General features: G+C 50.2%; 36 protein-coding genes (1 of these 36 running past the window's edge). 32 read left to right on the top strand and 4 right to left on the bottom strand.

The genetic code is table 11. The features are described from left to right. From ACIFO6_RS06285 to ACIFO6_RS06230, 12 genes are all read left to right on the top strand, one after another. A protein-coding gene (locus tag ACIFO6_RS06285; RefSeq protein ID WP_430039132.1) for an IucA/IucC family protein crosses the window boundary here: on the top strand, positions 1-1,486 show its 3' portion. 476 nt of this gene lie to the left of the window's left edge; only the last 1,486 of its 1,962 coding nucleotides appear in the window; its start codon lies beyond the left edge, outside the window; the stop codon is at positions 1,484-1,486. Next, complete coding sequence (locus ACIFO6_RS06280; protein ID WP_430039130.1) at positions 1,477-3,366, top strand: IucA/IucC family protein; 1,890 nt, start codon at positions 1,477-1,479, stop codon at positions 3,364-3,366. The genes ACIFO6_RS06285 and ACIFO6_RS06280 overlap by 10 nt, the downstream gene beginning before the upstream one ends. Next, complete coding sequence (locus ACIFO6_RS06275; RefSeq protein WP_430039128.1) at positions 3,360-4,121, top strand: HpcH/HpaI aldolase family protein; 762 nt, start codon at positions 3,360-3,362, stop codon at positions 4,119-4,121. Before ACIFO6_RS06280 ends, ACIFO6_RS06275 begins: the two co-directional genes overlap by 7 nt. A gap of 24 nt (positions 4,122-4,145) precedes the next feature. Next, positions 4,146-5,378 carry a type III PLP-dependent enzyme gene (locus ACIFO6_RS06270; RefSeq protein ID WP_430039126.1) on the top strand — a complete coding sequence of 411 codons (1,233 nt, stop codon included), beginning with the start codon at positions 4,146-4,148 and terminating at the stop codon, positions 5,376-5,378. Between the two features lie 134 nt (positions 5,379-5,512). Further along, entirely contained in the window at positions 5,513-7,558 is a 2,046-nt protein-coding gene (locus ACIFO6_RS06265; RefSeq protein WP_430039124.1) for an IucA/IucC family protein, read from the top strand. Positions 7,559-7,664: 106 nt separating this feature from the next. Further along, a complete protein-coding gene (locus ACIFO6_RS06260) occupies positions 7,665-9,281 on the top strand; it encodes a helix-turn-helix domain-containing protein (RefSeq protein ID WP_430039122.1) in 1,617 nt (538 codons plus the stop codon). A 97-nt stretch (positions 9,282-9,378) separates the two neighbouring features. Next, a complete protein-coding gene (locus ACIFO6_RS06255) occupies positions 9,379-10,383 on the top strand; it encodes an ABC transporter substrate-binding protein (protein WP_430039120.1) in 1,005 nt (334 codons plus the stop codon). A gap of 110 nt (positions 10,384-10,493) precedes the next feature. Continuing rightward, positions 10,494-11,498: a FecCD family ABC transporter permease gene (locus ACIFO6_RS06250; RefSeq protein WP_430039118.1), complete on the top strand. Its 1,005-nt coding sequence runs from the start codon at positions 10,494-10,496 to the stop codon at positions 11,496-11,498. Beyond that, positions 11,495-12,586 carry a FecCD family ABC transporter permease gene (locus ACIFO6_RS06245; protein WP_430039116.1) on the top strand — a complete coding sequence of 364 codons (1,092 nt, stop codon included), beginning with the start codon at positions 11,495-11,497 and terminating at the stop codon, positions 12,584-12,586. The genes ACIFO6_RS06250 and ACIFO6_RS06245 overlap by 4 nt, the downstream gene beginning before the upstream one ends. Before the next feature lie 113 nt (positions 12,587-12,699). After that, positions 12,700-13,515 carry an ABC transporter ATP-binding protein gene (locus tag ACIFO6_RS06240; protein ID WP_430039114.1) on the top strand — a complete coding sequence of 272 codons (816 nt, stop codon included), beginning with the start codon at positions 12,700-12,702 and terminating at the stop codon, positions 13,513-13,515. Then, on the top strand, positions 13,487-14,353 hold the full coding sequence (locus tag ACIFO6_RS06235; RefSeq protein ID WP_430039112.1) for an IucA/IucC family C-terminal-domain containing protein: 867 nt from the start codon (positions 13,487-13,489) through the stop codon (positions 14,351-14,353). The genes ACIFO6_RS06240 and ACIFO6_RS06235 overlap by 29 nt, the downstream gene beginning before the upstream one ends. A gap of 121 nt (positions 14,354-14,474) precedes the next feature. Next, positions 14,475-15,107 carry an RraA family protein gene (locus ACIFO6_RS06230; RefSeq protein WP_430039110.1) on the top strand — a complete coding sequence of 211 codons (633 nt, stop codon included), beginning with the start codon at positions 14,475-14,477 and terminating at the stop codon, positions 15,105-15,107. A 158-nt stretch (positions 15,108-15,265) separates the two neighbouring features. Here ACIFO6_RS06230 and ACIFO6_RS06225 read toward each other — a convergent pair whose 3' ends face one another. Continuing rightward, positions 15,266-15,673 (bottom strand): hypothetical protein, encoded by a 408-nt coding sequence (locus tag ACIFO6_RS06225; RefSeq protein WP_430039108.1) that lies wholly within the window; start codon positions 15,671-15,673, stop codon positions 15,266-15,268. A gap of 369 nt (positions 15,674-16,042) precedes the next feature. Between ACIFO6_RS06225 and ACIFO6_RS06220 the strand changes: the two genes are divergently transcribed. The 7 genes from ACIFO6_RS06220 to ACIFO6_RS06190 all read left to right on the top strand — a co-directional run bounded on the left by ACIFO6_RS06220 (position 16,043) and on the right by ACIFO6_RS06190 (position 25,122). Beyond that, entirely contained in the window at positions 16,043-18,112 is a 2,070-nt protein-coding gene (locus tag ACIFO6_RS06220; protein ID WP_430039106.1) for a bifunctional aldolase/short-chain dehydrogenase, read from the top strand. Between the two features lie 307 nt (positions 18,113-18,419). After that, entirely contained in the window at positions 18,420-19,640 is a 1,221-nt protein-coding gene (gene rhaI, locus ACIFO6_RS06215) for an L-rhamnose isomerase (protein ID WP_430039104.1), read from the top strand. Then, positions 19,637-21,112, top strand: coding sequence for a rhamnulokinase (gene rhaB, locus ACIFO6_RS06210; protein ID WP_430039102.1), 1,476 nt, complete (start codon positions 19,637-19,639; stop codon positions 21,110-21,112). The genes rhaI and rhaB overlap by 4 nt, the downstream gene beginning before the upstream one ends. A 20-nt stretch (positions 21,113-21,132) precedes the next feature. Next, the gene (locus ACIFO6_RS06205) at positions 21,133-21,891 is read left to right on the top strand and encodes a DeoR/GlpR family DNA-binding transcription regulator (RefSeq protein ID WP_430039335.1); all 759 of its coding nucleotides are present in this window, start codon (positions 21,133-21,135) and stop codon (positions 21,889-21,891) included. Between the two features lie 237 nt (positions 21,892-22,128). Continuing rightward, the gene (locus ACIFO6_RS06200; RefSeq protein WP_430039100.1) at positions 22,129-22,857 is read left to right on the top strand and encodes a (Fe-S)-binding protein; all 729 of its coding nucleotides are present in this window, start codon (positions 22,129-22,131) and stop codon (positions 22,855-22,857) included. Beyond that, positions 22,854-24,374: a LutB/LldF family L-lactate oxidation iron-sulfur protein gene (locus ACIFO6_RS06195; RefSeq protein WP_430039098.1), complete on the top strand. Its 1,521-nt coding sequence runs from the start codon at positions 22,854-22,856 to the stop codon at positions 24,372-24,374. Before ACIFO6_RS06200 ends, ACIFO6_RS06195 begins: the two co-directional genes overlap by 4 nt. After that, positions 24,367-25,122 carry a LutC/YkgG family protein gene (locus ACIFO6_RS06190; protein WP_430039096.1) on the top strand — a complete coding sequence of 252 codons (756 nt, stop codon included), beginning with the start codon at positions 24,367-24,369 and terminating at the stop codon, positions 25,120-25,122. Before ACIFO6_RS06195 ends, ACIFO6_RS06190 begins: the two co-directional genes overlap by 8 nt. Here the strand turns inward: ACIFO6_RS06190 and ACIFO6_RS06185 are convergent. Then, on the bottom strand, positions 25,101-25,355 hold the full coding sequence (locus ACIFO6_RS06185; RefSeq protein ID WP_430039094.1) for a hypothetical protein: 255 nt from the start codon (positions 25,353-25,355) through the stop codon (positions 25,101-25,103). The two genes, ACIFO6_RS06190 and ACIFO6_RS06185, sit on opposite strands and share 22 nt — an antisense overlap. 23 nt (positions 25,356-25,378) lie before the next feature. Then, positions 25,379-25,786 (bottom strand): CHRD domain-containing protein, encoded by a 408-nt coding sequence (locus ACIFO6_RS06180; RefSeq protein WP_430039092.1) that lies wholly within the window; start codon positions 25,784-25,786, stop codon positions 25,379-25,381. A 443-nt stretch (positions 25,787-26,229) separates the two neighbouring features. Between ACIFO6_RS06180 and ACIFO6_RS06175 the strand changes: the two genes are divergently transcribed. Beyond that, entirely contained in the window at positions 26,230-27,336 is a 1,107-nt protein-coding gene (locus tag ACIFO6_RS06175) for a rhamnogalacturonan acetylesterase (protein WP_430039333.1), read from the top strand. A 143-nt stretch (positions 27,337-27,479) separates the two neighbouring features. Then, the gene (locus ACIFO6_RS06170; protein WP_430039090.1) at positions 27,480-27,806 is read left to right on the top strand and encodes an MGMT family protein; all 327 of its coding nucleotides are present in this window, start codon (positions 27,480-27,482) and stop codon (positions 27,804-27,806) included. A gap of 94 nt (positions 27,807-27,900) precedes the next feature. Here ACIFO6_RS06170 and ACIFO6_RS06165 read toward each other — a convergent pair whose 3' ends face one another. Continuing rightward, a complete protein-coding gene (locus ACIFO6_RS06165) occupies positions 27,901-28,089 on the bottom strand; it encodes a hypothetical protein (protein WP_430039088.1) in 189 nt (62 codons plus the stop codon). A 320-nt stretch (positions 28,090-28,409) separates the two neighbouring features. Here ACIFO6_RS06165 and ACIFO6_RS06160 point away from each other — a divergent pair, with 320 nt between their 5' ends. The 11 genes from ACIFO6_RS06160 to ACIFO6_RS06110 form a co-directional block, all read left to right on the top strand. Then, a complete protein-coding gene (locus tag ACIFO6_RS06160; protein ID WP_430039086.1) occupies positions 28,410-29,585 on the top strand; it encodes a TolC family protein in 1,176 nt (391 codons plus the stop codon). A 13-nt stretch (positions 29,586-29,598) separates the two neighbouring features. Then, positions 29,599-31,056 (top strand): efflux RND transporter periplasmic adaptor subunit, encoded by a 1,458-nt coding sequence (locus ACIFO6_RS06155; RefSeq protein ID WP_430039084.1) that lies wholly within the window; start codon positions 29,599-29,601, stop codon positions 31,054-31,056. A 6-nt stretch (positions 31,057-31,062) separates the two neighbouring features. After that, positions 31,063-31,782, top strand: coding sequence for an ABC transporter ATP-binding protein (locus ACIFO6_RS06150; RefSeq protein WP_430039082.1), 720 nt, complete (start codon positions 31,063-31,065; stop codon positions 31,780-31,782). Beyond that, the gene (locus ACIFO6_RS06145; protein WP_430039080.1) at positions 31,779-32,990 is read left to right on the top strand and encodes an ABC transporter permease; all 1,212 of its coding nucleotides are present in this window, start codon (positions 31,779-31,781) and stop codon (positions 32,988-32,990) included. Before ACIFO6_RS06150 ends, ACIFO6_RS06145 begins: the two co-directional genes overlap by 4 nt. Positions 32,991-33,229: 239 nt before the next feature. After that, positions 33,230-33,850: a helix-turn-helix transcriptional regulator gene (locus tag ACIFO6_RS06140; protein ID WP_430039078.1), complete on the top strand. Its 621-nt coding sequence runs from the start codon at positions 33,230-33,232 to the stop codon at positions 33,848-33,850. Positions 33,851-33,863: 13 nt separating this feature from the next. Further along, positions 33,864-34,667, top strand: a complete 804-nt coding sequence (locus tag ACIFO6_RS06135) for a pyruvate, water dikinase regulatory protein (RefSeq protein ID WP_430039076.1) — start codon at positions 33,864-33,866, stop codon at positions 34,665-34,667. Positions 34,668-34,750: 83 nt separating this feature from the next. Next, positions 34,751-35,728, top strand: a complete 978-nt coding sequence (gene glpX, locus ACIFO6_RS06130; RefSeq protein ID WP_430039075.1) for a class II fructose-bisphosphatase — start codon at positions 34,751-34,753, stop codon at positions 35,726-35,728. An 809-nt stretch (positions 35,729-36,537) separates the two neighbouring features. Beyond that, a complete protein-coding gene (locus ACIFO6_RS06125) occupies positions 36,538-37,320 on the top strand; it encodes a thioesterase II family protein (protein WP_430039073.1) in 783 nt (260 codons plus the stop codon). 251 nt (positions 37,321-37,571) lie between these two features. Next, positions 37,572-39,476, top strand: coding sequence for an ABC transporter ATP-binding protein (locus tag ACIFO6_RS06120; protein ID WP_430039071.1), 1,905 nt, complete (start codon positions 37,572-37,574; stop codon positions 39,474-39,476). Continuing rightward, entirely contained in the window at positions 39,451-41,316 is a 1,866-nt protein-coding gene (locus ACIFO6_RS06115; RefSeq protein ID WP_430039069.1) for an ABC transporter ATP-binding protein, read from the top strand. Before ACIFO6_RS06120 ends, ACIFO6_RS06115 begins: the two co-directional genes overlap by 26 nt. Before the next feature lie 50 nt (positions 41,317-41,366). Beyond that, positions 41,367-57,671 (top strand): non-ribosomal peptide synthase/polyketide synthase (locus ACIFO6_RS06110; RefSeq protein WP_430039067.1); only part of this gene is annotated, 16,305 nt, incomplete at its 3' end.

Below are 57,671 nucleotides of genomic sequence, written 5' to 3'. Positions count from 1 at the left end.
CCTGACGTATGTACGTTCGGAGCAGTCTTTGCTGATCGGACACCCTTTTCATCCTTTTCCGAAAAGCACGGAGGGTTTTGCCGATGATGAGCTTCCGTTATACAGTCCCGAGATGGGTGCGGCGTTTCCGCTGTATTATTTCGCGGTTCATGAGGATAACGTGCAGGAGGAATGGATTGGTGAAGAGCATCGCAGGGATGCCATTGACCCGTCTGTGCGGCTCCATACTCGGCGTCAATGGGGAGAGGAGTTGGCGCGATATCGCATTTTGCCTATGCATCCATGGCAGGCCGAGCAGGTGTTGCGTCAATCCTGCATTCAAAGTTTGATGCGTCAGCGGGTTTTGATTCCATTGGGCGCGCTAGGTCCTGTCGTTTATCCAACTTCTTCGATACGAACAGTATGGGATTTGAAAACCGGAAACGGCTATAAGCTGCCGCTGCATGTGCGGATTACCAATCTGGTGCGTGACAATACACAGGAGCAGGCTCGGCGTACATTGGATGCTGCGAAGGTCATTCACGAGCTTTCAGCCGACTGGTCGTCCCATATCCAATCCGAGTCCTTCAAGGTTCTGACAGAAACGGGATACAGCCGCGTATACTTCCAGCCGAATGAGGAAGCGAAACGCACGGAGAGTCCTGAGTTTACTAAGGATGCAGGGCTTTCACAGGTCACCACCAGTGATGCAAAGTATGACGCAGGACATGAGTATAGCCCGGCGGCAACAGAACGAGGAACAGCGACGGCTCAAGAGCTGGAGCAGCTGTCTGACCAGTTTACGGTTCTTTATCGTCCGATGGATTTGAACCCTGAATCCACCTATGTACTGGCTTCCTTGCTGGAGCCGTTGCCGGGTGAACAGGAGCCGCGGCTTATTGGAGTGATTCGGGACAATGACCCGGGAAAAAACGGAAAACGGCCTGACCTGTTAGCTTGGCTGGAACGGTATCTGCACGTATCCATGGTGCCCATGCTGCGTTTGCTTGCGGTGAAGGGTATCGCCTTCGAGGCCCATGTACAAAATTCACTTCTGTCCCTACAGGACGGATGGCCGGAATGCTACTATGTACGGGATTTGGAGGGCGTAAGTATTGTGCGTGAACAGGCCGAGGCAGCCGGGTGGGTCGGTTCACTGATTGCTGAGGATAGTCCTGTATTGTACGGTGCAGAAGAGCCGTGGATGCGTACCCGTTATTATTTCTTTGTTAACCATTTGGGGGCATTGATTCATGCCCTTGCAGTTCATGAGCAACACAGTGAGCAGGAGTACTGGAGGGTGGTAAGCAAGGTACTGGAGCGATTACAGGAACAAGATGCAGGCTCTTGCCCCCGTCTAGCCGCCTATATCCAAGATTTATTGACCGCACCTACGCTGCCTGCCAAAGCCAATTTTACAAGCTGTTTTCAGTCCAGAGGGGATACGCCTTCGTTTATCCCGATCCCTAATCCAATTCATTTTCGTGAGGTGGCTTCATGTCTGTAACCAACATTTCGGATCATAATTTCTCCACAAGCAATCTTTCTACAGCTCCCGCCAGCAACGCTTCGACCACTCAGCGCTTTATTCAGGCGCTCCGCTCGGATACCTTTACGCAGGTGGAGCAGCGTATCATCCGGCAACTGATTCAGGCATTGCTATATGAAGAAATTTTGCCCTATGACATGCATAGCGATTCCGTGGATAACGGCGATCCACATTTTATACTGTCCGGCAAGGACATTACAGGTCGCCCCGTCCAATACCGTTCTGTCGGAAAACGGATGCACAGCTTTGGGCGCATTCGGCTCGTTCCTGTTCCCGTCATTCGAGTTGGGACAGACGGAAGCGAAACGACAGCCATGCTCGCGGATTTTGCAAATGAGGTCCTCAGTGCCGCACAGCAGGGTGAACGGCTTCAGCGCTTTATCGAGGAATTGGAGCAGACCTTGCTAAAGGATGTACAGGCGCAAAGCTCCTTCACCGCGCCATTTCTGGCGGATGACCAGCGTCGATATGATGAGCTGGAAGGCAATTTGGGGGATGGGCATCCCTACCATCCATGCTACAAATCCAGGATCGGCTTTACGCTGGCAGATAATGAACTGTATGGTCCCGAGTTCAAGCAGACGCTCCGTCCTGTTTGGCTGGCTATCGCCAAGAGCCATAGCCGGGCAGGACAGTCGCAGGCGATTGAGTATGAAGCATTTATTTTCCAGGAACTGGGGGAAAGTGAAGTTGCGCGCTTCCAAGCCTTGTTAACCAGCTACGATCAGCAGCCGGAGGCCTATCGCTTCATGCCTGTTCACCCGTGGCAATGGCAGCAGATCATTTTACCCCGTTTTCATCAAGAGCTGGCAAATCAGCGGATCGTGTGGCTCGGTGAAGCGAGCGATGTGTACCAGGCGCAGCAGTCGATCCGCACATGGTCCAACCGGACGACACCGGAGCGCGCATATGTGAAGCTTTCGCTCAGCATTACGAATACCTCGACCAGCCGGATCATGGCTGGACATACGGTGCTGAACGGAGCGCTGATCACGGACTGGCTGCATGGTTTACTGGAACACGATGAATATGCCGCACAGCAGGGATTCTTTGTTTTGCGTGAGGTTTTGGGTATCACGTATGACTATGAGCAGCTTCCCGAATACCGTCAGGCGAAAACCTACGGTTCATTAGGGACGGTCTGGCGGGAAAGCATCCATGGCTATTTGCAGCCGGATGAGGATGCGATTCCTTTTAACGGACTATGTTATGTGCAAAAAAATGGAGTGCCCTTCATTGATCCGTGGATACAGCAATTCGGCGTAGAGGAATGGACCCGGCGTGTGCTGGAGGCCACAATATCGCCGATTATTCATATGCTGTATGCGCATGGGATTGGTATGGAATCCCACGGCCAGAATATCATTTTGATCCACCGGAACGGGCAACCGACACGGGTGGCGCTTAAAGATTTTCATGATGGTGTCCGGTTTTCTATGAACCATCTGACAGAGCCGGAGAAATGCCCCGATCTTCATCCTGAGCCGCCAAGTCATGCCCGGATTAACCGCAACTCGTTTATTAAAACGAGTAACCCGGACGATGTACGCGACTTTTCCTACGATGCTTTTTTCTTTATTGCAGCCGCCGAGCTGGCGATGTTCCTGGCGGAACATTATCAACTGGCCGAGCAGCGTTTTTGGGAGATGTCTGCACAGGTCATTCATGATTATCAGCGCCAGCATCCTCAGCATAAGAAGCGATTCCGTCTATTTGATTTGTTTGCCCCGACTGTACAGATTGAAGAATTGATGAAAAGACGTCTGCTTGGGGATGAGGACCTTCATTTCAAGCCGGGAATGAACCCGCTGTATGTGCACCGGGAGCCGACATGTTGACTGTAAATCGGCTTCAGGAGAAGCTGCGGACAGGACAGGAGGTCGTTGGCCTCATCGCTTCCATTCCGGCGGCGCTTACGGTCGAAATGATCGGACATGCCGGATATGATTTTGTGATCATTGATATGGAGCATGTCATGGTCAATCCCGAGACGGTGGAGCATATGATCCGTGCTGCGGAAACCGCACACATCACGTCTTTGGTGCGTGTGCCCAAGGTCGATGCCAAGGAAATACTGCGCGTGCTGGATAGCGGAGCGCAGGGGATTGTCGTTCCGCATGTGGAAAGCAGGGAGCAGATGGAGATGCTGGTTCAGGCTGCAAAATACAGCCCGGAGGGCAAGCGAAGCCTGAACAGCGGCAGACCTGCCGCATTTGGCAAAGGAAATCTGGTGGACTACATGAAGCAGGCCAATGAACAAATTATGCTGGTGCCGATGATTGAGAGCGGATTGGGTGTCGAGCGAGTTGCGGATATTTTGTCTGTACCGGGTATGGGCATGGTGCTGGAGGGAGCAGCGGATTTGTCCCAATCGTACGGGGTGCCGTGGCAGACCGATGCAACGATTGTCCAGGAGGGGCTACAGCGCGTCTTTGAAGCTTCACGGCAAGCAGGTATTCCGTACTGTGCCATTCCGCGTAGGGACGGGGAATACGGCGCATGGGTGGAACAAGGGGTTCATGCCTTCGTGCTGGGTGATGAGCGGGGAATTGCTTTTCGCGCCTTGCAAAAAAGAAGGTCTGACCTACAGTAGCTCTCAACATAAAGGAGGAAGAACATGAGTCAGCTTGTTACAGCATTATCCAGAGGGCAGATCGTTCCGTATGTGAAAAAGCTTATCCAGCAAACACGGGAGCGAGAGCAGCAGCCGGTATGCGCATATATATATGACCTAGGCGCACTGAGAGAACGGGCACAACGTTGTGTGAGCAGCTTGCCCGACGATTGCAGTTTGTTTTACGCGGTCAAAGCTAATCCCGATCCTCATTTGATCGCCAGCCTGCTTCCCATCGTACAGGGCTTTGAAGCTGCATCTATTGGAGAGATTCGGACCATTCGCGAAGTGTCCGCCGACGTGCCGATTATTTTTGGAGGTCCGGGGAAAAAGGACGCTGAAATTGAGGAAGCGTTGGAGCGGAAGGTGATGCTGATTCATGCTGAAAGTCTGCATGAGTTGCAGCGTATCGGCTGGATCGCGGAACGCAGACAGCAGCGTGTATCTATTTTGCTGCGTATTAATTTGCGGCGTACCTTGCCGGAGGCGAGCATCACGATGTCTGGTCGTCCCACTCAGTTTGGTATCGACGAAATTCAGGTGCCGGAAGCGATTGGACTCCTCCAAAGCCTTCCGTATGTGCATTTGGAGGGCTTCCATATGCACTCTCTGTCCAATAATCTGGATGCCCGCCTGCATGCCCGCATGGTCGCTACGTATTTGCAGTGTGTGCAGGGCTGGATTCAGGAGCATGATCTATCCATCCGCTATCTGAACGCGGGCGGCGGCTTCGGCATTTCGTATACCGATCTGGAGCGCAGGTTCGAATGGGATGATTTCATGGAGGAATTGCATCAAGTGTGGGAGGAGTACCGCATTCCCGACATCCAGCTCATTTTTGAGTCCGGGCGCTATATGGTGGCGCACTGCGGGTATTATGCGGCAGAAGTGATCGACCTCAAAACGAATCATGACCAGCACTACGCCATTATTCGTGGGGGAACCCATCACTTTCGATTGCCAGTGTCATGGCAGCATAATCAGCCGTTTGAGGTGGTTGCTGTTGACGATTGGCGCTATCCTTTTCCGCGCACAGAGCGGCGACTAACAGCGGTGACCATCGCGGGTGAGCTTTGTACCCCCAAGGATGTGCTGGCCCATGAAGTGTATGTGGAGCATTTGCGGATTGGCGATGTTCTGCTGTTCCATATTGCGGGAGCCTATGGCTGGACGATTTCCCATCATGATTTTCTCAGCCATCCACATCCACATTTTTACTATATAAACCAAAATTGAGAGTTACCTATAGCGCCACTACGCAGACGGATGGTGCTTCCCATCGCCCCAGCCCCCGGATTTCTAAAATAAAGCCTATGATCAGGGTCGAAATCCGTAAAAGCAACACTAACATGAAGGAGGAATGGATCCATATGAAGTACACAACAAGCACGACCCCGGTGCTTTCATCCGAAGAAACAACGCTTTTGCAGAAGAAAAAGCAGGCTGAAAACCATGTCATGCAGGAACTCATCAATACATTGCTGGCGGAAGGATTTTGGGAGAATGCCGATATTGAACTGTTGTCTATTTCGCAATGGCAAAGCTACTATACTACCGTCCATCCTGAATTAGGCGAGCTATTTTCTTTTGCCGATCCTGAAGCTATTGCGGCTCCAAAAGAGGAAACCTCTCCAAACGGTCGTTCTATAAGCCTTTACCGCTGGTGGGTGGATCGGGAACAGCAGCACAGTCTCATTTTTCCTGTACAAGCTGCGGTGGTTCAACCCTATCGCTATCTACAGTCGAGTGGTGTGTATGAAATTCGGCGGTGGTCAGAGGGTGGCGGGTTTGGTGCAGAATTGCTTCACCCCGTATCGCTGATGCAGCGTGTGATTGAGGGATGCCTGGATGAAGAATACCGTCAACAGGAGGGAGTGGGACGGTTTGTCCAGCTACTGGAGCAATCCATTGAACAGACTACATGGTCGCTTGATAGCGGACTGACGGATGAAAATATACTGGAGAAATCGCTCTCGGAGGCTTTTCTTCAACTGGAACGATATTCTTCGCTGCGTGATCGTCCGTTTCACCCCGCATCCAAGGCCAAAACGGGCTTGAACGAGGAGGACTATCGCAAATATATCGCTGAATTTGGGCAAGACATCACGCTGAGCTGGGTGGCGCTCCGAAAGGATGCGGTGATGACCGGAGTGGGAATCGCACAAGGACCTCATTTTACGGACATAGAAACAGAAGCAGTAGCAGCGACAGTCGAATCGGATACACAGCGTCCATACGATGGGCAGCAGCCAGAAGACCTTCTTCTGTCCAGCTCCGAGCGTCAGCTAGTAGAGCAGGAGATGCAGGAACGCGGATTAGCAGCGGATTATATTGCAATCCCCGTTCACCCGTGGCAGCTCACGTATATGCTACCCCGGCATTTACATACCGAGCAGGTGGACAAAGTATGGATTCCACTGGAAGTGAAGGTCGGAGCTTTTCAGGCAACCTCGTCTGTGCGCTCCCTGTCACCCAAGGATGGCGGGCCCAATTATGTCAAGCTGCCGCTGGGCGTGTTTTCGCTGGGCGCATCCCGCTATCTCCCTGCGGTGAAGCTGATTAACGGAGATCGCGGACAAGCCATGTTGCAGCAAGCCAAGACGCGTGACCCGCAGCTTCAGGAGCGCTTATTTTTATGCGATGAAGGCTCCTGGTGGGCCTATATGCCGGAAAATGGCAGCCTGTATGATGATCCACCCCGGCACCTGGCAGCGATGACGCGGATTTATCCGCACGAATTGATCCATGCTCCTGCTGTTCGCCTGATTCCCATGTCTGCGTTGGCCGCAGGCCAGCATCATTTTTTCTTGGAATGGGCCACTGAGCGCGGACTTCCAGACACGGCAGAATCGGTAAAACAACTGTTCGGTGAAGTATGCTCGACATTTTTTGAAATCATGCTGCGCTTGTATCGGATCGGGCTTATGCCTGAAATCCATGGACAAAACTGTGTGCTGGTCTGGAAAAATGGCAGGATCGAGCATATTTTGCTGCGTGACCATGACTCGGTACGTCTGCATCTGCCCTGGCTGACAGAGCAGGGAATAGCCGATCCTGAATACCAAATCCGGCCCGGCTATTCCAACAGCCTATATAATGAAACACCGAGGAAACTGCTGTTCTACCTGCAAACCCTTGGCATTCAAGTCAATCTGTACGCCATTATAGATACTCTTAGCAATGTTTATGGAATAGATGAGTTCACTTTGTGGTCTGTACTAAAGCATCAATTGGAAGAAGCGATCCAACGTGTGCCCTTCAAGGCTGCCGTTCGTCAGGAAATCGAGCATATTTTATTTGAAAAGCCGGACTGGCCGCTGAAGCTGCTGGTTAAACCCTTGCTGGAGCAGTCCGGCGTACCCGGCAGCATGCCATCTGGTCAAAGCCGCATACAGAATCCGTTTCATCATTTATAAGCTTGAGTGCAATTCCATTTTGCAAAATCCGACCCAGTCTATATATAATGAAAAGAGTTCTCATAGAATCGAGAATAATTATCGATATATAGAAAGGCTGGGAGCCATGAATACGCAGGATCAATCCTTTATTTCATTTCTTTATAAACTGCAAGATATTCAGCATGTGTGCTCTGGTCGCTCTTCCTCCCGGCAAGAAACGTCTTTTCATACCTTGTTATTATTCAATGAAGGCGAAGGGGATATAGTCATTGATGGAATGACGTATCCTCTTTACCGTCAAAAGGGCTTTATGCTCGCTCCCGGCGCAGCCATGAAGCTCCATATGTTGTCCGGCGCTCCAGCGGATTATTACATCATCCGTTTTCTTGCATTACAACCGTCCGGGGAGCCGGATCGTTACATACCCGCACCAGCGCTTGGACCGCATGAATGGATCATTTCCCACTTTCGTTTTGTGATGGATATGGTCGAAGAGATCAAGAGGAAGCATCATTGTAACAGTGTGTGGGACCAAATGAAGGCCAACATTGTATTTCAGGAAATGCTGATGTCCTTGTTTCAGCATACGAGCCGTGATCAGAAGCCTGATGTGCAGCAGGCGGTGACGCTGACCCTTCATTATATGGAGCAGCACTATGCTTCCGATATTACGCGGGACAAGCTGGCGGAGCTGGCAGGGATGAGCGCTGATTATTATTCGCGTATGTTCAAAAAATTGATCGGCAAAAGCCCGACGGAATATTTGACGGACATTCGTATCAATCATGCGAAGCAGGCGCTGGTGCTTACCCGTGATTCCTTCCGATCTATTGCTCACGGTGCCGGTTTTAGCGATGAGTTCTATTTTAGCCGCAAATTTAAAGCCGCGACAGGACGCTCCCCCTCAGCCTACGTGAATACAATCCGTTATTCGGATAAAATTGCTTCGCTCAAGCATCTGTTAACTGGACATTTGATTGCGCTGGGCATTGAGCCGTATGCGGCGGTCATCAACAAGGCTTATCCTGTCACCGAAGGCTTCCGCAATACCATTTCGGTGGGTGAGGTTCAGCCCGACCTGGAGAAGCTGATGTCAGCCCGGCCTGATCTGATTTTAACCTGTGAGTTTAGGGATTTTGAGAAGTCGAAAAAGGAAAAAATGTACGAGCAGATTGCGCCCACCGTCACCGTGCCCTTTTTTCAAAACTGGCGCACTCATTTTCAGTCGATTGCCCGTATTGTCGGCAAGGATGCGGAAGCGGTGGAATGGCTGGAACGGTATGAAACGAAGGCTGCGACCATTTCTCGAAAACTCAGGCAAAAGATCGGCGGGGAGACGGTGCTAATCGTCGGAGTGGGGAACCAGAAAATGTGTGTGTATGGACAGCGGAATGTGGGAACGGTGTTATACGGGGATTTAAAGCTGGCTATGCCTGCGGGAGTGGAGGATATTGTCCATTACCTTGAGGTGACGGTGGACGATCTGGCTGAATATGATGCGGATCGCATCATACTGACGTGTTTCCGCCATTATGGAAATGCCTGTGAAGAACAAACGATTCAGCAGGAATGTCTGGCACTGTGGCGCTCTCCTGCATGGCAGAAGCTAAAGGCGGTGCAAAGCGGAGCAGTACACCATATGTGTGATAGCCGACACCTGTATACATGCTATACTTCGTTGTCCCACGACCTGTTATTGGACAAAACGGTCACGTTGTTATTGTCTGATTCGTCCAAATAAAGGACGCTAACGTCCATGTTCATCATGGTCCCCCTCCCTATAATTAATAATGAGAATCAATATCATTATTGGCGATCTAAATAGGGGGAATAGAGAAATGCAAGCATCAGGCAAGGGGAGTATATGGATTGCGCTCATCGTTGTATTGCTGCTTTTATCAGGCTGTGGCACTGGAGGCGCGGGTAAGAGTGCGGATTCCGGTGGAGCGACTGGAACGGATAAAGGAACGACGGATACACAGGGAGCGGCTTCAACCGATTCGGTGCGTACCATTGAGCATGTGTTGGGTAAAACCGAGATTAAGGGGACACCCAAGCGGGTCGTAACGCTGTATAACGGAGCCAACGATGTTATGATCGCCTATGGTATAAAGCCTGTGGGGATTGTGGAGTCCCATGGAACGGAGCCTGTGTATGACTATTTAAAAAAGGATCTCGCAGGGATTCCCACGGTCGGGTTGGAAACACAGCCGAGCCTGGAGGAGATTTATAACCTGAAACCGGATGTCATCATTGCAACCCGATTCCGTAACGAGGCGACGTACCAGCAATTATCGGAAATTGCCCCTACCGTGGCCGTCAATGAAGTATATGAGTGGAAGGAAACCGTAAAACTGATCGGACAAGTGTTGAATCAGGAGGACAAAGGAACACAATTGCTGGCGGATTGGGATCGGCGTGTAGCGGATTTCAGGACGAAAATGGGTGACCGTCTGCCGATCAAGGCCTCCATTGTCAATTTCCGCGCGGACCATGCACGTATTTATTATATGGGCTATGCCGGGAAAATTCTGAAGGAGTTAGGCTTTACCCGCCCTCCTGCACAAGAAGGGGATCAGTGGGGAGTTAAAGTCAACAGCAAGGAAAGCATACCCGATATGAATGCAGAGACATTGTTCGTATTTAACTCCGGTAAGGATCCGGCTGCGATTGAAAGAAATGTTGAAGCCTGGACCCGTCATCCTCTATGGAAAAACCTTGATGCATACAAGAAAAATAGCATTTTTAAGGTCGACGAGGTGAACTGGAATTTGGCTGGAGGTTATCTGAGCGCGAATCGGATGCTGGATGATCTTTATAAAATGTATGATCTGAAATCATAAACCTACATGACAATAAGAACGACGGAAATACAGCAGAGGGGTGAGGGGGGATATCTCTCATCCTTCTTTTATGTTGTACCAGGCTGTTGGAAGAGTGAGGCTATGCAACGATGCTAACGACAAATGTAAGAAAATGGACTGGACTTGGTGTATGCCTGATTTTGTTGACAGGAGCTTTATCTCTTGGCCTACTGATGGGTAGAACGCTAATTAATTCAAATTTTATAATTTCTTCCTTATTTCATTATGATGCTCAAAATGTAGAGCATGTGCTGATACATACCGAACGCTTGCCGCGTACGGTCATTGCTGCTGTTGTAGGCGCGAGCTTGGCGATGGCAGGAGCCTTCATGCAGGCACTTACCCGCAACCCGTTGGCTTCGCCCAGTACGTTCGGTATCAATGCGGGTGCTTTGTTCTTCGTCTCTATCGCAGCGGTCGCGTTTTTGGTCGAGTCCATGATGTCTCTGATGGGCTTTGCCTTGATCGGCGCAGGACTGGCGGCTGTTCTGGTGTACGTCATCGGATCATTAGGCAGGGATGGGTTGACGCCAGTCAAGATTGTATTGTCCGGCTCTGCCATTCACGCTTTGTTTATGTCGATGATCCAAATTATTTTGGTGATGAATGAAACGGGGATGCAAAATGTGCTGTTCTGGATGGCAGGCTCTGTCAGCGGACGTTCACTGGAGATGCTACAGCCTTTATTTCCTTTTATGCTAGTGGCTGGGATCTCGGCAATGTTTATGGGGAGAGCGGTGAATCTGCTCGTGACTGGGGAAGATGTGGCGAAGGGCTTGGGGCAAAATATATTATGGGTAAAATGCGCGATGGGCCTGATTATTGTGGTGCTGGCTGGATGCTCTGTTGCTATTGCGGGGGCGATTGGATTTGTCGGTCTGATCATTCCGCATGTGGCGCGTGCTTTGGTTGGTGCGGATTACCGCTGGATTATCCCTTTTTCGGCGGTACTGGGTGCTTTGCTATTGGTGTCGGCGGATACCGCAGCCAGAGTGCTGATTTCGCCGCAGGAAATTCCGATTGGCGTCATTACAGCTTTGATCGGGGTTCCCTTTTTCGTCTACATTGCCCGTAAAGGGGTGGCGTGGAAATGAAGCGCGTGAATTTGAAGCATGGGACTGGCAGAGGCGGCATGAATGCGAAGCATTATGTGACGCTGCGCAGCAGAAATGGCAGGTTTCATATCCAACTGGAAAAGAAAGCACTATGGATGATGTGTGGACTGGCCTTGGCGCTACTGATCATGGGCGTGATGAGTGTAGGCTGGGGAGATACGTATGTGCACCCTTGGGAAGTGCTTCGAGCGATATGGGGGCGTGGCTCAGGCGATTATGATTTTATTCTGTACAGGCTGCGGTTTCCACGGGCGCTTACGGGGGTGCTGGTTGGTGCGGCTCTGGGCATCGCGGGAGCGGTGCTTCAGGGCATTATCCGCAATCCGTTGGCATCCCCGGATATCCTCGGGATTACAGGCGGAGCATCCGTAGCGGCAGTTACGTTCATTGCTTACGGGGGAGCTGTTATGAGCATTCAATGGCTACCTGTGGCGGCTGTTGCTGGAGCGCTGGTCGTATCGCTACTTGTGTATATATTGGCCTGGAAGGATGGTGTGACACCCATCCGACTGGTGCTGGTGGGAATTGGTTTGGCTTCTGCTATGAGCTCGATTACGACGCTGATGCTGGTCATGAGCTCGTCCTTTACAGCCGGCAAGGCTTATATTTGGCTGACGGGCAGCGTGTATGGAGCATCGTGGAATAACGTATATACGATGCTGATCGCTGTTGTGATCTGCACACCTCTGGTTCTCTATTTTTCACGCAGCCTCAACACACAGGAGCTGGGGGATGATGTGGCTACCGGCTTGGGAGTGGAGGTGCAGCGGCATCGTGTGATGTTGCTGCTGCTCAGTGTGATTCTTGCTGGAACTGCCGTAGCAGTTGCGGGAGCGATTGGTTTTGTGGGTTTAATCGCGCCGCATATTGCGCGCAGATGGGTAGGTCGCTCTATGGGTAGCCTGACGCTGGTGTCAGCACTGGTAGGGGGATTGCTGGTGTATCTCGCCGACTTGCTGGCCCGTACGGCTTTTTATCCGATTGATATTCCCGCAGGCATTTTTACAGCAGGGGTGGGCGCACCGTTTTTCCTGTATTTGCTGCTCCAGCGCCGAAATCGGCATTAAAGCCGAGCTGGAATTTTTTTGAACACTTATTTGAACATTTATGGGTGGTATATCTTTTTAATGGAATATACAACATCTTAAGTTCACAGTTTATAAAAGGGGAGGGAAGCTGCATGGGTTTAGAGGTGAAGGACCTGATGATTAACTACGGGTCAGACCCGGTCATTCAAGAGCTGGACCTGCAAATTCCGGAGGGAAAGATAACGGTACTAGTAGGCAGCAATGGGTGTGGCAAATCGACGATTTTGCGTGCCATGGCGCGGCTATTGAAGCCTGCGGCGGGAGCGGTGCTGCTGGATGGACAGGCTATTGCCCAGTTACCCTCCAAGCAGATTGCCAAAAGGCTATCCATTTTGCCGCAGGGACCTTCAGCGCCGGAAGGACTGACCGTGTATCAGTTGGTCAAGCAGGGCAGATATCCACATCAGAGCTGGCTGAAGCAGTGGTCGGCAGAGGATGAAGCACAGGTACAAAACGCGCTGCAAGCGACGCAATTGGAGGCTTTTGCGGATCGTCCAGTAGATTCCTTATCCGGCGGGCAGCGCCAGCGTGCGTGGATTTCCATGACTTTGGCGCAGGGGACGGATATGATCCTGCTGGATGAGCCGACGACCTATTTGGACATGACGCATCAAATTGAGATTTTGGACCTGCTGTTTGATTTGAATGAACGAGAAGGGCGGACCATTGTCATGGTGCTGCATGATCTGAATCTGGCTTGTCGCTATGCGCACCACATGGTTGCGGTATACGATAAGCGCATTTACGCGCAGGGAAAGCCGGAAGAAATCATGACCGCAGAGACGGTGGAAAAGGTATTCCAACTGCGCTGCCAAGTCATTCCTGATCCCTTGTACGGAACACCGATGTTTATTCCTCATGGAAAGGGGAGGAAAATGGGTGCTGTACGCCAAAGGGTCTTCGTTTGAGCCTGCCGAATGGTCGTATCTGACGGAAAAATTGCGAATAAGCAGCCGTGGTGAACAAGCTCCAATCGGACGGTATGATCTACCTGCGGCTGATTTGCTGGATGCAACTCAATGTGCTATGTATCTGGATCGGCTGGCAGGGCTGCATGATTTTTCTGCACGCAAGGTGACGGCCTCTGTTTTGGCGAAGCGGTACGGTTTTTTGATCGTGTCCCCGGCTCTGTATGCCATGTCGGTATATAACAAGATGCTGGAAGTCAAGATTGCTGATTGTGCAATCCAATCTGCTTTTGTCAAGGATACCTGGCTTCCAAGGTTGCATTTGAACAGATTGCTGGTTACGGAATGTGACAGCGGAAAGAAGGGTGAGGATGGGGAAGACATCGGTCTGGAGCAGCGTCATGCTTGGCGTGATCACGTCATTCAGCATGTATTTGCAGAGCATTTGGCCCTGATGTGGCGATCTGTGTCTGCTGTTGCTTCCATTCCGAGGACGGTATTATGGGAAAACACCGCTATCTATGTCTATGCGCTATATGAAAACCGCATCCGGCAGGAGCTAAAAAGCGAGGATCGGCTACGAATGGAGGAGGATTTTAAATATTTGACCTGTGAAGCTCCGGCTCACTTGTTTGGTGAACGGCAAAATCCACTGGCTCGGTATTTTGGTACTCCCCGTTCAGAGAGAGCGGTGGTACCTGTAACGGCATCGGTATCCGCCACGCCCACTGCGGCCGTGAAAGCTGTACGTGTTCGCAAAACCTGCTGCTATTTTTATCAGCTGAAGGAAAAGGGCAGCTATTGCCCTACCTGTCCGAAGATACATTGTACGAGCTAAGTATAAGCTACGAAGTTTGAGCTGTAGTGAGCTGGAATTTTGCCTAAGCGCCATTCCGCCTGCTTTGATTTCTATATGCATAATGTGAGTTTTGGTTATATCACGAAAGGAGATGGTTTGTATGTTTCGCATTCAATCTCGGGTTCAGGGGGTAACGACGGACCTGCTGGAGCTTTATCAGCATGTTAGTGCTTCTACCCTTGGGCATTTCACGGATTTTGGATGTATGCAGGGAGCACAGCCGTTGTTCCGTCCCATTCGTTTGCTGGGGAATGCAGTTACGGTCAGGCTTCCCCATCTGGACTCCACTGCTGTGCGTCATGCACTGGAATTGGCACAAGCGGGTGATGTGCTGGTTGTCGATATGTCCGGTGACGATGCCAGAGCCTGTTGGGGAGAATTCAGAGCCTATGTAGCGATGAAAAAACAACTGGCTGGTGTGATTGTTTCCGGTTGTGTCACAGATGTCGGTATCTTGAACCAGCTGCAATTTCCCGTCTTTTCCAAAGGGGTTAGTGCCTTAACTACACGTACACTGGAACTGGAGGGAGAGGTGAATACGCCGATTAGCCTGTTTGGGGTCAGCGTACATCCGGGTGATCTCATTTTGGGTGATGACGATGGTGTATTTGTAGTGAGGCCGGAGGAAGCGTGGGAATTGGGGAAAAAAGCTTTGGAAAAACAGCGCAAGGAGGAGCTTACGCGCCAGCAATTCGGATACGATCAGCTTTTGAATGCCCGGCTGGAAAGGTAAGTCTACTACTGGCATCTCACTACATATTGAAGTCAATTTGATTATGGAAATAGAAACGTTCTCAATCACCTTTTTTGATGGTTTCCGTTTGTGAATGGACGCTATGTTGTATTCATTCGTGAGTGCATAGGAAGCATATCTTTTACAAACTTGTCTATCTAGTCTGGTGCTTTGGTACCTACTGCCAGCATATGCGGACTCATACCTATGATGGATTCCTGCTCCTCCGTTTGTCGTGCTATTGCTAACAAACGGCTGCGATGGTCCGGGACGGTCCACTTCTCTTTAAATCCGGGAGCCATCCAGCCGGGTCCTTCCACTCCGAAAATACGAGGCTCCTGCAATCCAGCCGCTTGCCAGTCTGCAAGTAGGGCATCTGGTGTATGAAAGTAGGAGCGAGCGATAAAAGAGGGATAATCGGCAGGGCGCACATGCTGACCATCGGCTAGCTCCCGTCTAACCATTTCCATGAACGCATCTTCCTCCACAATGGTGTTGTGGTCGCCATATACAGATAATCCCCAAAGTAACGAACCAAACCTCGATATAGCTGAAGTGATCAGCATCCCGCCTTTCTTTAAGACAAGTGCTGCTTCTTGTAGAGCTTTTTCTCGTTCCAGCTCCTATTTTTCAAAAAAATAGTACACCAATGAGTAAGGCCGTGCTGGAAAAGGTTTTTATAACCTGATCCCGGCACGGCCTCATTGTATTTTTAAAGTGTATACCCTCCTGTGACGCCAGATTTATTAAAGCGCTTTCTCTCCAGCATGGCAATTACCGTTTTACAGGTTATTAAAAATTAATATTTATTTTTGATTATTTTTGTATTATATATTTTCAAATCAAAACAAAAGTGTTATAGTCTCCTTAAACCAAAAATACACACTGTAATAAAGCTATTCAAAACTAAAAATGAACTTGGAGGTCTTTTTCCTATGGTACAAAGTCTGTGGAATTCTTCACAAGCATCTGAGCAAAAAAACACGTTGGAACAACTCGTATATCGCTCTAACCTTATCGGCACGGACAGGAGTGTATGCAACTGGGGAGGCGGCAATACTTCGGCCAAAACGACGATACAGGATTTTCGTGGGCGTGAAGTAGAAGTAATGTACGTCAAAGGCAGCGGTTCCGATCTTGCTACAATGAAAGCGCATAACTTTACAGGGCTTCGTATGGAGGATATCCGTCCCTTGTTCGAAAGGGAAGATATGTCTGACGAGGATATGGTCGCGTATCTGGCGAATTGTATGATAGATGCTAAACATCCGCGTGCTTCGATTGAGACGCTATTGCACGCTTTTTTACCTTTTAGACATGTGGATCATACCCACCCGGACGCGATTATCAGCTTGTGCTGTGCGCATAACGGCAAGGAAATTGCGAAGGAAATTTTCGGTGACCGTTTTGTATGGGTCCCTTATATCCGTCCTGGCTTTAAGCTGTCCAAGATGATTGCCCAAGGTGTACTCGATCACCCCAAAGCAGAATTGGTATTGATGGAAAAGCACGGTCTGGTTACATGGGGAGAAACTTCCGAGGCAGCCTATGCGAAAACCATTGAAATCATTCAAGAAGCAGAAAGCTATATTAAGGCTCGCCAAGAGGAAAAGCAGTCGTTTGGAGGCGCAAAATATAAAGCGCTTACCCATGAGGAACGCCGCAGGATTGCGTCTAGCGTCATGCCATCCGTTCGGGGAGCGGTCAGTGATGAGAAGAAGATGATCCTTACCTTTGATGATGCAGAGGACGTGCTGGAGTTTGTGAACGGTCAGGATTCTGCTGTATTGTCACAGGTCGGGGCAGCGTGCCCGGATCATCTGGTTCATACCAAGGTGGTGCCGTTCTTTGTAGACTGGACGCCGGATGTGGAGGATGTCGAGGGTTTGAAAATAAAGCTCGTAGAGGGTATTGCAGCCTATAAGGAGCAATACCAAGCTTATTTTGAACGCAATCGGCATGAAGGAGACGTTATGTTTGAGGCCGCGCCACGTGTGATTTTAATCCCGGGCATCGGCATGATTAACACAGGAAAAAGCTGGAGTAACGCACAGGTGAGTGGTGCATTGTATCATCGCGCTATCGCGGTGATGCGAGGTGCAACGGCGTTAGGGCAGTTTGTTTCGCTTAGTGAAAATGAATCGTATAACGTGGAATACTGGCCCTTGGAGTTGTATAAGCTGTCACTCGCTCCGGCAGAAGCGGAATTTTCGCGCAAAATCGCGCTCATTACAGGCGGCGCAGGCGGAATCGGCAGTGCAACCGCACGCCGACTGGTGGATGAAGGAGCACATGTCGTGCTGGCCGACCTGAATTTGGAAGGTGCGCAAAAGGTGGCCGCCGAGCTGAATGATCACTTTGGAGAAAACCGCGCTATTGCAGTCAAAATGGATGTGACACAGGAGGACCAGATCCAGGCTGCCTATGCAGAAACTGCTCTGACCTATGGCGGTGTGGATATCATCGTCAATAATGCGGGTTTGGCCACCTCCAGTCCATTCGACGAAACCTCATTAAAGGAATGGAATTTGAACGTGAACGTGCTGGGCACGGGTTATTTCCTGGTGGCACGGGAAGCGTTCAAGCTGATGAAGGAACAGACACTTGGCGGAAGTATGGTGTTCGTCGGCTCGAAGAATTCGGTCTATGCGGGTAAAAATGTAACAGCCTACAGCTCGGTTAAGGCACTGGAAGCCCATCTCGCCCGTTGTATTGCTGCAGAAGGCGGCGAATACGGTATCCGGGTGAATACCATTTTGCCGGACGCTATTTTGCAAGGCTCGGCGATCTGGAACTCTAACTGGCGCAACGAACGCGCTGCGGCCTACGGCATTGAGCCAGACCAGCTGGAGGAACACTACCGCAAGCGGACGACGCTGCTGGTCAACATTTACCCGCAGGATATCGCAGAGGGTATTGCCTTTTTCGCCTCATCCAAGGCGGAGAAAACGACAGGCTGCATGCTCACTATCGACGGCGGCGTCCCCGCTGCCTTTACACGCTAGGAAGTTATGAGCTTGGGCTACTTTCAAATAAATCTCTGATTATAAGATAGTCAGCTCTTTTAAATAATGAGAACGTAAATAAGTTATAATTACTTATTTACGTTTCGTGTTTTGTGTTTTGTGTTTTTTCAAAAATATGCACACCCAAAATTTTAAAATAGAAGTGACTTTATGGTGGTTAGCAGCGTAGCGGATGGAATCGTTCTGAAGAAGCGTAGCGTTCGCCTTTGCAACAGCGATCGGAAGAATGATCCATCCGCGAAGCGGCCTCCCCATAACTCACTTCATTTTCCAAGGAGGAATCACGATGAGCGACAAAGCGTACGCCTTATTCGAGGAACAGCAGCAACAAAGGGGCATTGACCTGGAGCAAGTAAAAACAAAACTGAAAGCGCTTAGCATAGAAACCCCGTCCTGGGGCTATGGCGACTCAGGTACACGGTTTAAAGTCTTTCAAAAAACAGGCGTGCCGCGTGATCCGTTCGAAAAGCTGGAGGATGCTGCACAGGTTCATGCCGTAACGGGATTGTGTCCATCGGTCGCCATTCATATTCCATGGGATAAGGTGGATCATTACGGCAAGCTCCGCAGCCATGCTGAAAGTCTGGGACTACAGCTTGGGGCGGTTAACCCGAATCTGTTTCAGGATGAGGATTACATGCTCGGCAGCGTCACCAATGTAGACCCGGCCATCCGCCGCAAGGCAATAAACCACCTGCTGGAATGCGTGGACATTGCGAAGGAAACGGGCTCCAATGATTTTAGCCTGTGGTTTGCAGACGGAACAAACTATCCGGGTCAGGGAGACATCCGCAAACGGAAAAATTGGATGCTGGAAGCACTCAGCGAAATGTATAAGGCGCTCACGCCTGACATGCGCATGCTGATTGAATACAAGGCGTTCGAGCCAGCCTTTTATCATACGGATATTGCCGATTGGGGCATGGCGTACAATTATGCGACCAAGCTGGGACCGCAGGCGCAGGTGCTTGTGGATACAGGGCATCATCTGCCGGGAGCCAACGTGGAGCATATTGTGGCATTTTTAATTGATGAGAAGCGACTGGGCGGTTTTCATTTTAATAGCTACAAATATGCGGATGATGATCTCATCGTGGGCTCCGCGAATCCGTACGAGCTGTTCTTGATTTTTTATCAAATTTTAAATGCGGCTCAGGATGTGGATACGGATATCCGACACACGGTGGACAAAATTGCTTATTTGATCGATCAGTCGCACAATATTGAACAAAAAATCCCGGCGATGATTCGCTCGGTGCTGAATGTGCAGACTCAATATGCGAAGGCGTTGCTGATCAATCATGCAGAGGTGGAGGAAGCGGCGAACCGTCAGGATGTGCTGGGTGCGGAGGATGCTGTGCGTAAAGCGTTTGAGTTCGACGTTGCACCCTTGCTCAAGGCACTACGTGAGGAGCAAGGACTACCCGTTGATCCGATGAAAGCCTATTTAGCGTCTGACTATGGCACGCAGATTTTGCAAAGGGGCAAGGGTGGTGCTAGCTGGTGAGCATCCTCGCATATGATTTGGGGGCAAGCAGCGGCAGGGTTCTGCTCGGTCGATTGACGGATTCACGTATAGAGGTGGAGGAAATTCATCGCTTTTCGAATGATCCGGTCAAGCTCGGGGAACGTCTGCACTGGGATATTTTGCGTCTGTATCACGAGGTTCAACAAGGGCTGCTCAAAGCCAAGCACATGGGAGTAACTCCGTCCAGTCTGGCGATTGATTCCTGGGCGGTCGATTTTGGACTGATTGGAGAAGCCGGAGAATTGCTGGGTAACCCTTATCATTATCGGGATTGGCATACCCACGGGGTGATGGAGGAAGTACAGGTCCAACTGGGAAAAGAGTTTATTTTTCAGCGCACAGGCATTCAGTTTTTGACGTTTAACACGATGTATCAGCTGTCTGCTATGCGAAAAGCAAAATCGCCGCTGCTGGAGCAGGCACAGCATTTCTTGATGATCCCTGATTTGCTGCGGTATTTTCTAACGGGTGAAATGCACAATGAGTTTTCCAATGCGACCAGCACCCAACTGTATAATCCGTTGCTGCAGGCATGGGATCATGAGCTGTTGTCTAGTATTGATATTCCCCATTCTTGGTTTGGAAAGGTACTGGAGCCGGGAAGTGCCGCCGGTACGATCCGTTCCTCGGTCATGACTGATCTGGGCATCGGGGCGATTCCTGTCATTGCGGTAGCGGAGCATGATACGGGATCGGCTGTGGCGGCGGTGCCTGCGCTGGAGCGATCATTTGCCTATTTAAGCTGCGGAACGTGGTCCCTGATGGGAACGGAAACCCCGCAGCCCGTGATCAACGAGGATACGCTGAGATTTAATTTTACGAACGAAGGCGGGGTGGGCCGAACCTACAGGCTGCTTAAAAATATTATGGGCTTGTGGATTTTACAGGAGGCACGCAGAGAGTGGGAGCGTCAAGGAACCTCCTATTCTTTCCCCGAGCTGGTACACATGGCGGAGCAGGCTCCGGCGTTTGCTTCATGGATCGACCCGGACGATGAACTGTTTCTACATGCCGGAGATATGAAAACACGCATACGCCAATATTGCCGTAATACCGGGCAGCCTTTACCGGAGACACCGGGGGAGGTCACACGCTGTATTTTGGAAAGTCTGGCGTTGAAGTACCGTTACGTTTTGGAGCTTACGGAACGGGTGTCAGGACAACGGTTTAACGGGCTGCATATGGTCGGTGGGGGAATTCAAAATCGGCTGTTGTGCCAATGGACGGCCAATTCGATTCAAAAACCCGTGTGGGCTGGACCCGCAGAAGCAAGCGCAATCGGCAATCTTGCGGTACAATGGATGGCACAGGGAAAGTTCGCCGATATATGGGAAGCACGCCGGGTCATCGCGGATTCTATTTCCGTAGAGGTATATGAACCTGCCGAGTCGGAAGCGTGGGAGGATGCCTATGGACGATTCCGGCGTGTGGCGGGACTTTTTGTACATTAAAGATGTGGAGTGAGATTGCCATGCTGGTCGCAGAAAGATATGAGATGATCGTTCAGCTCGTCAATGAAAAAGGAAGCATCCGTGTGTCGGAGTTGAGTGAGCTGTGCAAAGTCACGGAGGAAACGATCCGCCGCGATCTGGACCGTCTGGAGCAGGCGGGACGGTTGCGCCGTTCGCATGGGGGAGCGGTTAGCGTCAAAAACGAGCAGCCCGAAACGCCGTATGCGGTACGGGAAATTATGAACGCAGAGGAAAAACGTCGTATTGCCGAGGAAGCGGTCAAGCAGATTCAGCCGCATGATCGTATTTTGCTGGATGCCAGTACAACGGCTTGGTATATGGCGTCGATTCTGCCGGATATTCCGTTGACGATATTGACGAATTCGATCCGTGTAGCAACAGAGCTGGCGGGTAAGGAAAAAATCGAGGTCATTTCCACCGGAGGACAGTTGCTACAGCGCTCATTGTCATTCGCTGGTCCGCTAGCGGAGCGCTCGTTGGAATCGTATTATGTGGATAAATTGTTTTTCTCCAGCCAGGGGGTCCATCTGGATCGGGGCATTAGTGAATCGAATGAGCTGCAAGCCCGTTTGAAGCAAAAAATGGTCAGTATTGCAGACCGCGTGATTTTACTGGCAGATGCGAGCAAATTTGGGCAGCAGGCATTCACGCATGTCGTGAAGCTGTCTCAGGTATCCGAAATCATTACGGATGCGCGGTTGTCGGACCCAATTCGTAGTCAATTAGCAGAGCTGTCGATTTCGGTTACCTTTGTATAAAGCGGGTAGTTAGTTGCCGAGGTGGAGGTCGCTCTGCGTTTCATTTGATCTTACGATCGCTGTTGCAGCGGGATTCTCTGATGATACAAAACATGTATAGGTGAGAATCCCGCTTGCGATGGAAAGCACCATCCGACTGCGCAGTGGTATCAAAAGTGACTATTTAATTATGTATAATATAGAAATTATTTACCATTCATATAAATATCTATTCCATGGAATGAAGGGGTGTCTCGTATGAAGGTGTCTTTATTTATTACCTGCCTGAGTGATGCGATTTATCCCAAGGTGGGGGAAGCGATGGCACGCTTGCTTGCCAGATATGGTGTCGAGCTACATTTTCCAAAGGTGCAGACATGCTGCGGACAGCCGTCCTATAACAGCGGCTATTGGGATGAAACGAGGGCAGCGGCGAAAACGATTTTGAAAGCGTTTGACGACAGCGACTTTGTTGTATCGCCCTCCGGTTCCTGCACTTATATGATTCATCATTACCCGGAGTTGTTCAAGGATGAGCCGGAATGGCTGGACTCAGCGCGGCGACTGGAGCAAAAGACGTATGAGTTTACGCAATTTATGGTAAAGGTGCTTGGCGTGACCGATGTGGGCGCGTCTTTTCCGCATACGGTAACCTACCATCCGTCCTGCCACGGTACCCGTTTGTTGGGCGTGAAGGAGGAGCCGATGCAGCTACTTGGCAGTGTAAAGGACTTGCAGCTGGTGCCGCTTCCTTTTGCCGAGGATTGCTGTGGCTTTGGTGGTACTTTTGCGGTGAAAATGTCGGATATTTCGGGAGCCATGGTGACGGAAAAGGTGGATCATGTCAGGGAGACGGAGGCCGAGGTGCTGGTTGGACTGGATATGGCCTGCCTGATGAACATTGCGGGAAATCTCCGGTATCGGGAGGAGCCGGTTCGGGTTATGCATCTGGCCGAGCTGCTGTATGAAGGGGTGAAGCACGCATGACCGCTGTACATTCACATTCGATGAGCCAAAAGGTCAAAAAACGCGCCGAGCTGGCCCTGAATGACGATTTTTTACGGAATGCGGTTCGTTTCACAACCGAGCGTTTGCGCAACGGGAAGAAGGCGGCTTCAGAGCAGCATGGAAATTGGGAGGAATGGCGTGAGCGGGGCCGCCAAATTCGGCTGCATACCATTGCCTATCTGGACTATTATCTGAACCTGTTTGTGGACAATGCCCGGGCCAACGGGGTGCATATCCATTTTGCCGATACAGCCGCAGATGCCGTACGAATTACGCTGGATATTGCTGCCCACAATCAGGCCCGGTCTGTTGTTAAATCCAAGTCGATGGTGTCGGAGGAGCTGCACTTGAATCAGGCGCTGGAGGGTGTGAATATCGAGACGATTGAAAGCGATCTTGGTGAGTATATTATTCAGCTTGCAGGCGAGGCTCCATCCCATATCGTCATTCCGGCGATTCACAAAAACCGCTATCAGATTGCCGAACTGCTGTCCAAAGAAGCGGGGGAGGAACTGTCTGCGGATACGACGATTTTGGCTGGTTTTGTCCGCAAGAAGCTGCGTGAAAAGTTTCTGGAGGCAGATATCGGAATGACTGGCTGTAATTTTGCCATCGCAGAGACGGGTTCCATGGTACTGTTTGAAAATGAAGGCAATGCGCGGATGGTATCCACTTTGCCCAAAACGCAAATTACGCTGATGGGTATGGAACGGATTATTCCATCCTGGGCGGATCTGGAGGTCATGGCTACATTGCTGCCACGCTCCGCTACCGGTCAGAAGCTGACGATGTATATGTCCGGTATTTCAGGCCCGAGGCGCAGCCAGGATGCCGATGGACCGGAGGAAATGCACATCATCATCGTAGATAACGGACGTTCACTTCAGTTGGGTGATCCCGAGTTTCAAGAGCTTCTGAACTGCATTCGTTGCGGAGCTTGCCTGAATGCCTGTCCGGTTTATCGCCACATTGGCGGACATGCGTATGGCGGGACCTATAGCGGACCTATCGGTGCGGTACTTACGCCTGCTTTGCATGGCAACATCGAAGAGTGGAACGATATAGCAAGTGCGTCCAGTCTGTGTGGTGCGTGCTATGAAGCCTGTCCGGTCAAAATACCGTTGCATGATATGCTGGTCTATTTGCGCAGACGCAAGGTGGAGGCCGGGCAAGGAGATAAGCTGGAAGCGGCAGGAATGAAGGGCTTTGCGACCGTTGTTTCCAGCTCGAAGCGATTCGCAGCGGCGATTCGACTTGGGCAAATTGCCCAGAGGGTGGTCGTCCGTAAGGGAGAAATTACGCTGAAGCTCGGCCCGCTAAAGGGCTGGAATACGTACCGCGTGACTCCTTCTCTGGCGAAAAAGTCCTTCCGTCAGCAATGGAACACACTGGAACGTGAGCTGGAGCAGGAACGTAACGTGATGCAGCCTGACGTTCGCAGCCGAATGGAGACGATTTTGGAAGATAGAAGTAGAGGAGGCGGGCAGCATGAGTGAACAGAATAGACCTCCTGTGCAAGCAAAGGCGGGCCATGAAGCGTGGCTGCATCAAATGGAAGCCGAATCCCGCGCCAAGCAGGAGCGCTTTATGGATAGCATTGCAACGAAGCTCAAGCGTCCACGACAGACGGAGCCGCCCGTGCAGCCGTTTCGCGGCGCACCTGCATTTTGGCACGAATTCGAATGGAACGCGGAGCAGCGCATCGAAGAGTTCACCGCCAACTTTACAAGTGTTGGCGGGCATGTCGTGCGTCTGCCGGATCTGGAGCAGACGGCAGACTGGATCGCGCGCAAGGCGCGTGAGCTGGGAGCGGCCTATATCGTCCGGCAGAATGAGCCGGACCTGGATGCGCTCCAGCTGGAAGCGGCGCTGCCGGAAGTCCGTCTATCGGTGTGGAACACCGATCCAGTCGAGGACTGGAAGGCCCGCGCCGCTGAGGCGGATATCGGCATCGTCATAGCCGACGAGGCCGCTGCCTACACCGGATCGGTGGCGGTGCTATCCTCACCGGAGAAGGGCCGCTCGGTCAGTCTGCTGCCGACCGTGCTGATTATTCTCCTTCCGCTGGAGCGTCTGCGAACGCGACTGGGCGAAATTTTAAGCCGCTTTGACGAAGTCGGACGTGAGCAACTGCCCGCAGGTATTCATTTTATTACCGGACCCAGCCGTTCCTCGGATATTGAAAATGATTTGACCATTGGCGTACACGGACCCGGTATCGTTTATACGTTGTTAATTGGTTGACGAGCATGATAGAGTGGGAAGCGAGTTTCAAAATCCATCTGCCTGCGGCTGCTTCGAACCGAAATGCTGCCATTGTGCAGCTCGGTAATGCTTTTTGTAATCTTGTATGAACTTTCCCCATTAGTTCTTAACTTTTGTTGAGAACTAATGGGGAAAGGAAAAAAAAGAACTTTCACTCCACATGAAAGGTGCATAATTGGCACTTCAAGATGGCTATGAAAGTTCTTTTTCATATTTAATTTTCTTCATACGGTAGTTACTTGCAACGCCTGATCTGTCCGCGAATGGCTCCATTTGGATGCCGGACGGTATGAACATTAACATAAGCATTGCCTTCTCTGAGCTGGCAAACTAAGTCATAAATGGTTCTGCCTCTGAGTGGACCGACGAGGTCACATGCACGCAGCACACCGCTGACAACGCCTCTTTTGACCGTAATTCCGAATTTGGAGGGGCCGAACAAGACAGCTACGACTGGGCCATTTTCACCCCTGCGTCCCAGATGAATATCTGCTTTAGTTACTCGCGAAATGTTGCGCAGGATAAGCTCGAATTTTAATTGCTGGCGATCCTTATGGTAATGAAACTCCGCATTTCCTGTGGCATTTGTTTTGACAGGAGGTACTTCATGACTCCCCCTTAAAGTCGCTTTAAACGTAGACATTACATCGCTCCTTTTCCCAGTGTTGGTTTAGTGTATTCATGGGGCCAGGGAAAGGGCTGTACTTTTGCCTGTAAAGAGAAAGTTGTGTGTTTTTAGTAACAATATATAGACAAACTAGACCGTTTTAATCTATATATTGCTGATTTGAAATCGCTCTTGGGATTTATGTGAAATGTTCATTTACATAATATAACCATTTATTCTATAATGTTTAAGAGTGTGATTTATTTGAAAGGAGGGATCGGATGAATAAGTAAGTCTTCGCCTGCCTAGAAATCCAATGGGTACAAATCTGTATCTATGAAGTAAATGAATATAATTTTTTGTATGCGCTTACAAATATCGAAAGGCTCTTGGACTATTCTACATTTTGGAGGAGGAATGATGATATGAAGTGGATGAAAGGAATGACCAGCATGCTTTTGGTCGCTTTATTATGTAGTATGCCGGGCTTGAATGGGACAACACCTGCGTATGGAGCGGCTGGTGATTACAAATTTGATTTTGGCACGGGGCCAGTGGAATCAGGCTATACTGGCGTGAGTGCATCCCTGCGATACGATGCAACGCGCGGTTATGGATTTCGTACACCCGAGAACGTACGTAATGTGGGAGCATCGGGTACTGGCGTCGCCAGTGATGCGGTACGGTTTCTGACCACTGGTACGAAAAGCGAAAATACATTTGATGTGGATCTTGCCCCAGGGCTATATGAGGTGTTGGTCACGTTAGGGAATACAACCCGAGCGAGCGTTGCCGCCGAGGGAGTATATCAGGTTATCAACATGACGGGCGACGGGGCAAAGGATCGTTTTCAAATTCCCGTGACGGACGGACAATTGAATTTGCTGATTACAGAAGGTAAAGAGGGAACCTCTTTTGCAATAAGTGCATTGGAAATCAGGCGATTGTCTAATAACCCCGTTACGAATCGGACGATTTACATCGGCGGCGATTCTACCGTTTGCAATTACTATCCACTGGATAGCAGCGTGCAGGCGGGATGGGGTCAGCTATTGTCGCAATTCGTAAATACTAATACATTCCAGATCCGTAACATGGCGTCAGGGGGGCAAATTGCAAGGGGCTTCCATCAGGACGGTCAGTTAGAGGCGACCGTCAAATACATTAAGCCAGGGGATTATTTCATTCTCCAGTTGGGCATTAATGACACCAACCCGAAGCATAACGAAAGCGAAGCGGAGTTTAAGGACTGGATGCGGGATATGATCCGACAGGTCAAGGCCAAAGGGGCAACCGTAATCCTTTCAACACCGCAGGGGCGAGCCACTGATTTTAACGCGAATCATGTACACACCGCTGAAAATAGATGGTATAGAGGCACTATTTTAGCGCTAGCGCAAGAGGAACAAACGCCTTTGGTCGATCTGAACGTCCTTAGCTCAGCTTATTTTACCTCCATTGGTCCGCAAGCCACACTCGCCCTGTATATGAATGGTGATACGCTGCATCCGAATGTTGCGGGAGCAAAGGAACTGGCACGTCTAGTAGCCAAGGATTTAAAAAGGCAGGGTCTAAGCGGATTCTAGCCTTCGCCAACTGAAGACTGTGGGTGCTATAATGGTAGAAAAACAGCACGAGAGCCGGAATGGTTTTGTTGTCTGGTGTCAGCACTGTTTTGAGACGTGAAGACCACAGTTTACGGATAGGGGAAAGGAGATCCGACGATCACATGCAGCCTTTTACAGCTCGTGTATTAAAAATAATCCAGCTCATCCCTGAGGGGAACATCATGACCTATGGACAAATTGCAGCGGAAGCAGGCAGTCCGAGAGGGGCGCGTCAGGTGGTGCGTATTTTGCATACGCTGAGCAGCAAGCACCGCTTGCCCTGGCACAGGGTCGTAAACCGATTGGGAGAAATTGCGCTACAGGACGATGAAGGAGCTTCTCTACAAAGGCTGCTTTTGGAATCTGAGGGTATATCGTTTATGAAGAACGGACGAATTTCACTGGAAAAATACCTGCATGATTCTCAAGCGGTGATAGAAGAAGAATAGAAGCAATCTGAAAATGCCGATCACGTACGCATCCAAAGCGACGTTGATCGGCATTTTAGGTTAGAAGTGAGATACATCTCTATTAAAATCATCCCTAACTGATCAGATGCTGCTGATTCCGTTGGGCAAGGTGGAAAGAAATACTGTTTATAAGCGGTATATCGTTATTTTTCCGGGCTTCCCCGATCAGTTGCTTCTTTTGCTGTTCGGATTCACGTAAAAATCGGGTCATCCACAAATCAGACGGTTCGTTCGTAGTTGTCATGCGAGATTCTTTTATCATCTATTAACCCTCCCAGTGAGCGGCTGTTATTCTTTCTCTAGTATATGCTCCTAACCTTAATAGATACTGTTAGTTTCCTTAAAATTAGCTGAAATTTAGGTAAAGTTCAGGTAAAAACAGGTTCATTTTATAGCTGGTTTGCAAGAGAACGGCTTGAATCGACAAACCCGAAATAAAGGTTACAAAAATGTATCGGTTTGACACCTTGTACCAACATTCACCTGAAAGTACAATTAGGTGGCGGATAGACTGTGGAATTTTATGTCGAAATCTATGAAAATAATTCGAAAGACTGCACCGAAAGGGGAGAGATTCATCCTATGAAGAATAAAGCGGCTGCCACGCTGCTCGTATTGACGATGTCGTCAGGCTTAATTTCCACCGTTCAGGCTGACAGTGCAGCAGGAGGCACAACAGGAAATACGTCAGCAAGTATATCAGGAACCTCGTCTGCTGCGATTACATCGAAGACCGCCTCCATAACGGGTCAGGCTTTATCTCCATTAACGCTCAAGCAGGCCGAGGAATGGGCACAAACGAATAGCTACAACACGCGTACTGCTGAGCGTGATGTGGAGCGTCGAAGAATGGAACTTAAAAATGCGGAAAAGGATGTGGGCAATGCATTCGTCGATTTTATAGATGGTGAATATGTTGGTGATGAGTCATCCTGGAGAAATTATAACTCTTCGACGTTATCCTATCTAGCCAGCAAAAAGCAGGCGCAGTTTGCCAAGGATCAAATTTATTTTAACGTGATGAAAAGCTACCAAAGCGTGTTTATGGCAGAGAATCAGGTGAAAAATGATTTGGGAGCGCTTGAAATTGCTCGAGCGGAGGAAAAGATTGCACTCGCCAAATTTGAGCGCGGCAAGCTGTCTGAGTATGCGAAAAACGAGAGTACACAGGCCAGAAGCCAGGCGGAGCAAGCGGTCGAGCAGGGGGAAATTGCGCTGCAAAAATCGCGTGACGCTCTGAATTTTCTGATGGGCCAGCCTAACGGGACAGCCTATGAAATGGTGGATCGACCCGTATACAAGGAACCGAAGAAGCTGGATATCGAAATACATATACAACAGCTGATGGATATGAATCCGAACTTGTGGAAGCTGGAGGATAGCATCAAGACTTCGGAGCTCAATGTGAGATATTTCGATTTTAACAGCGGCGCAGGTGCTTACGATCTGGCCAAAATGGACGTGGATACAGCCAAGGAGGAGCTGGGTAAGGGACAAAAGGATTTTGCCGAATCGCTCCGCAATTTATATGCCACGGTTAAGGAAAACCAAAAAAAATACGTTCAGCTGGAAGAAAGTCTGCGCACAGCGAAAGAGGGGCTGGAGCTGTCCCGCAAAAAGTGGGCCAGAGGCTTAATTATCGAGCTGGAGCTGAAAAATAGCCAGTTGAAGGTGGACCAGATTGAACGGCAAATGGAAGAGCTGGCCATTGAGCTGAGTCAGAATGAATATACGTTGAGCAAACCATGGAGCACATAGGGAGGAAACGAAGTTGGCAGAAACGGTTTTAAACGATGCCTTATTAAAGTTACGAAGAAAACGGAGAAAAAAGTGGATCTGGACCATGGTTGTGCTGCTGGTCATAGGCGGGGGTGGAACAGCAGTATATTGGAAGCTGCCCAAAGAGCAGGCTGTACCATTGGCTCAGGACGAGACGCTTAAAGTGGAACGCGGGGATGTGAGCGAGAAGCTGGATACGTCTGGTACCGTGCAGGCTTCCAAGGAAGTAAAACTGAATTTCACAAGTACAGGCGAAAATAAGCTGGCGGCGGTAAATGTGAAGGCCGGAGACAAGGTGAAAAAAGGACAAGTCCTGGCTCTTCTGGACAGTTCTGAAATAAAGATGCAAATCCAGAGCGCATCCGATAGTTTGGAAATATCCAAATCCAAGCTGGCTGAATTGGAGAAGGGGCCGAAGGCGGAGGATATTGAAATTCAGAAGACGAACGTGCTTCGGGCCAAAATGGCGGTCGATACAGCGCAGGAATCCTTTGAGCTGGAAGAAGCGGAAAGTCAGAAGAAGGCCTCCAAAAAGCAGTTGGAGCAGGCGCGAAAGGCATATGAAGATCAAAAGTTTTTACATGATGCCGGAGCGGTGTCCAACAGTGAAATGGAGCAGGCAGAGCAAGCATTGGATAAGGCACAGACGGATTATGACGGTCTGGATTTACAATTCCGCAAAATCATGTCGCAAAAGCGCCATGCCATCGCAGAGGCTGAAATCGGCTATAGATCGGCTATGGCTGAGCTTCGGAAAACAGAGGTTCCAGCCGATGCCTCCAATATCCAATCCGCACGGATTGAGGTTAGAAGAATGGCCATTGATCTGGAGCAGAAAAAAAATGACCTGAACAAGCTGCAGGTCACGGCACCGTGGGACGGAGTCATTTTAAAGGTGAATGGGGATGTCGGAACCAGTCCAACGGCACCTTTTATCGTCATGAATAACTCGGACTCCAACAATCTCAAGATTGGCGCAAAAATCAGTCAGAACGATATTGTAAAGGTGAAAAAAGGACTTTCAGCCGTGTTATCCACCAATGCTTACCCGGGTGAGTCGTTCCCGGGCAAGGTGCAATTCGTTTCACCGGAAGCATCCTCAGATGAAGGGATGACGACTTATCTGATGGAGCTGTCCGTTCATGACCCGAAGGGCAAGCTGAAAACCGGTATGATTATGAATGTGTCTGTTATTTTGGGAGTACACAAAAATGTGCTGTTTGTGCCAGCGATTGCGCTGAGATCGGAAGGCGGACAGGACGGCGTCTATCTTGCTTCCAATCCGTCAAATTCAGGGGCGCGCACGTTCAAGCCCGTAGAGCTCGGATTTTACACGCCAGATCGGGTTGAACTCAAGTCAGGTGTGAAGGAGGGCGATACGATTGTTATGCCTGCTCCTGAAGCACCGCCAGACCCTTCCAATATGGGTGGCATGCAAGGAGGCTTTTAAACGGGGATGAGACATGTCATTCAAATTGAGGATATGAAAAAGGTGTACCAGGTTGGGGATCAGGAAATTCATGCCCTGCGTGATGTGCAGCTCAGCATTGCTGACGGTGATTTTGTGGCAATCATGGGCCCGTCTGGATCAGGCAAGTCCACGATGATGAATGTCATCGGCTGTCTGGATCTGCCTACTTCGGGACAATTTTATTTGGACGGTTATTCCATACTGGATGCTCGTGAGGATGAGCTGGCTATTATCCGTAATCAGAAAATCGGATTTGTATTTCAAAAATTTCATTTGCTGCCGCGGGCCACAGCTTTGGAGAACGTAGAGCTGCCGATGATTTATGCAGGCGTATCAGCCAAGGAGCGGCGCTTGCGGGCCATTGAGGCGCTGACCAGTGTGGGACTGGGCGATCGGATGAATAACAAGCCGAATGAGCTGTCAGGCGGTCAGCAGCAGCGGGTATCCATAGCGCGCGCACTTGTGAACAATCCGGTCATTCTTTTGGCGGATGAGCCGACAGGCGCACTGGACTCCAAAACGAGCGTTGAAATTATGGAGATTTTCCAACGTCTGAACGATCAGGGTAAAACGGTTGTGCTCGTTACGCATGATCAGGAAATTGCGGAATACGCCAAGCGTCTGATTCATTTTCGCGATGGACGGATTGAAGAGGACCAGCCTGTTGGGAACCGAAGAATGGCGGCAGAGGAAGTGAAGGCATGAAATTTCGGGAAATAATCCGGGTCTCGCTCAACAGCTTGCGAACCAATATGCTGCGCTCCTTGCTGACCATGCTGGGTATTATTATTGGTGTGGCTGCTGTAATTGCGATTGTAGCCATCGGTAAAGGCTCGACGGCTACGATTACGTCGCAGATTAACAGTATGGGGAATAATCTGCTCATGATTTATCCTTATGCCCCATATGATGGGTCCAACTCCATGTCGTTCAGTCAGACGAAAGGAATATCTCTGGAGGATATCGCTGCGCTAGAGCAGCAAAAAGCCGTCGCCGAGGTAGCTCCAAGCGCCATGACCAATGCGGATATTACGTGGAGCCGCAATAAGGTCAGCGGGCAGATTGAGGGGACCTCGCTGGCTTTCGTGCATGTGAGAAAGCTGTCGCTCGCTCAGGGCAGGTCTTTTACCCACTATGAGGTGGAAAAGAGACTGAATGTCGTGGTGCTAGGGAGCGATGCAGCCCGTAATATTTTTGGTCCGGATGCCTCCAGGGCGGTGGGGGAAACGATCATGATCAAGCAGCTTCCTTTTAAGGTGGTCGGGGTACTGACGAATTCCAATTCCAATATGAGTAACAGCGGGCAGCAGGTATATGTACCGATTACAACAGGGATGGAACGGCTGGGAAATATGAGCATTCAGCAGGTGAATGCTTCTGCAACAACGGAGGAGAAGATTGACCAAGCGAGTGCTGAAATCCGCCAGGTGCTGCGTGCCCGGCATGAGCTGAAGCCAACAGAGGGCGATGATTTTCAGATCATGACCCAGACGGAGATTCTAAAAACGGTCTCAGGTGTAGACAGGGTTATGAATATGCTGTTGCTCGGCGTTGCTGCGATTGCGCTCGGTGTTGGGGGCATTGGCATCATGAATATTATGCTGGTGTCCGTCACGGAACGGACGAGGGAGATCGGGATTCGCAAGGCGATTGGTGCGCAGCGCAGTGACATTATGCTGCAATTTCTGGCTGAGGCTGTTTTTCTTAGTCTGATGGGCGGACTGGTTGGCGTTATGGCGGGTCTTGGGGGGGCGAAGCTGCTGGAGAAATTTGTCCATATGCCGATTGTGTATACGATGGAACCGGTGCTGTACTCTTTTCTGTGCTGCATGGGAATTGGTGTGCTGTTTGGAGTGTACCCTGCGCGAAAGGCGTCCAAGCTGCGTCCGATTGATGCTTTAAGATACGAATAAGGGAGCGGATACTCCGACTTACTCGAAAGAGAGTGAGGCGTGAAGTATCCGCTTTTTTGGGTGTGGAATAAGCGCTTTAAACGATGAAAAACCATCAATAACCGCTTTAATTTTATATATGTGATGTTTTATATGCTTTTATAGGTTGATTTATAATTATATATGACGTATTATATTCAATATCAGGTAGCAAGGAAAAAAAAGGAGGGGCGTTCATCATCGACCTTACGGCAAGACAAGTGGAAATTTTAAACATCGTACAAAAGCATGCCCCGATTACCGGTGATCAGATTGCGGAAATGCTCAATCTCAGCAAGGCGACCATTCGGACCGACCTATCCAAGCTGGGCATTCTGAATTATATAGATGCGAAGCCCAAGGTTGGTTATTTTGTCGGAAAACGGGGCACGCCGAACCGGGAAGAAAAATTTCGGCTCATGCAAATGAAGGTCGGCGATCTTCACGGGGTTCCAGTCATTGTACGTGAAACAACTACGATTCAGGAAGCTGTGGTTGCTCTTTTTCTGGAGAACGTGAGCAACCTGATCGTTACCGATGAAGAGGGGAATCTGGCAGGAGTAGCTTCGCGCAAGGATTTGCTCAAGGTTACGTTAGGTAATCCGAATGCGGCGACCATCCCCGTCAGTCTCGTCATGACTCGTCAGGCCAATGTCGTCACCGTTTCCCCGGAAGACACTGTATTGGACGCAGCGCGCAAAATCATTGCCCGTCAAATCGACAGTCTGCCTGTCGTCGTCCCTTCCAACTCCGACAAACCAGGGGAACACTGGAAGGTCGTGGGACGCATTACGAAAACGAATATTATCAAAATGTTGCTCGATATGGTAGCAGAGGATTAATGGGAGGAATCGAATGGTTCAGGCGCGCAGTCATTTTATAGCGATCTGTTCAGACTCGATTGGCGAGACGGCGGAAGCTGTCGTTCAGGCGACCATGCGCCAATTTGAGCTACCGGACACAGAGATCAAGAGATTTATGAATGTAAGAGATGAAGACGAACTGAGCCGGGTGATGGAAGAGGTGGCCGAGCGTAAAGGTTTTGTAGCCTATACGCTGGTACAGCCGGAATTGAGAGAAGCGATGAAAGAGGAGGCTGTCCGGCTGAATGTGCGGGCTGTCGATATTATGGGCCCGATGATGCAGGCGTTTGCCGATACGTTTCATAATGACCCCAAGGAAAAACCGGGTTTGCTGCATCGGATGGACGATAATTATTTCCGTCGTGTGGAAGCCATGGATTTTGCGGTTCAATATGATGATGGCAAAGATGTGAGCGCCATTCTCAAAGCAGATATTGTACTGCTAGGCGTATCCCGTATTTCCAAAACTCCTTTGTCGATGTTTCTCGCGCATAAAGGTTATAAAACGGTCAATATTCCCGTTGTACCGGAGCTGACGCCGCCTGTACAGTTGCAGGATGTACAGCATGGTCGGGTGTTCGGGTTAACGATCCAGCCGGAGTTGCTGTTAAAAATACGTAGTGAGCGACTCAAGGTGATGGGACTGCCTAACAATGTGCAATATGCTACATCGACGCGGGTGGAGGAAGAGATTGCGTATGCGCAATCCCTGTTTACGAAATTAGGCTGCCCGATCATTGATGTCACCGATAAAGCGATTGAAGAAACAGCGGGTTTGATTATCAGGATGTTATAGATAGATAAAAAAGGCAGCAAAGCTGCCCTATAATGATGATTTGTCGTAGGATAACAATTATATAGGAGAGGTGGAGGGAAGATATGGAGAGTCAACTGGCATTGGAATTCGTTCGGGTTACAGAGGCGGCGGCGCTGCAATCAGCGGAATGGACAGGACGTGGAGATAAGAACAGCGCGGACGAGGCGGCTACGGTAGCCATCCGTACTCATTTTAACGCGGTATCTATGGACGGTACGGTCGTCATTGGCGAAGGAGAAATGGATGAGGCTCCCATGCTGTATATCGGGGAAAGAGTAGGCAATCGCAGAGGGCCGGCCATAGACATCGCCGTCGACCCGCTGGAGGGAACCGAAACGGTGGCAAATGGCTTGAACAACGCCCTATCGGTCATTGCTGCTGCTCCCCGCGGAGGTCTGCTCCATGCTCCAGATATGTATATGCAGAAAATGGCCGTAGGCCCGACACTGGCTGGAAAGCTATCGCTGGATGATCCGATTCCGGATACCCTGTCAAAGGCCGCACGGATACTGGGTAAATCCTTGTCCGAACTTACCGTCTCCATTCTGGATCGTACACGTCACGCCGGGATCATCAAGCTTCTGCGGGAGAGCGGCGTTCGGATCAAGCTGCTTGGACATGGAGACGTAATGGGTGCAATTGAAACATGCCTGGATAGCGGTGTTGATCTGCATATCGGCTCTGGTGGAGCGCCTGAAGGTGTGTTGGCTGCTGCGGCGCTGAAATGCATGGGTGGAGAGATTCAAGGTCGCTTGTTGCCGCATGGTGAAGAAGAGATCAAACGGTGCAAACGTATGGGCATTGCTGATCCGGGGGCTTTATTGTCCATGGATGATATGGTCGGACGCCAAGGCGTGATGTTTGTGGCTACTGGTGTGACACCTGGAGAGTGGTTGCAGGGGGTTCGTTCTCTCCCTGGTCATAGAGCGGAAACCCATTCGGTCGTGATGCACTCGGAAACAAAGACAATTCGCTTCGTGCGCAGTATTCACCACACAACAGCCGCATCCGGTACGCTCGCTGCAGCCGCATCCTCTTAATTCTTCACAGCTACATCAAAGACCAAGTCATAATAAGCTTGAAAACAGCAAGTCTCTCACCCTATAGAGACTTGCTGTTTGGTGTTTCAGGTTCGTTTGTCGATTGCAGAAGGGACAGAACCAAAGATATAAATTCCTGAAAATTCACACTTTTGAAGGAAGATAAAAACGTTTCTATAAAAGTTTGAAAAAAAATTCTTAGCTTTAGGGGAGAAAAATTCAATCTGAAATAAAATTTTTTAGACAGAGCGTCGAAAAAAAATCTGGCAAAATCGGTTCTATAGAACTATAAAATGGCATGATCTATTAAAAAATTAAAGAGTTATTAATTTTGGTTGATGTGAGCTTTATAAAATTTCATTCCATAAAATAGGAGAACGAAGGATGTTGCGGAAAAAGGCGGAATTTGTCGGATGATATCAGGCGGAATTTGTTACATTTATGTTAATGGCATGTAAAGGTAAAATTGTTGTAGCACAAAGCTTTTTAGCTTTATTGCAAATCATAATCATTTTGATTTTACAAAATTCCTGAAAATCTGAAAACTGGTTTTGAATCTAATTAACAGATCATGATCAGCAGGCAATGAATGCTTAAAGTGAAATTGTTGCTTTTAAAGACTGGGAATAGATAGCATAATATGGATTTTGTTTTATTTTTATAAACTCTATCAATTTAGTTCTTTTGTCCCATGTCAAGAGGTTTTAAAGTTTGTATATTTAAAAATAGTTAGAAAGTGTTGGAAGAAAAAAAGAGATATAAGGATTTAATGTAAAATTCTGAACTGTGTAGAGGATGGAGGAATTCATATGACGATTCGGTCACAATCTTGGTTTGTGAAAACCGCGGCTCATCCGGCTGAGAAGCTCCAGCTATTTTGCTTCCCTTATGCTGGTGGCGGTGCTTCCATATTCAGCTCCTGGAAGTCTAGACTTGCGCCTGACATTACTGTGTTGCCTGTACAGCTTCCGGGACGTGAAAGTCGCTCCACAGAAGCCCCGATGGATACCATTCAGGACATCGTGCAATCGCTGCTTCCTGCTATGGCTCCATACGTACATAAGCCGTTTGCTTTCTTTGGACACAGTATGGGAGCATTGATTGCTTTTGAAGCAGCACGGCAACTGTATAGCAAAACCGGAAAACTGCCAGTCCACATCATCGCATCCGGTAAATCCGCACCACATCGTCCGTATTCAAAAAAACAACTCCATGATTTAGCAGATCAACCTTTCACCGAAGAGCTTCGTTTGATGCAGGGAACACCCGAAGAAGTTCTGCAAAATGCAGATTTAATGCAAATTATTATGCCTCGTCTGCGCGCGGATTTTAAGGTGTGCGAAACGTATGTTTATCAGCAGGGAGGACCCTTGGCCTGTCCGATGACCATTTTGGGCGGCATGAAGGATCATGAGGTGAGCACTGATTCACTACATGCCTGGCAGCAGCACACTACATCGCCGATTGATGTGCGAATGTTCGAAGGCAATCACTTTTTCATTCATGAACAAGAGCAAGAAGTTATAAGCACAGTCGTGAATATTTTGTCCGCATCTTCAGCTACCCTACAACCACGATTCAGACAGAGTTAAAAGTCCCACACATCATGATACACCACGCGATACACAACATGATTAACATTTCGACAACCACTCGACAATCAACCTACCACCATGATGCAATGCTCAGCATAATTCAAGAATGATTTCATTCCGTGTAAATACTCATACATCCAGAGCCAGAGTTTATCTCACCATGCCCAATGCAACTTCAGGATTTTGCAAAATCCTCACTAAAAAAGTTCGCACTGCGAAAGTGTGAGCAACGAAAAAGAGGGATGTCCTTGTTTCGAACAAATTCTGCTTTTCGAAGACTCGCGCGTTATGTAAGACCGTACAATCTATGGGTTTTCATAACAGTCCTCGCCTCCTTATGTTTGGCAGCCATAGACATTATTTTGGGTAAGGCCATCGAGCAAATGGTTGCGGGGACCTTCTCCTCCACCCAGAACATGATCTATCTAGTTGTTGGTATGACGCTAATTGGAATGCCCTGTAAGTTTGTGATGAGGTACGCTTCGGCGCGATTTAGCGTTAGCGCACTGCGCGATTTGAGAGGCGACCTCGTACATAAGTTTTGCGATTTACCAGTTTCCAGAGTGGAGAGGAAGTTCACTGGAGATTTGGTATCCCGGCTTACGAACAATACGGCGATGTTACAGAATTTTTTTATCGAGCAGTTTGCCAATCTGTTTTATTTACCGCTTGTGTTTACGGCATCACTAGCGTTGCTTTTAATGACAAGCTGGAAGCTGGTCTTGGCCAGTCTCGCGCTTTTGCCTGTAGGTATGATCATAACAACACTGATGAGCAGGCCGATTGAAAAATACTCCGAGCAGCTTCAGGAGAAAATGGCTCATTTGAACGCGGTCGGACAGGATGCAATTGGAGGAATTCCTATCGTCAAGGCCTTCAATATGCAGGCTGTGTTGTTGAAGAAGTATATGGTGATTATGGAGGAGGTCGTCAGGCGCGGATTGGGGCTGGAAAAGCGCTATGCGTCTATTACTCCGGTAGGTGTGATGATGCTGGCAACACCAATTATTTTGATCATTGCGTACGGAGGATACCTGATTCAACAAGGAGAACTGAATGCTGGAGGCATCGTTCTATTTTTATATCTGATTTCGTTCATATTGCAGCCTGTTTCCATGCTGCCGATAATCATCACGCAAATGAAGGAAGCCGGGGGAGCGGCGAAGCATTTGTTTGAGGTACTGGATTGGCGGGATGAACGTCAAGGTGGTGAAATCACCTCGGTCGATGAGAATCGAGGGGATGAGGGCCTACGTTTTGAGGACGATGCAGATAGGAAAGCCAACCAAGCCAGTAATGCTAGTAAAAGCGAGCCAGACAGAGCAGAAGGCGACGATGACGCTGCTGTGGTCAGGCTTGACCATTTGACCTTTGGCTACGATGAAGGGAACACTGTGCTCAAGGATATCAGCTTCCAGGTAGGACAAGGAGAAACGGTAGCGATTGTCGGCGGCAGCGGTGGTGGCAAAAGTACGATTTTTAAGCTGCTTTGCGGATTTAATGAACCGGGTGAGCATGCTGGAACCGTTCAACTATTTGGAAAGAGTTTAACAGATTGGAATTTAACAAGCCTGCGCAGCCACATTTCGATGGTATCTCAGGAGCCGTCGCTTTTTCCGGCCACGATTGCAGAAAATATCGGATATGGACGTCTGGAGGCGACCCGTGAAGAAATTGTCGAGGCGGCGAAAGCAGCGCATGCACATGATTTTATTGTTCAGCTTCCCGAGGGCTATGAAACCCTTTTGAGCGAGCGGGGAGGCGGATTGTCTGGTGGACAAAAGCAGCGCATTTCCATAGCAAGAGCATTGTTGAAAAATGCTCCGCTGCTTCTACTGGATGAGCCAACTTCAGCGCTTGATAGCCAGTCGGAGGCTCAGGTGCAGATCGCGATGAATGCGGCAATGCATAATCGGACGGTACTGGTGATTGCTCATCGACTGTCAACCGTGCGTCAGGCGAACCGGATTATTGTGCTTGATCAGGGGAGCGTGGTGGAATCGGGCACGCATGAGGAATTACTGGGTCGCAACGGTGAATATCGAAAGCTGTATTTGCAAAATTTCGAAGAAGAACCGCATACGATGGCAAACGGCAATTCGATGACAGAGGAAAGGAGTGAGAAACGTGACCTTCAAGCAGGGGTTTTATGAGTTTAAGCAGTTGATGTCCCTGATGAAGCCGCACCGAAAATGGTATTTTATCGGGTTGATTGGCAACAGTCTGACCAATGCGAGCGTCACGATTTTACTTTCCTTCGTGGTGCATTATTTGCTGAATTTTGCGGTTGATGGGAAAGTGGAGGGGCTTTACCAGGCGATTTATTTGGTCAGCGGTACATTTTTGGCACTAAGTCTTATTGCTCCGCTGTGCAGCTACATGTATAAGCGGTGTGTGAAACTGGCGATTGCCAATGTACGGGTGAGACTATTCGGGCATATCGTCAAGCTATCCTATGAAAAGGTCGAAAAACGCCATTCTGGTGATCTTGTATCCCGCATGACGAACGATGTAAAGACGTTGGAGCAGGCTTACACCGTTCATATTCGCTCGATTATACTGGAAGTTTCGCTTTTCTTTGGTTCGCTGGTCATTATGCTGGTGCTGGATTGGCGGTTTGGGGTTATGGCGGTTTTACTTGGGCTGGCTTCAGCTTGGGTAAATTCTCATTTCGCGAAGAAGATGCGACAGACGAGTGAGGAATTACAGGGACGGATGAGCGGATTCACAGAACGATTGAGTGATCTGCTTTCTGGTTTGCAGACGGTGAAGCTGTTTGGATTGCGGACCAAGGTAGGCGGACTTTGTAACGATGCAAGCGAGGACATAAACCGCATCAGCATTCGGCAGGGACGTCATATGGGCTTGCAGGATATGTATAATTTTGTGATTGAATTTATTACGCTGGGTGGTGTGCTTGTCACCGGACTGATTCTGGTTTTACAGAAGCAGATGGAGCTGGGAGTCCTGGGACAGATTGTGCAATTGCAAGGCGGCATTTCCACGGTGTTTTTGCAGTTGGGGGCGGCTGTATCGCTGTTGCAAAACTCCTTGGCGGGCTTGGCGCGTATCCGCGAAATTCTGGATGAGTCGAAGGAAGAGGAGCATTTTCCAGCGTTGAAACAGGAGGGACTGCAGGCTGGGCTGATCGGTCCGGAGGAGGCAGCTTTATCAGCTCGTGAGCTTGAGGGATCTCATAGTGATGTCGAAACTGCGAGCTCAGGCCACGTCATTGAACAAGTTTCGGCTGCATTGGAGCTGCATGACATCACCTTCGGTTATCAACCGGACCACCCAACGCTGCGAAGACTGAACCTGATTGTGCCGGAAGGGCAGGTCACCGCGCTCGTCGGCCCAAGTGGTGGTGGTAAAAGCACAGTCATGAAGCTATTGCTAGGCTTTTATCCACCGGATGAGGGTGTGCTGCGGGTCCGTGGTCGCTCGGCAGGAGAGCTTCGGTTAGATGAGGTCAGGGATTTGATGGCCTATGTACCACAGGAGGCTACGTTGTTCCACGGTACAGTAGCCGATAATATCCGCTTTGGCTCACCGGATGCCACGGATGAGGAAGTAGAGGCTGCGGCCAAAACAGCCTATGCGAGCGGCTTCATAGCCGAGCTGCCAGAGGGTTACGACACCATTGTCGGTGAACGCGGAGCCAACTTGTCCGGTGGTCAAAGACAGCGGCTCGCGATTGCCCGCGCTTTGCTCAAAAATGCACCGATTTTGCTGCTGGATGAAGCGACCTCGGCGCTGGATTCAGAATCGGAATATGAAGTCCAGCAGGGCTTAAATGAGCTGATGAAGGATCGTACAACATTAGTCATTGCCCATCGATTGTCTACGATTGAGCGGGCGGATACGATCTGTGTTCTTGCCGATGGCGAACTGAAAGAACAGGGTACCCATGACCAGCTCCTTGCCAAGGGCGGTCATTATGCGAAGCTGTATGAGCTTCAGTTTCGAAAGCATCCCGAGGAACAAACCGCATAAATATGCGAGGTTACTTTTTAACAATATCTATTTTGCGAGGAGAGAGACATATGACTCAGCACGATATTCAATTATTTGCATTAAGCCAGCCACAGCAACGTATTTGGTATACGGAGCTTTTGTATCCCAATCGCAACACGTCCACGCTTATTACAACGGTTAAAATCAAAGGAACTGTTCGCATAGATGCATTGCAGCAGGCGATGAATCAGGTAATTGCACAAAACGATTCCTTTCGCATTAAAATCACTGCTCAGGATGGTATTCCGTATCAATATGTAGAGCCATTTGCTGCACAAAGCATAGAAACGCTCCAGGTTAGCCCGGCGGAAGCCGAACAACTAGTAAACCGTCTTAATTCCCAGCCCTTTTTATTGCTGGATTCACAGCTCTACCAATTGGTAATTTTGCAGTTGGGGGCAGAAGAAACCTGGTACAATTTCACAATGCACCATATTATTTCAGATGGTGTATCCATGAATCAGGCTATTAATGAAATTACGACGCATTACATGGATATTGTCCATGGTACAGGTCAGGCTACACCGACCAAAGCGAATCCATATCTGGATTTCATTCAGGTGGAGCAAAGCTATGAGCAATCTGACCGTTACCAGAAGGACAAGACATATTGGACGGAAAAGTTTGCCGATTTGCCAGAGACGACCGGTTTAAAATCATACAATCCGCTAACGCTGAGCACAGCTGCACGCCGGGAGAGCTATACACTGGAGCCTGAATTGTATCGTGGTGTCACGGTTTTTTGCGAGGAGCATAAAATCAGTATTTTTACGTTCTTCCTGGCCGCTCTGTATATTTATTTACATAAAGTGACGGGGGAACAGGATTTAACCGTAGGTACCTTGTACGCTAACCGTACGTCGAAGAAGGAGAAGGATACGGTCGGTATGTTCGTCAGCACCGTGGCTACGCGTTTGCTGGTTGAGCCGGAATCCGAGCTGCTGACCTTCCTGCAAGGTGTGGGCAAGGAGCAGTCGTCCATTTTGCGGCATCAGCGTTACCCGTACAACAAAATTATTCAGGATTTGCGTGAACAGCAAAGCAGTCTGGATATTCAGCGCCTCTTTGGTGTTTCAATTCAGTATCGTACGCTGAGCTTCTCCCGTTTTGATGAATCGGTTCAGCAGGTGGATACCGATTTCTGTGGAGATACGGTGAATGACTTTGATATTCATATGGTAGAAATGCTGGATGATGATAAGTTTATAATGCATCTGGATTATCGTACCGATCTGTTCAGCGAACAGGAGATTGCCCGAATTATCCGCCAATTCCTGAGTGTGGCTGAGCATATGGTGAAAGGTCCGCAGAAGCGTATACAGGAGTTGTCACTGATTAGTGACGAGGAGCGGACGCAAATTGTGGATGTATTCAATGCTACAGCAGTGCCATATCCACATGATGCAGGGATTCATGAACTGTTCGAGCAACAGGCAGAGCGTATGCCGGATCAGACTGCGGTTGTGTTTGGAAACCGTCGTCTAACCTATGGGCAGCTGAATGAACAGGCCAACCGACTGGCTCACACGCTGCGCGGTTACGGTGTTACTGTTGAACGAACGGTTGGTATCGTCGCTGAGCGTTCCACAGATATGATCGTCGGCATGTTGGCAATCCTCAAGGCGGGCGGCGCATATGTGCCAATTGACCCGGATTATCCGGCAGAGCGTGTACGCTACCTGCTGGAGGATTCAGGCGCGAAGCTACTGCTGGTGCAGCATGCGGAGCAGCAGCCAGATGACTACAGCGGAATTGTGCTGGATCTGAGCGATGCTACTGTATACGGGGCAGAGGCTGCCCAAGGCTTAAATACTGTACAATCGGAGCAAAACGAGGTTAATCATGCGGATTATACCCATTATACAAATTTGAAAAATGAGATTTCACAAGCGGGTACATTCGGGGATCGACTCGCCTATTTGATGTACACATCAGGAACTACTGGGCAACCCAAAGGGGTCATGGTAGAGCACCGTAACGTCGTACGTCTGGTGAAAAATACAAACTATGCGCAACTGGATGCTGACACACGCATTTTGCAGACCGGGGCTGTTGTCTTCGACGCGTCCACCTTCGAAATTTGGGGTGCGCTATTGAACGGCGGACAGCTGGTGCTGGTGAGTCAGGATGTCATTCTGGACGCGCCGAAGCTCAAGGAAGCTGTTCGCAGCCATGGCATTACCACGATGTGGCTGACAGCGCCGCTCTTTAATCAGCTGTCCCAGCAGGATCTGGAACTGTTTGAGGGGGTACGGGAGCTGCTGGTCGGCGGTGATGTGCTGTCCGTCCCGCATATTAACCGGGTGTTGGAGGCCCATCCATCTCTTCGGATCATCAATGGCTACGGTCCGACGGAAAATACAACCTTTTCCGCGACACATGCGATTACCAGCGTGCAAGCAGAATCGGTGCCGATTGGCAGCCCGATCCATAACTCGACGGCGTATGTCGTGGATCGTTCGATGCAGCTCCAGCCTGTCGGGGCATGGGGAGAGCTGATTGTCGGCGGTGACGGGGTGGCACGTGGATACCGGAATCGCCCGGACCTGACGGCAGAAAAGTTCACCGACAGTCCGTTCCGCAGCGGAGAACGCTGCTATCGGACAGGCGACCTGGTGCGCTGGAATGTGGACGGGACGCTGGAATACAAGGGACGGATCGACGCCCAGGTGAAAATCCGGGGCTACCGGATCGAGCTGGGCGAGGTGGAAGCGCAGCTGTTAAAGCTGGAAGCGGTGCGAGAAGCGGTCGTGATTGCACGTGAGGATGAGCAGGGTCAAAAGCAGCTCTGTGCTTATGTGGTGACCCATGAGGATGTAACGGCAAGTGAGTTGCGCAGCGCTTTGAGCCAGGAGCTGCCAGGCTACATGGTGCCGTCGTATTTTGTACAGCTGGAGCAATTGCCACTCACGCCTAACGGCAAGGTGGATCGCCGGGTGTTGCCACAGCCGGAGGGAAGTGTGGATTCTGGTGAGGATTATGTAGCAGCGCGAACAGATGTGGAGCGGACGTTGGTATCGGTATGGCAATCTGTACTAGGCATCGAGCATATCGGTGTACTGGATAACTTTTTCCATCTGGGAGGCGACTCGATCAAGGCCATTCAGGTGTCTTCGAGACTGCTGCAAAACGGCTATAAACTGGAAATGAGGGAACTATTCCAATATCCGACCATTGCTGAGTTGAATGGACGGGTACAGCAGGTGAGCCGCGTCTCAGACCAAGGGGAAGTCACGGGTACGGTAGCGTTGACGCCGATTCAGCATTGGTTTATTGAGCAGCAGCCAGGCAAGCCAGAGCACTATAATCAGGCGTTGATGCTGCACCGTGAGGATCGTATGGACGAAACGGCGCTTCGTCAGGCGCTGCAACGTATTGTTGAGCATCATGATGCTTTGCGTATCGTTTTCCGCCAGAATGCAGTCGGCGGGTATGAAGCATGGAACCGCGGCGTACAAGCAGGTGAGCTTTACAGTCTCGAAGTCGTAGATTTTACGAACGAGCCTGATTTTGCTCATGTGCTGGAAGCCAAAGCCAATGAAATTCAAAGCAGCATCTGTTTGGATGAAGGTCCTCTGGTGAAGCTGGGTCTGTTCCGTTGCTCTGATGGAGATCATTTGCTGGTAGCGATCCACCATTTTGTGGTCGATGGAGTGTCTTGGCGTATTTTGCTGGAGGATTTGGCAACTGGATATGAGCAGGCCTTACAGGGCGAGCCTGTCCGTTTGCCGAATAAGACGGATTCCTTCCGCCTGTGGGCTGATCAGCTGTCAGCTTATGCGAACAGCGCAGCCTTGCTGAAGGAACGTGCGTACTGGGAAGGGCTGGAGCAAGCTGGGGCCACTCAAGCAGCTTTGCCCAAGGACTACACTCGCAAATCCGAGGCCAAGCCTTGTCTCTGCGATGACCGCACACTCACGGTAGCGTGGACAGTTGAAGAAACAGAACAATTTTTGAAGCAGGCACACCGTGCCTACAATACGGAAGCGAACGATCTGTTGCTGACGGCTTTGGGAACCGCGGTTCACGAGTGGGCAGGCATCAGTCAGGTGCTTGTGAATCTGGAGGGTCACGGACGGGAAGCTATTTTGCCAGACGTGGATATTACACGTACAGTCGGTTGGTTTACCAGCCAATTCCCAGTTGTGCTGGAAATGGGCGAGGATCGGAATGTGGGACGACGTGTCAAGGACGTCAAGGAAGGGCTGCGCCGTTTGCCGCATAAAGGAATTGGATACGGTATTTTGAGATATCTTTCTGCTGAAGAAGAAGGGGAAGCAGCTTTTGCCGTCGAGCCGGAAATTAGCTTTAACTATCTCGGACAATTCGATCAGGATTTGAAAAATAACGCATTCCGTATGTCACCTTATTCCCTTGGGGCTTCCATTAGTGACACGTTGACCAAGCGGTATGCCCTTGATATTAACGGTATGATCACGGACGGTGTGCTGGAGCTGACGATCAGCTACAGCAGCAAAACGTTCATGAAAAAATCAATCAAAAAACTAGCTGATTTGCTTCAGGAAAGCATGCGCCAGGTATTAGCTCATTGTGTGGACAAAGAGCTGCCAGAGCTGACACCAAGCGATCTGTCCTTCCAGGGACTAACGGCTGGAGAACTGGAGCACATTGTAGAGCAAACCGCTGCTGCGGGTGAGCTGGAAAATGTTTATTCGCTAACGCCGATGCAAAAGGGAATCCTGTTCCACGGCTTGATGGAGCCGCAATCCGGCGCGTATTTTGAGCAGGCAACATTTGATCTGCAGGGCAGCTTTCAAGTGGATGCTTTTTCCGAAAGCCTGAATCTGCTGGTGAATCGCCATCAAATTTTCAGAACGAATTTTTATAGCGGCTGGAATGAGCAGCCTTTGCAGGTAGTGTATCGTCATAAAGCTGCCGGATTCCGTTTTGAAGACGTGCGTTCGATGGATCGAGGAGAACTGGACGCATATGTTGCTGATTTTGCTGAGCGGGACAAAGCGGAAGGGTTTCATTTCAGCTCAGGCGAGCTGATGAGAGTTTCTATATTACGTACGGGCGAGGAGTCTTACCGTTTTGTGTGGAGCTTCCATCATATTTTGATGGACGGCTGGTGCTTGTTCCTGGTTGTCGGGGAAGCCTTCAAAACGTATTTTTCTTTGCTCGAAAACCGAAAGCCAGAGCTTGCTCCGGTAACGCCATATAGCGAATATATTGAATGGCTGGAACGGCAGGATAACGCGGAAGCAGAACGGTTCTGGAGTGACTATTTTGCCGGCTTTGAACAACAGACGGTGTTGCCGCAAGCGAAGCAGCTGGACAGTTACGCCAAAGGATATGAGGCTGACAAGCTTTCGTTTATACTGAGCCGTGAAGTGACGGAGCGGATGAACAAGCTGGTCAAGCAGCAGCAGGTGACGGTCAATACGCTGCTGCAAGCGGCATGGGGTGTTGTGCTGCAACGATATAACAATAATCGGGATGTTGTATTTGGTAGTGTTGTATCCGGTAGATCAGCGGATATTCCGGGCATCGATAAAATGATCGGGTTGTTCATTAATACGGTTCCTGTACGGATTCACAGCGGGGAAGATGTTACGTTCGCTGGGTTGATGAAGCAGACACAGGAACAGGCGCTTGCTTCCCGTGCCTATGAAACCTATCCGTTGTATGAAATTCAGGCCCTGACAGAGCAGAAGCAGGATTTGGTAAACCATATTATGGTGTTCGAAAACTATCCGGTGGAACAGAGCATGGAGCAAATGGGTAGTCATGACACGAACGGCTTTACCATTGCGAATGCTTCCGTGTCGGAGCAAACAAACTATGATTTCAACATTACCATTGTGCCGGGTGATGAAATCGGTGTTCATTTGGAGTACAACACGCTGGTATTTGAACGCGCAGCTATAGAGCAAATCCGCGAGCATTTGGTGCATATCGTAGAGGAAGCGATTAACAGACCGAATGCGCTGGTAGATGAGCTTGAGCTGGTGACTGCTGAGGAAAAAGCGAAGATCATCGACGGTTTTGGTTCAGTTGGCGTGTATGCGTGGAGTGATGCGAAGGAAGTCGAAGGGTTGTTCCACGCCTATGTGGAGGAACAGGCGCAGCTTGTGCCGGATCACGTGGCGGTTGTGTACGAGGAGAAGCAGCTTACGTACCACGAGTTGAACGAGCGTGCGAACCAATTGGCTCGTAGATTGCGAAATGAAGGCATTGGACGCGAGTCGATTGTCGGCATCTTGAGCGAACGCTCGGTAGACATGCTGGTCGGCGTACTGGCGGTATGGAAGGCAGGAGGCGCGTATGTGCCGCTGGATGCAGACTATCCGTCAGAACGTATTCGTTTCATGCTGGAGGACAGCGGTGCGACGGTACTATTGACTCAAACAGGCTTGCAGGAGCGTGCGCAGGGATGGCTGGAGGAAAACAAAGCAACATCCGAACCAGCAACAGGACTGCGTCTGCATACCGTACTGGCGTTGGACGATGAGTCGCTGTACACCGGGGATACTGCGGATATCGAGCATATCAACGAGCCGCAGGATCTGGCGTATGTGATCTACACCTCCGGAACAACGGGACGTCCGAAGGGAGTCATGATCGAGCATCGCAGCTTAGTAAATACGGCTGCGGCATATCGACGGGATTACCGTCTGAACCAATTCCCGGTACGATTGCTGCAACTGGCAAGCTTCTCCTTCGACGTATTCGTCGGGGATATCGCACGGGCGCTCTATAACGGCGGAACGATGGTCATCTGCCCGAAAGACGACCGGATTGATCCGAGCCGTCTGTATAGCTGGATTCGCAATTATCAGGTAACGGTGTTTGAATCGACACCAGCTCTGATCGTACCGTTCATGCAGCATGTGCATGAACACGGACTGGACATGAGCAGTCTGGAGCTACTCATCACCAGCTCGGACAGCTGTAGTGTGACGGATTACCGGGTGCTGCAAGAACGATTTGGCGCAGATACTCGGATAATTAACAGCTATGGCGTAACGGAAGCAGCGATTGACTCCAGCTTCTATGACGAAGAGCTATCGAAGCTGCCAAGCAGCGGCAGTGTGCCGATTGGTCAGGCGTGGCTGAATGCACGTTTTTATATCGTGGACAGCCAATTGAATCCGGTACCTATTGGCGTACTGGGCGAGCTATGCATTGGCGGAGCCGGGGTAGCACGTGGGTACCTGAACCGTACGGACCTGACGGCCGAGAAGTTCGTCGCGAATCCGTACGTGCCGGGTGAACGGCTGTATCGGACAGGTGACCTGGCACGGTGGATGCCGGACGGGAACGTGGACTTTATCGGCCGGATGGACTATCAGGTCAAAATCCGGGGCTACCGGATTGAGCTGGGCGAGATCGAAACCGTGATCCAGCGGGTGCCGGGTGTGCGTCAAGCGGTCGTGATCGACCGGACAGATGAGCGTGGGCACAAGTATTTGTGCGGGTATATTACGGGAGAAGCGGAGCTGCGGATCGAGGAGGTACAGGTCCAGCTGGAAGCAGGACTGCCAGCGCACATGGTGCCAGCACGCTTGATGCGTCTGGAGACGATACCGCTGACGAGCAACGGCAAAATCGACCGTAAGGCCTTGCCAGAGCCAGAAGGAAGTATCCATACAGGTGCAGCCTATGTGGCGCCACGTACAACGGTCGAGCAGGTACTGGCTTCGGTATGGGCCGGAGTGCTGGGCGTGGAAACGGTAGGCACGCAGGATAACTTCTTCGAGCTGGGCGGCGATTCGATCAAGGCGCTGCAGGTATCATCTCGATTACTGCAAGCAGGCTATCGAATGGACATGAAGGATCTGTTCAGCAATCCAACGGTAGCGTCCCTTAGTCCTTTGCTTCGCACAGATGGCAAAATCGCCAGTCAGGAAGAGGCAGTCGGTGAGGTAGAGCTGACACCAATTCAACGGTGGTTCTTTGAGCAGCAGCCGGTTGACCTGCATCACAGCAACCAGGCGATGATGCTGTATCGAGCTGGGCGCTTTGATGTAGATGCGCTGCGCCATACCATGGAACGCATGGTCCAGCATCATGACGCATTGCGTACTGTATTCCGTGAGACAGAGCATGGTTACGTAGCCTGGAACCGCAGTGTGGAGGAAGGCGAGCTATATACACTGGACATTGTAGATTTCAGTGGAGTTGAAGACGAATCCACAGCTGTGGAAGCCAAGGCGAATGAAATTCAAGCCGGCATTCATTTGAGCGAGGGACCGCTTGTGAAGCTTGGTTTGTTCCAATGCGCTCAGGGCGATCATTTGTTAATCGTCATTCACCATTTGGTCGTGGACGGTGTATCGTGGCGCATTCTGCTAGAGGATTTGGCAGCCGCTTATGAGCAGGCTGCTGCAGGTAAAACAGGCAAAGCTATTCGATTGCCGCTTAAAACAGATTCGTTCCAGACATGGGCCGAGCATCAGTTGGCCTATGCGAACAGTGCGACGATGGAGCGGGAGCTTGCTTACTGGCAGCATATTGAACAAGCAGAAGCAAGTCTGGCGAAGCCGTTGCCAAAGGATTATGACAACGATCATGCCTTGCTTGGAGATAGTGAGGTTGTCACCGTCCGCTGGACGAAGCAGGAAACCGATTTGTTGCTTAAGCAGGCTCACCGCGCGTATAGCACGGAAATGAATGACCTGTTGCTGGCTGCACTCGGCAAAGCCGTATATGACTGGTCCGGTTCTGAACGAGTACTGGTCAACCTGGAGGGTCATGGACGGGAATCCATTTTATCGGATGTGGATATTACGCGCACGGTGGGCTGGTTTACGAGCCAATTCCCGGTTGTACTGGATGGAAGCCTGGGACAAGGTGGAAATATCGCCCGTTTGATCAAACGGGTGAAGGAAGGGCTGCACCATATTCCGCAAAAAGGCATTGGCTATGGTATTTTGCGATACCTTTCAAATACGGAGGCTTCCGCGCAAGCAGGCGTACAGCTCCAGTTGACCCCAGAAATCAACTTTAACTATCTGGGTCAGTTTGATCAGGATTATAAAGGCAACGATCTGGAGCCTTCCTCCTATTCTATGGGTGTGCCTGTCAGCACAAACGCGGCTATGGATTTTGCGCTGGATATCAATGGAGTGATCGAAGACGGCGAGTTGATCTTTACTATTCGCTACGGCACAACGCAGTTCCGTCATGAGACGATTGCCCGGCTTGGAGAGCTGCTGGCTTCGGGCTTGCGTGAGGTGATTAGCCATTGCGTCGCCCAGGAAAGAACGGTATTGACACCAAGCGATGTCCTACTAGATAACGTAACGCTGGACGAGCTGGAGCAACTGGTGGAAGATACGCGAGATATGGGCGAGCTGGAAAATGTGTATGCCTTAACGCCAATGCAAAAGGGAATGCTCTTCTTCAGCATGATGGACGAGGATTCGGCGGCTTATTTTGAGCAGGCCACCTTTGAGCTGAACGGACGTTTTGATGTGGTCACCTTCGGCAAAAGCCTGGATCTGCTTGTACAACGTCATGAGGCCCTACGGACGAACTTTATCAATTTATGGAAGGATGAGCCTGTACAGGTTGTCTTCCGCAACCGCAGCGGAGCATTGTACTACGAAGACTTGCGCGGACTGGAAAAAGAGGAGCGTGAAGCTCGGGTTGAGGCTTTTGTGCTTGCAGATAAAGCCAAAGGATTCCGTCTGGCAGAGGATGCACTCAATCGTATTTCCATTTTGCAAACGGGGGATGAAACGTACCGCTTTGTTTGGAGCTTCCATCACATTTTGATGGATGGCTGGTGCTTGTCCTTTATGATACAGGAGGTATTTGGCAGCTATCAGGCATTTCGTGCGGGTCAGGAGCCGGTGCTTGAGCAGGTCACGCCATTCAGTCGTTTTATTGAATGGCTGGAGCGTCAGGATCGTGAAGCGGCCCTGCAATACTGGAGCGGGTATCTGGCAGACTATGAGCAGCAAATTATGCTTCCGCAGCAAAAAACACAGCCTAAATCCGCACAAGCAGGGGAATATGTCGGCGGAGAACTGGAATGCGAATTCCAGCCGGAACTGGTCGCTCAGATCGAACGGGTGGCGAAGCAAAGTCAGGTGACCATCAACACATTGATTCAGACGGTATGGGGCGTGCTGCTGCAAAAATACAACAACAGTCCAGATGTTGTATTCGGTAGTGTTGTATCCGGTCGTCCAGCCGATATTATGGGTGTTGAGCGCATGATTGGGTTGTTCATCAATACGATTCCAGTGCGCATTCTGTCTGAAAAGGGTGAGTCCTTTGTCGAACTGATGAAGCGAACACAGCGGCAGGCGCTGGCCTCTAATAGCTACGACGCATTCCCGTTGTATGAGATTCAGGCGCTGACCGGACAGAAGCAGGATTTGATCAACCATATTATGATATTTGAAAATTATCCGGTAGAGCAGCAGGTAGAGCAGTTGGGAAGTGGTGGTCACGATAAATTTGCGATTTCGAACGTAGTGACTACAGAGGAAACCAACTATGATCTGAACGTAGCCGTTATGCCGGGAGAAGGTATGAAGATTCGTTTTATGTATAACGCGCTCTGCTTTGATCAAATAGGCATTGAGCGTCTGCATGGACATTTTGTCCGTCTGCTGGAGCAAATTTCGCTCCATCCGAATGTTCGCGTTGAAGAGCTGGAATTAGTCACAGCGGTGGAAAAACAACAGATTACAGAAGCGTTTAATGACACCGCTGCGGTATATCCGCACAATCAGACAATCCATGAGCTGTTTGAGGAGCAGGTGGAGCGTACGCCGGATCAAGTGGCATTGGTGTTTGAGAATCAGAGTCTGACTTATCGGGAGCTGAATGAACGGGCCAACTCCTTGGCACGAATGCTTCAAGCGCAGGGAGTAGGACCCGACAAGCTGGTTGGCCTGATGGTGGAGCGCTCAGTGGAAATGATCGCAGGTCTCCTTGCTGTTCTAAAAGCAGGCGGCGCTTATGTGCCGATTGATCCCGAATTTCCGTCATCTCGTATTGAATACATGCTGGAAGACAGTAAGGCCACAGTGCTTCTGAGCAGTCGTGATCTAGTGGAAGAGCACCATTGCAACGCCAATACAATCTTCCTTGAGGATACAGAATTGTATCAGGGAGAGAGCGGCAATCTGGAGACGATTGCCCGACCAGAGCATTTGGCTTACGTCATTTATACCTCTGGATCGACGGGAAATCCGAAAGGAGTTATGCTCCAGCATGGCTCGGTACTCAACTTTATTACAGGGATGCGCGAAATAATCGACTTTGAAGCGGGCAAAACCATTTTGTCACTCACGACAATTTCATTCGATATTTTTGTATTGGAAACCATCCTGCCACTGTTGGGTGGAATGACGGTGGTGCTTGGCGACAGCCAGCATCAGGTTGATCCTCAGGCGCTGGGTGAGTTGATCGTTCATCATCATGTTGATATGTTGCAAATGACACCATCCCGGGTGCAAATGCTGCTGGGTCATGAAGCAGGCTCCCATGCGCTGCAAAGCGTGAAGGAAATAATGGTCGGGGGTGAAGCACTTCCATCCAAGCTGCTGGCAGCACTGCAGGAAATAAATGGTCTTCGCATTTACAACATGTACGGTCCTACAGAAACGACGGTGTGGTCGACAGTACAGGAACTGACTCATGCCAATCAAATTAATATTGGACGTCCTATCGCGAATACGGAAATGTATATCCTGAATGCGAATGATGGATTGCAGCCAATCGGTGTGCCGGGCGAGTTATGTATTGCAGGAGAAGGCTTGGCGCGAGGGTATTGGAATCGTGAAGAACTGACGGCCGAGAAATTTGTGATTAATCCGTTTGCAGACGGGAAAGCAGGCTATGAGCGGATGTACCGCACGGGCGATTTGGCGAGATGGATGCCGGACGGAAACATCGAATACTTGGGCCGGATTGACCATCAGGTGAAAATCCGGGGGTACCGGATTGAGCTGGGCGAGGTCGAATCGCAATTGCTGAAGGTGGAGTCGGTACGAGAAGCCATAGTTATGGCTCGTGCGGACGAAACAGGCCAATACCAACTGGTGGCATACTATATTGCGGAGCAAGAACTCGAATCCAGCGAGCTGAGAAGTGAACTGGGGCGGGAGCTGCCAAGCTATATGGTGCCTTCATACTTCATTCAGTTGGAGCAGATGCCACTGACACCGAACGGTAAAATCGACCGCAAGGCACTGCCGGCACCGGAAGGCAGCCTGCAAAGCGGAGCGAATTATGTAGAGCCGCGCACCGCGCTGGAACGGACACTTGTTGCCGTCTGGCAGTCCGTCCTGGGCGTGCAAACCGTCGGTATTTTGGACAATTTCTTTGATCTGGGCGGCGATTCGATCAAGGCGATTCAAATCGTATCCCGTGCGTTCCAGGCAGGCTATAAGCTAAACATGAAAGACTTGTTCAAATATCCAAGCGTGAAGGAGCTGGCTCCGCATCTGCATTTAGCGGGCAAGAGAACGGCCGAGCAAGGCGAAGTCACAGGGAAAGCGATGCTGACGCCGATTCAACACTGGTTTGCGGAACAGGAGCAGGTGGACGCGCATCACTTTAATCAGGCGGTCATGCTGCACCGGAAGCAGGGCTTTGACGAATCCGCTCTGCGTCAGGCGCTCATCAAGCTGGCGGAGCACCACGATGCACTACGGATGGTGTTCAGCAAGACAGAGCAGGGCTATGAAGCATGGAGCCGCGGATTGCAGGAAGGCGAGCTGTGCCACCTGGACGTGCTGGACTTTAGGGATTTGACGGATGAAGCGGTGCTCAGCGCAGCGATTGAGGGGAAAGCCAGTGAAATTCAAAGCAGTATTCATCTGCATGAAGGACCGCTGTTTAGAGCAGGTTTGTTCCACTGTGCAGACGGGGATCATTTGCTGCTGGCGATTCACCATTTGGTAGTAGACGGGGTATCGTGGCGCATTTTGTTTGAGGATTTGGCTACAGCCTATGAACAGGTAGTAAATGGAAAAGAATTACAATTACCTGACAAAACGGATTCCTTCCGTTCCTGGTCTGAAAGACTTTCCACCTATGCGGATAGCGCGGCAATGGACAGTGAATGCGCCTACTGGGAGCAACTGAACGCATCTGCCTTGGTCGATCAAGTACGGTTGCCTGAGGATCAAGCGCAGGATGGCGAATTTACCTTGGCTGACACGGATACAGTGGTCATCAAGCTTACGGAAGAAGAGACAGAACGGCTATTGAAGCAGGCACACCGCGCATATAACACGGAAGTGAACGATCTGCTTCTGGCTGCATTGGGCATGATGCTGTACACATGGACGGGTCATGAACGTAGCCTGATCAATTTGGAGGGGCACGGACGCGAGGACATTTTGCCGGATACGGACATTTCTCGCACGGTGGGCTGGTTTACGAGCCAATATCCGGTGCTGCTGGACATCGGTCGTGATCTTGATTTGTCGGGACGCATCAAACAGGTCAAAGAGAGCCTGCGTCGAATTCCGAATAAAGGAATTGGCTATGGTATTTGGAGACATCTGATTGAAGCTGGCCGGGCAGATGGTCATAAAGAAGACGCTTTGCATATGGATCAAGCAGTTGGAGGCTATGCCGAGCCGCAAGTGAGCTTTAACTATCTCGGACAGTTTGATCAGGACTTGCAAAACAGCGATATTCGGATATCTCCGTACCCGATTGGATTAGCTGTTAGTGACCGGACGAAGATGAAATACGCGCTCGATGTGGGCGGGATCGTCACGAACGGCATACTGGAGCTGGATATTCGGTATAACGGCAGGGCCTTCCGCAAGGACACCATCCAAATGCTGGCTGACCTGCTGAAAGCCAACTTGCTTGATATGATCGAGCATTGTGTCATACGGGAGCGGTCAGAATTGACTCCAAGCGATGTACTGTTAAAGGGTCTGACGCTGGAGCAATTAGACACGATTGTTGAGCAGACACAGACGGTTGGGGAATTGGAGAATGTGTATCCGTTAACGCCGATGCAGAAGGGCATGCTGTTCCATAGTCTGATGAACGCAGAATCAGGAGTGTATTTTGAACAGGCGACCTTTGATCTGGAGGGCCATTTTGAGCCGACCGTATTCGAGGAAAGCCTGAAGCTGCTGGTTAGCCGACATGCTATATTCCGGACAAATTTCTACAGCGGCTGGCATGGTCAACCGCTACAGGTCGTCTATCGCTATAAAAATCCGGGCTTCCGTTATGAGGATGTCAGAGGTCGTGAAGATGCTGTAGCTGAATTTGTGGGCCGGGATAAAGAGCAAAACTTTGATTTAGGCAAGGACGCGCTTATGCGCGTAACCGTCTTCCGTACAGGGGATAGCTCATACCGTTTTGTATGGAGCTTCCATCATATGGTAATGGACGGCTGGTGTCTGTCACTGGTGACGGACGAAGTGTTTGGTGCATATTTTGCCCTGCTGGAGCATCAGCAGCCAGAGCTCGCACCTGTCAAGCCGTATAGCGAGTATATTGATTGGCTGGAACGGCAGGATGCACAGGAAGCGACCCGCTATTGGAGCGACTATTTGGCTGGCTTCGAGCAGCAGACCTTGCTGCCTGGCGAGAACGCACAGGCCTCTGTAATGGCACGGATTGAAGATAAAGAAGGAAGCAGTAAGGCTTCAAATTCCGGTTATGTTTCGGAAAAGCTGTCATTTGTACTAGGTAAAGAACGAAGCACGGCGTTAAACCGCATTGCCAAGCAGCAGCAGGTAACGATTAATACATTGCTGCAAAGCGTTTGGGGCGTTATTTTACAAAAATACAATAATAATCAGGATGTCGTGTTCGGCAGTGTGGTATCCGGGCGTCCGGCAGACATTCCGGGTGTGGAAAACATGATCGGTCTGTTCATCAATACGATTCCGGTTCGTATTAGCAGTGAGCAGAATGCCACGTTTGCTGAAATATTACAACGAACACAGGAGCAGGCTTTGGCGTCCAGTGCGTATGATACCTTCCCGTTGTATGACATGCAGGCGCTGACTGAACAAAAGCAAGACCTGATTAATCATATTATGATCTTTGAAAACTATCCGATCGGGCAGCAAATGAAGCAGGTGGGCAGCTCCGGCGAGACAGGCGCACAGACTGGCTTCTCTATTGCCAATGTGGCACTCGCAGAGCAAACCAACTACGACTTTAACCTGATTGTTGTGCCTGACGAGGATATCTCCATCCTGCTTGAATACAATGCTCTTGTGTATAACCGGTTTGCTATGGAGCGTATCCAAGGCCATATCGACCAAGTCATCGGGCAAATCGTGAACAATCCGCATATCCGTGTGAATGAGCTGGGATTGATAACACCGGAAGAGCAGGCGCAGATTGTTCAGGTTTGGGGCGATACGGGGGCAGCTTATCCGCAGGATCAGACGTTAAGTGCGCTGTTCGAGGAACAGGCGGCACGAACACCGGATCAGGTGGCGGTGCTGTTTGGAGCAGAGACGTTGACCTACCGCGAGCTGAACGAGCGGGCGAATCGTCTGGCACGTACTCTACGTGCGGAAGGCGTTGAACCGGATCAGCCGGTGGGCATTCTGGTACACCGCTCGCTGGACATGATCGTGGGTATCTATGCGATCCTCAAGGCAGGCGGAGCCTATGTGCCGATTGACCCGGAATATCCTGCGGATCGTATCCGTTTTATGCTGGAGGACTCGGGAGCGAAGCTGGTGCTGACGCAAGCGCATTTGGCAGAGCAGGCGTCTCTGAGCTTCGATGGCACGGTGCTGGTGCTGGACAGCGAAGAAATGTACCACGAAGACGGCTCGAATCTGGAGCCACTGGCTGGTCCGCACCATGTAGCCTATGTCATCTACACCTCCGGCTCGACTGGAAAGCCGAAGGGCGTTATGGTTGAGCACCATTCCGTGCTGAACCGGATTTTGTGGATGCATGATCGTTACGGCTTGAGTGCAGAGGATACGATCCTGCAAAAGACTGCCTTCACATTCGACGTATCGGTATGGGAGCTGTTCTGGTGGTCGATGGTCGGCTCGAAGGTAAGCCTGCTGTCGGTTGGCGGGGAAAAGAATCCGGAGGACATCGTCGACACGATTGCCCGCGATAGTGTAAGCACGATGCACTTTGTGCCAGCGATGCTGCATGCGTTCCTGGAGTATGTGGAGCAGCAGCCGCAGGAAGTGATACAAGCGAAGCTGGGAACGCTGCGCCATGTGTTTGCCAGTGGGGAAGCGTTGCCGCCACAGCATGTGGCACGGTTCCAACAACTCGTGTCAGGAATCGCTGGAGCGAAGTTAATCAACCTGTATGGCCCAACCGAAGCGACGGTGGACGTATCGTACTTTGATTGCGAGCCGACGGAGGAATATGCGGTTATTCCG

Source organism: Paenibacillus sp. NRS-1781 (assembly GCF_050467745.1).
GTDB classification, from domain to species: Bacteria; Bacillota; Bacilli; order Paenibacillales; family Paenibacillaceae; genus Paenibacillus; species Paenibacillus terrae_A.
This window is presented reverse-complemented; position numbering and strand designations above follow the sequence as displayed.

What these genes read in the sequence shown, in the direction of transcription:
- ACIFO6_RS06280 (WP_430039130.1), top strand. Translation starts at nt 1,477, where the DNA reads ATGTCTGTAACCAACATTTCGGATCATAATTTCTCCACAAGCAATCTT.
- ACIFO6_RS06275 (WP_430039128.1), top strand. Translation starts at nt 3,360, where the DNA reads ATGTTGACTGTAAATCGGCTTCAGGAGAAGCTGCGGACAGGACAGGAG.
- ACIFO6_RS06270 (WP_430039126.1), top strand. Translation starts at nt 4,146, where the DNA reads ATGAGTCAGCTTGTTACAGCATTATCCAGAGGGCAGATCGTTCCGTAT.
- ACIFO6_RS06265 (WP_430039124.1), top strand. Translation starts at nt 5,513, where the DNA reads ATGAAGTACACAACAAGCACGACCCCGGTGCTTTCATCCGAAGAAACA.
- ACIFO6_RS06260 (WP_430039122.1), top strand. Translation starts at nt 7,665, where the DNA reads ATGAATACGCAGGATCAATCCTTTATTTCATTTCTTTATAAACTGCAA.
- ACIFO6_RS06255 (WP_430039120.1), top strand. Translation starts at nt 9,379, where the DNA reads ATGCAAGCATCAGGCAAGGGGAGTATATGGATTGCGCTCATCGTTGTA.
- ACIFO6_RS06250 (WP_430039118.1), top strand. Translation starts at nt 10,494, where the DNA reads ATGCTAACGACAAATGTAAGAAAATGGACTGGACTTGGTGTATGCCTG.
- ACIFO6_RS06245 (WP_430039116.1), top strand. Translation starts at nt 11,495, where the DNA reads ATGAAGCGCGTGAATTTGAAGCATGGGACTGGCAGAGGCGGCATGAAT.
- ACIFO6_RS06240 (WP_430039114.1), top strand. Translation starts at nt 12,700, where the DNA reads ATGGGTTTAGAGGTGAAGGACCTGATGATTAACTACGGGTCAGACCCG.
- ACIFO6_RS06230 (WP_430039110.1), top strand. Translation starts at nt 14,475, where the DNA reads ATGTTTCGCATTCAATCTCGGGTTCAGGGGGTAACGACGGACCTGCTG.
- ACIFO6_RS06225 (WP_430039108.1), bottom strand. Translation starts at nt 15,673, where the DNA reads ATGCTGATCACTTCAGCTATATCGAGGTTTGGTTCGTTACTTTGGGGA.
- ACIFO6_RS06220 (WP_430039106.1), top strand. Translation starts at nt 16,043, where the DNA reads ATGGTACAAAGTCTGTGGAATTCTTCACAAGCATCTGAGCAAAAAAAC.
- rhaI (WP_430039104.1), top strand. Translation starts at nt 18,420, where the DNA reads ATGAGCGACAAAGCGTACGCCTTATTCGAGGAACAGCAGCAACAAAGG.
- ACIFO6_RS06205 (WP_430039335.1), top strand. Translation starts at nt 21,133, where the DNA reads ATGCTGGTCGCAGAAAGATATGAGATGATCGTTCAGCTCGTCAATGAA.
- ACIFO6_RS06200 (WP_430039100.1), top strand. Translation starts at nt 22,129, where the DNA reads ATGAAGGTGTCTTTATTTATTACCTGCCTGAGTGATGCGATTTATCCC.
- ACIFO6_RS06195 (WP_430039098.1), top strand. Translation starts at nt 22,854, where the DNA reads ATGACCGCTGTACATTCACATTCGATGAGCCAAAAGGTCAAAAAACGC.
- ACIFO6_RS06190 (WP_430039096.1), top strand. Translation starts at nt 24,367, where the DNA reads ATGAGTGAACAGAATAGACCTCCTGTGCAAGCAAAGGCGGGCCATGAA.
- ACIFO6_RS06185 (WP_430039094.1), bottom strand. Translation starts at nt 25,355, where the DNA reads ATGAAAAAGAACTTTCATAGCCATCTTGAAGTGCCAATTATGCACCTT.
- ACIFO6_RS06180 (WP_430039092.1), bottom strand. Translation starts at nt 25,786, where the DNA reads ATGTCTACGTTTAAAGCGACTTTAAGGGGGAGTCATGAAGTACCTCCT.
- ACIFO6_RS06175 (WP_430039333.1), top strand. Translation starts at nt 26,230, where the DNA reads ATGCCGGGCTTGAATGGGACAACACCTGCGTATGGAGCGGCTGGTGAT.
- ACIFO6_RS06170 (WP_430039090.1), top strand. Translation starts at nt 27,480, where the DNA reads ATGCAGCCTTTTACAGCTCGTGTATTAAAAATAATCCAGCTCATCCCT.
- ACIFO6_RS06165 (WP_430039088.1), bottom strand. Translation starts at nt 28,089, where the DNA reads ATGATAAAAGAATCTCGCATGACAACTACGAACGAACCGTCTGATTTG.
- ACIFO6_RS06160 (WP_430039086.1), top strand. Translation starts at nt 28,410, where the DNA reads ATGAAGAATAAAGCGGCTGCCACGCTGCTCGTATTGACGATGTCGTCA.
- ACIFO6_RS06150 (WP_430039082.1), top strand. Translation starts at nt 31,063, where the DNA reads ATGAGACATGTCATTCAAATTGAGGATATGAAAAAGGTGTACCAGGTT.
- ACIFO6_RS06145 (WP_430039080.1), top strand. Translation starts at nt 31,779, where the DNA reads ATGAAATTTCGGGAAATAATCCGGGTCTCGCTCAACAGCTTGCGAACC.
- ACIFO6_RS06135 (WP_430039076.1), top strand. Translation starts at nt 33,864, where the DNA reads ATGGTTCAGGCGCGCAGTCATTTTATAGCGATCTGTTCAGACTCGATT.
- glpX (WP_430039075.1), top strand. Translation starts at nt 34,751, where the DNA reads ATGGAGAGTCAACTGGCATTGGAATTCGTTCGGGTTACAGAGGCGGCG.
- ACIFO6_RS06125 (WP_430039073.1), top strand. Translation starts at nt 36,538, where the DNA reads ATGACGATTCGGTCACAATCTTGGTTTGTGAAAACCGCGGCTCATCCG.